This is a genomic window from uncultured Porphyromonas sp. (assembly GCF_938023125.1).
Lineage (GTDB): Bacteria > Bacteroidota > Bacteroidia > Bacteroidales > Porphyromonadaceae > Porphyromonas.
This window is the reverse complement of sequence record NZ_CALHDW010000003.1, coordinates 1-57,671: the sequence shown is the minus strand read 5'-3', so window position 1 is coordinate 57,671 and position 57,671 is coordinate 1. Positions and strand designations below refer to the sequence as shown.

Below are 57,671 nucleotides of genomic sequence, written 5' to 3'. Positions count from 1 at the left end.
AGAGCCTTCTAGTATGCTCGCCCTTCTGTCTAAGGTTGCATAACGGGTCGGTGCTCCAAGGGGAGAAAAGGTCTGCTGAGACACATCTTGGCTATTGATTGATGAGACAATAAAATGCCCATCGGCGTAGAGCATGTTGAGACTATCGAGGGTATATTCTCCCATGATGCGCCCTGTATGGTATTGGAAAATCCCTTTATCATCGCTCCCTTTTTGTGAGGATTTCAGTTCGCTGAGGGTCTGTGTATCTTTAAATGTGCGTCTATAAATTTCTACAGGTTGATTGGTATGTCGGGTATAATTGTAGTCGTAAGCAAGAGCGACACTCAGTTTCCCCTTAGTAAGTGTGAGAGAGGTAGCTCCCTCTATCGTGGGTATTGTAGAACCTCCTAGCGAGAGGGAGCCACTATAGCCATCAAGGCTTTTGTGGTTGGTAATGATGTTGAGGATTGCATCTCCTGCTGATGAATCGTAACGGGCATCTACTTGGGTAATTACCTCTACTCGTTTAATCGTATTGGCAGGGATACCTCGCAGCACCTCCGTGGGGCTCATTGAGGCAACACGAGAGGGCGTACCATTAATATAGACAGAAAAGTTAGACGAGCCTTTGATGCGAATGTTGCCTTCTCCGTCCACACTTACCAATGGAACGTTGCGGAGGGCAAATAGGAGGTTGTCGGTCTGTGCTAAGGCATCGTTTTTCATATCATAGGTCAAGCCTACGGGCGAGAGTTGAATTAACTTCCGGCGAGCCACTACTGTAACCTCTCCGAGGAGTGCCTCATCGGGGGCTAGTCGGATGGTATCGAGTTGGCTTTGGGGACTCTCAATTGCTCGTTCACATGATTGGGTTTTGTAACCCAAAGAGTGAATTGTGAATCGGACAAGACCCTCCGAGGGTACCTGTAATATAAACGTCCCATCATCTAGTGTAATAGCTCCTCCGGAGTGCTGGGTGTTATCTTTAGGCTGATACTCCACAGTTGCGTAGGGTATAGGACTATTGGTGAGGCTATCTACAACTACCCCTGTTACCCTACATGACTTACTTTGTGCCCATGATCCCCAGGGGACTAAACTGAGACATAAAATACATATCCAGGAAAAACGAACCCTGTTTAGAACGTTAATTGTAGATCTTTCGCACATACTCTAGTCAAATGTCTTTCTTTTACTACGCAGTACATCCCGTACTGCTTTCTTTTGCAATAGTATAAAATAATATTTGATTGAGCAAATATTGTCATATTATTTCGCTCGCTTCTGAGAGAGTAAATGCCTTTTATTTGTCCCAAATTCAGGGTGGAAATGAAAAAAGTATTGCCCTACACTCGCGAGAATGTAGGGCAGAAAATTTTTGTTTCACAGCCTAGTAGCCACTCCGATTCTGGGCAGAATCTTTTTCGTTTTTACCTGTCGGGTATAGAGCTTTTAAGGGGGGAGGAAAAAGGGGAAGGGTATTAGAGAGAAAGAGGGGAGAGGAGGCGGTAGAGCCATTCCATCTCGTTTATTGTATCTCAAAGAGTTGAGTCTCTAGGTGGAGGGCATCGATGCGGAGTAGTTTACCGGCGAGAGAAGTCCCCATCCCGAGGAGGGTCTTTATGGCCTCTAGAGCCATGGTGGAGCCGATAATGCCCGGCATGGCTCCGAGTACGGGTATAACCTCGGTATCGGCTTCGGTATCAATCGTGCTGAATATATCGCGGTAGGCTCCGGCTCCCTGGTAGTGGAAAAGCGAGCATTGTCCTACAAAGTGCGAGACCGCACCGTAGAGATAGGGGATACCTAGTTGCCGGGCTGTGCGATCCATAAGCTCACGGGTATGGTTATTGTCGCATCCATCGATGATAATATGGTACCCTTCTGCAATGGATTGTGCATTCTCTTCGGTAAAATAGTAGGGATAGATCTCAACCGAGCAGTCGCTATTGAGGGCTAAGAGGCGGTTACGGGCGCATTCGGCTTTGGGTAGGTTAAGGTCGGCCTCTGAGTACAAGATCTGCCGCTGTAGGTTGCTTAGGGTTACTATGTCGCCCTCCACAATACCGATATGCCCCACACCGGCGGCAGCCAAATAGTAGAGAATGGGTGCCCCCAACCCTCCGGCTCCTACGACCAACGCGCGCCGAGAGGCGAGCCGAGCCTGCCCCTCGAGACCAATCTCGGGGAGCAAACTCTGCCGTGAATAGCGCACTTTTGGGTCGAGTACTACATCCATTCGTCCCAGTCTTTCCATACGGGTTCGTATCCTTGAGTGCGGATGGCTGCTGCCATTTCGTCTACACTTCTGCCGTCGTTAATCGCGAATTGCTCCAGCTCCGTATGCGGAGTGGCATACCCCCCCGGCTCTGTACTAGAGGCGGCACTCATGGTGGTAGCCCCTATGTGCATAGCCATATCGCGGAAGGCAGAGCTCTCTCTAGTGGATAGAGATATGTCCACTTCGGGGTCGAATAGGCGGTACGCACAAATCAATTGAGCCATTTGGCGGTCGTTGATAGGGTCTGTAGGCATAAAGGAACCTACGTGGGGGCGCAATCGGGGGAGCGAGATGGAGTAGCGAGTACGCCAGTGGGTTCGCTCCAGATACTGCAGGTGAAGAGCCGTAAAGAAGGAGTCGGTACGCCAATTTTGCAGGCCCAGTAAGGCTCCAATACCAATCTTATGCACGCCGGCTTCTCCGCAGCGATCCGGGGTCTCTAGGCGGTAGCGGAAGTTGGCTTTGAGTCCCTTGGGATGGAATTGTGGGTAGGCCGCCTCGTTGTACGTCTCTTGGTAGACACAGACATAGCTCATCCCTGCAGCTACTAGGCGGGCATACTCCTCTGTGTGGAGGGGTTGTACCTCGAGAGATACCTGTGCAAAATGGGGACGAACCGCCTTGATAACCTCTTCGTAGTAGTCCACACCGGTGAGCTTAGGAGCCTCTCCGGAGACGAGAAGGAGGTGCCTAAATCCCCAATCTTTTAGCACAGTGATCTCTTTCATGATATCGTCGATGCTCAGCTTTACTCTATTGATTTGGTTGTGGCAATTGAAGCCGCAGTAGATACAATAGTTGGCACAATAGTTGGAGACGTATAGGGGCACGTACATCTGAATGGTACGCCCAAAGCGGCGCAGGGTAAGCTCCTCGGCCTTGATGGCCATCTGCCGGAGATAGGGCTCTGCAGCCGGGGAAATGAGAGCTTTGAAGTCCTCTAGATTGCAACGATCTTTGCCTAGTGCCCTCAGCACATCAGCCTCTGTTTTGGCAAAGATAGAGGCCTCTTCTTCGTCCCAATTATGTTTGATTAATTCGTCGTAGTAGGTCATTTTCTTCCTTTCAAAGATAGGGTCTTTTATAGGTTGAAGTAGCTATCGACGGGCGAAGTGGCCGAAGCACTGTGAGCCACTGCCGGCAACCCTGCTTCGTAAGCTCGCCTACCTGCCACTACGGCTTCGCGGAAGGCTTGTGCCATGGCAACGGGGTCCCCTGCTGCCGCAATAGCGGTATTGACAAGTACCGCATCGGCTCCCATCTCCATGGCTTCTGCCGCGTGCGAAGGCGCTCCGATACCGGCATCCACTACTACCGGCACTCTACTTTGCTCTATGATAATGCGTAGGAAGTCTCTCGTAAGAAGCCCTTTGTTCGTACCGATAGGAGCCCCGAGAGGCATTACGGCAGCAGCCCCTGCGTCCTCCAGGCGTTTGCACAAAATGGGGTCGGCTTGTATATAGGGCATTACAAAGAATCCCTCTTTGGCGAGTACTTCGGTGGCTTTGAGCGTCTCAAAAGGATCGGGGAGAAGATATTTTGGGTCGGGGTGGATCTCGACTTTTATGATGCGAGCGCCGAGAGCTTCGTAGGCTAGGCGTGCTGCAAATATAGCCTCATCGGCATTGTGCGTGCCCGAGGTATTGGGCATGAGATGCACTCCGGGGTGGCGAATTGCCTCTATCAGATCGTCGTGGTCGCTGTTGGTTTCCACACGCTTGAGGGCTACTGTTACAAGTTCGCTCCCCGAGGCTTCGATGGCGCGTTGCATGAGTTCGTTGGAGGCAAACTTGCCCGTTCCGAGAAATAAGCGAGACTGAAAGGTTTGCCCTGCAATGGTTAATTGTTCCATAGGTAAAGTACGAGATTTAGAAATATTGATCGCTGAGTTGTACAAGTCGGGCACTCTCGGCTTGTGGGTCTGTAGCGTGGTTGATAATGCCGGAGAGGGCAATGCCTTGCACCCCTACGCCTGCTAGGGTGGGGAAGTCGTCGGCAGTAATCCCTCCAATGGCAATGAGGGGAATAGGTTGGGGTAGGCCTCTGTTAAAACGGACGAGGGCGGCCATGCCTTCTTCGCCGAGCAGCGGACTGAGGAGTTTCTTCGTTTGGGTGGTGCGGAAGGGGCCTATCCCCACGTAGTCTACCCCTTGTAGGGAGCGTAGAGCCAGGTCTTCGATCCGATTGCAGGTAGCCCCTACGATTTTGTCCACTCCCAGGATGCGGCGGACGTCGGCAGGGGGGAGGTCGTCGAGCCCCACGTGCACGCCATCGGCATCCGAGCGAAGAGCCGCCTCCACATCATCGTCTATAATCAAGATCGCCGAGGGATAAGGCTGCATCTCTTGGCGGATGGCTCGAGCGGCTACAACTCGCTCTTCGGTTGATGCCGTCTTCATACGAAGTTGTATCCAGCGTACGCCCCCTTGCAACGCGGCTCTGCATTGGTTGAGTATCTCCTCCAAATCGGAGCTATCGGTAATGAATTGCAACTTTCCTCTTCGCAGCTTCTCGGCTTTGAGTCTCTCTCCGGAGGGAGGGAGAATTGCGAGACGCATCTTGCCGGAGCGGCGCAAAGCATCTACGTACCATTGCCCTTTGCGGCAAGCTTCGGAGAGTGTTTCTCCTTGAGCCAGTGCCGTGGCGATAGCCGCAGATAGGGCGCAACCGGTGCCGTGCTTATCGTAGGGAGTGCGTGGCACTCGGCTCGATTGGGCTTCGCGGTGGGGTTGATAGAGTACATCGGAGGAGGCGTCTGTATCGGACGAATGCCCTCCCTTAAGCAGAATAGCTACATGATGAGTATCTGCCACTTGCTGCAACTTGTGCTCCCAATCGGCACCAAAGAGCCGTTCTGCTTCGGGTAGGTTGGGGGTAATTAAGGAGCAGCAAGAGAAGATTTTGTGGAGAAGATCGGGCGTCCAATCGGCGTGTAGGGGATCTCTCCCATAGCTGGGTTGCAAGATGGGGTCCCATACAATCTGCCGAACTCCTGCCTCTTGTAGCAGGGCGCCTATGGTGTACACATCTTGGAGCGAAGCCACAAGACCAATCTTGGCCGCATGGGGCTTGTGTCGCTTGAGTAACTGCCGGAGTGCAGGGATAAAGTCCACACTTTGGCACGATACGAACTCACATTCATCTTGAGTGGTAAGGCAGGTCGTAACCGATAGAGGGTAAGCCCCAAGGCGTTCTATGGTACGAACATCGGCCGTAAGCCCTGCCCCCGAAGAGGGGTCATGCCCTGCGATCGTTAGTACTTCGGGGCGAGCGAAACGAGAAAAAGCCTCTTCCATGGCATCCACTTGCTCGGCGAGGTAGCCCAGCGTAGCCCCTCCTGCAAATCCATAGGAGCGTATGAGGGGGTAGTTGTCCGGAGTGATTCCGCCCAAGGCAAGCACCGGGAAGGGGAGCTTAGGGAGCCTAGATCGGCATTCATCTAAATTGATATTCGCGTGGTATCCGCCCTTGGAGATACTATCGAAGACGGGGCTGAGCAAAGCTAAGTCGGGGCAGAAGGGGAGAGACTCTAGTTCGTCCAAACTATGCGCCGACGCTGTAATGCGTTGGGTTTGAGCTACCTCTTGCCAATGCTTCCACTCCTTTTGTCGGGAGGCCTTGAGATGAATCCCCCCAAGACCTGCCACGGGTACCAAGTGAAAGTAGTCCGCCAAGATGACCTTACTGCGGTGGCGGGGCTCAATGGCTCGGATACAATCTTCGTACTGCTCTTGGGGCGCATCGGGCAAGCGCAAGAGCAGCATAGACAAGCCTGCCCCCAGTAGTGCATTGTAGTGTTGCACTACCTTGGGAGTGGCATTGGGTGGGGTTATAGCCAGTAGCATAGGCTGTGAAGGGTTATTCTTCTTCCCCTTTTATACGATCGTGGAGGTTCTTTGAGGCACGCATAGAGCAGAAGTGCTCACCACACATGGAGCAGAAATGCGCCGTCTTGTGTCCTTCGGCAGGGAGTGTCTCGTCGTGGAATTTGAGAGCCGTTTCGCTGTCGAGTGCAAGATGGAATTGGTCGCGCCAGCGGAATTCGTAGCGTGCCTTGCTCATGGCGTAATCGCGGAAATAGGCTGCCGGATGTCCCTTGGCAAGGTCTGCTGCATGGGCTGCAAGCTTATAGGTGATAACGCCTTCTTTTACGTCGTCTCTATTGGGTAACCCGAGGTGCTCTTTGCGTGTTACGTAGCAGAGCATGGAGGTACCAAACCAACCGATCATGGCTGCCCCTATGGCAGAAGTGATGTGGTCGTACCCCGGGGCGATGTCTGTAACCAAGGGGCCGAGTGTATAGAAAGGAGCTTCGTTGCATAGGTCGAGCTGGAGATCCATATTCTCACGAATCTTTTGCATGGGTACGTGTCCGGGGCCCTCGATAATCACCTGTACGTCGTGTTTATCTGCGATACGAGCCAATTCGCCTAGGGTGCGAAGTTCTGCAAATTGTGCCTCATCGTTAGAGTCTGCAATGCAGCCGGGGCGAAGTCCGTCACCTATGGATACTGCCACATCGTAGCGAGCGAGTATCTCACAAATATCCTCAAAATGCTCGTAGAGGAAGCTCTCTCTCTTGTGCGTTGTACACCAACTTGCCATGATAGCACCGCCGCGCGATACAATACCCGTGAGGCGCTTCATGGTGAGGGGGATATGCTGCCAGCGAAGCCCTGCATGGATGGTAAAGTAGTCCACTCCCTGCTCGGCTTGCTCTATGAGCGTGTCTCGGTAGATCTCCCAGGAGAGCTTGGAGGCGTCGCCTTTTACCTTCTCAAGAGCTTGGTAGAGGGGAACGGTGCCCACGGGTACGGGTGAGTTACGTACAATCCATTCGCGCGTTTCGTGGATGTTGCGCCCTGTGGAGAGGTCCATGATGGTATCAGCCCCCCAGCGTGTTGCCCAAACGGCTTTTTCTACCTCCTCTTGTATCGAACTGGATATAGGCGAATTCCCTAGATTGGCATTGATCTTAACAAGGAAGTTTCTCCCTATAATCATGGGCTCACTCTCGGGGTGATTGATATTCGCAGGGAGTATGGCGCGCCCGGCAGCGATCTCATCTCGTACAAACTCCGGCGTAATAAGTTCGGGAAGATGAGCGCCAAAAGACTCTCCTTTCTCCTTCTTATAGTACTCCTTAATCTCGTCGCAAAGTTGATTTTCGCGGATGGCAACGTACTCCATTTCGGGGGTAATGATGCCTCTACGAGCGTAGGCGAGCTGGGTTACTCGCTTGCCCGGAGCCGCTACGAGGGGGTGGTCTTCGATGTGCTCGAAGCGGAGGTGATCGAGGCTTTTGTCGGCACGGCGCTCACGACCATACTCAGACGAAAGAGCCTCCAATCGGCAGGTATCCTGACGCTCCTCAATCCATTTGGCACGCAACTTGGGTAAGCCCTTGTGGGGGTCGGCCGTATAGTTGGGATCGGAGTAGGGCCCCGAGGTGTCGTATACCACTACAGACTCGTTTTGTATGGAGTTGCCCTTCTCGTCTATCGTGGGCGAGAGGTCTATGCGGCGCATGGCCACACGGATATCTTTGAACTGCTTGCCGGGTACGTAGATCTTGGTACTGCCGGGCAGTGCCCCAGTGGAGATGGGGAGGTTTTCGGTTTGGTCTTTTGCTCTCATTTTTATCTCTTTATGAGGTTTGATTGTTTCTATTACTTATATGATTATGGGGGATAAATAGGAATGGAACTGAGGGTAGAGTCGGAGTCTTCGGCTCCTCTTCCGGCTTATCATCCCCCCTTTACTGCTCCTATAATAAGGACCTTATTACCCTCGTGTAGGGGAGTCTCCGGCCAAGCTGCTCGTTTGATTATTGTCTGATCTATGGCCACGGCAACATGCCCCTCGGCATGCCCAAGTTGAGTCATAAGGTCGAGGAGGGTAGTGCCCTCTGGGGTATTGTGTGGATGTCCGTTGAGTATGATTTGCATAACTCTCTCCTTTCTTTATTACTTCTTTACGCCATAGAAAACCCTAGAATGGGGGAGGAGGGATATGCCGAGCGAGGGGCTTGATGTGTGTGTAGCACCCTCAGTGTGATGAAAGCTTCTTTGCCTACGCCGGCATTATCCGGATCAGGTTCAGGGTATCATCTCAGCCTTGCTCTCGTTTCTCTGTCCCCATAAGGGGAGAGAGTAACTATCCAAAGCACCCCCAGAAGAGTTGTCTATATATAAAGGATACATTGCGCTCTCTGTATCCATGTGCGCCCACAAAGATACGTATAAATATGGTATGGCAAGCGCGGTTTGTCGTCAATTTTAGCTCCTAAGTCAGATGTTTTTGCGTTTATCTAGGTCTTGGTATAGACTACCTGTTTACCTTCATGGGGCTGTGCGTATGACCTCTTTTATCTCCTTCTTATTCGCTCTCCCCAGTAGAAATACAGAGAAAATAAAAAGAGAGAAGCCCTCTTTGCTAGAGATAGGCTTCTCTCCTCTTTAGAAAGTGTAGGCAAAATTACTTGCTGTGAAGAGGAAACTTTATATCCACTTGCCTAGATATAGTATTGCCATTGGATAGCGTCATGGAGACAGTGAAAGTTATCGTCTTGTCCATCCATGCTGTAGGGGGTTCTTTTATGTACAATATCCACCAAGGATGAGACGCTAAAAGCCGATTCAGATCCATTGGATCTGTCATTTTTAGCATGGCTAAGAATTTAAAACTATCGTCATATCCACGTTTGATATAGCTCAGATTATCTAAGAATGATAGAGCTGCAACATCATTAAGGGAAGCCCCTTTCTCATGATCTTTGTCGTAGGCCGTATTACACGTTACCTTTATCTCTTTTGGAACACTTATGATACCTACGTGCCTACTTATGATACGCCCGCCTTGTTGTGTGTGCTTAAAGTAGCATGTATCGCCTATAGAGGATAGAAAGTGTACAATTTTAGAGTTTTGCCTATCATAACTGTTGTATTCTACCCTACTGCCTTGCATTTCTATCTTGCAGATTTCTACAAACTTTTCCTCATGTAGCAGGTGTATTGCTCTTCCTTTTGTATCAGAGTCTATAGCCTCTAGACGAAAATCATTGGGTTCTACAAACGCTGTGAGGAAGTGTGGGTAGTGTAGTTTTGGGCCAAAGAGCCAGTCGCCTATACAGCTACTCAAGCTCATACTGATCCCCATAAAAAGAGTGGCGATAAGTACTCCTCTAGATGTAATCTTCTTCTTCATAAGTAATTCTCCTTATTCTACGATCCAATACTCGGACAAGTCTCTAGCGGAAGACGGAGATAGTTCGGTGTTGTGAGTGTGTTTCTTTTTAATTTTTATAATTATAACTAGCCACAAAGATACAATTCTTTTTAGGATACAAACAAGTCCCTTTCGTACCCCCTTTGAGTAGAGCCGATTGCTGTGGAGAAAAAGGGGCTTAGTAGCATCCATAGCCGAGAAGGCTCCATTAATTAGTGCCTTCTTGAGAGTATATAGCTAAAATATTATGGATATTTGCACTACCTGTATAGGAATAAATTGTATCTTTGCTCCTGCGTAGTATTGGGTACTTTACTTATTGATATTTCCTCGTTTTAGTGGGGATGTCAGTTGGGGATGGGGCTCGTTGGAAGCTGCGTTAGGAAAACGATCACTAACTTCATTCTAAAAAACAAATAATCATGATCATTGGTGTTCCCAGAGAGATTATGCACGATGAGGCTCGCGTAGCTGCCAGCCCCGAAGCCGTTGCCAAGTATGTAGCAGATGGTTTTACCGTGCTTTTTGAAAAAGGTGCCGGCGAAGGTGCTTTCTATCACGACGAAGAGTACAAAAAGGCAGGAGCCGAGCTTATTGATGGTCCTAAGGAGATTTACGACCGTAGCGACATCATTATTAAGGTAAAAGAGCCTCTTTTCAATGAGCAATTGGGGGTTCATGAGATTGATATGATGCACAAGGGGCAGTATATCATCACCTTTATTCACCCGGCCTCTCCGGTAAACCATGACATGGTACGCAAGATGGCAGCTCAGGGCGTTATTGGCTTAACTCTTGATGGCGTGCCCCGTATCTCTCGCGCACAAAATCTCGATGCTCTTACCTCAATGAGTACCTGTGCAGGTTACAAAGGTATCCTTATGGCGGCCAACGACCTCGCCAGCTTCATGCCTCAGATGTTCACCGCAGTGGGTAAGATCGACCCCATGAAGGTGATGGTAATCGGGGTAGGGGTTGCTGGTCTCCAGGCTCTTGCTACGGCTAAGCGTTTGGGCGCAGTTCTCTATGCTGCCGATATCCGTCCTGCTGCTGCAGAGCAAGCTACCAGCCTTGGTGCTAAGCTTGTGGATACGGGTGTTGCCCCAGAGCTTGCTATTGCCGAGGGTGGGTACGCTAAGCACCTCCCCGAAGACGTCCTTCTCAAGGAGCGTGAGCTTTTGAAGTCTACCATCCAAGATATGGATATCGTTTTCTGTAGTGCTCTCGTTCCCGGTAAGATTGCTCCGGTAATCATTACAGAGGAGATGGTGAAGGGGATGAAGCCCGGATCCGTTATCGTAGATATCTCTATCGACCAGGGTGGTAACTGCGAAATCACCCCCGCCGGTCGCCGCGAAGTAAAGCATGGTGTAGTACTTGAGGGTATTAAGAACATCCCCGGTATGCTCCCGAAGAGCTCTACATGGATGTTCTCTCAGAATATGTACAACCTCGTGAAGTACCTCGTAAAGGATGGCAAGATGAACCTCGATATGAGCGACGAGATCTGCCAAAAGATCCTTGTTACTCGCGATGGCGAAATTGTACATGAGGGTACACGCGAAGCAATGGGGATGAAGTAATTGAGATCTCCCCGAAAGAAATAATTGGGCATTGCCCCTATAGAGGGGAAGGTTTATTACAAGGATAAGCCTTCCCCTCGTTTGCATTCGCTTCTCCGCTTGGTAACTATTCTCTATCTACACATTAGACTCAATCACATATTATGAATCCTCTTATTTTGGTACTGATCTTCGTGGCAGCCACGATTATCGGATACTTTCTTATTAAAAATGTCCCGAGCCTTTTGCATACGCCCCTCATGTCGGGGATGAATGCCCTCTCGGGAGTTACGATTATTGGGGCACTGGCTGCTGCAGGTCTTGCTCTGCTCGTTCATGATCCGCTATGGGGGCAGGTGCTAGGGGCTTTGGCCATTATCCTTGCAACGATTAACGTGGTAGGTGGTTTTGGTGTGACCCACCGCATGCTGCGTATGTTCCAACAGAAAAAGAAGAAATAAACTATGGACCAGACGCTTATATACGTAATTAGTGCCCTTCTTTCACTGCTTGTGATGGTGGGTATTGCCCTTATGAGTAAGGTGCGTTATGCCTCTTTGGGTAATTCTCTTAGTGCTCTGGCCATCCTTGCCGGTATTGTTTTTACTCTACTTACAAAGGAGAATAATGGTACGCCTATCATTACAGCTTGGAGTCTCTATCCCTCTCTTATTATTGGAACCCTGATTGGGGGGATGTTTGCCATGCGCGTAAAAATGATACAGATGCCCCAGTTGGTTGCCTTGCTCAACGGCCTTGGTGGAGGAGCTTCGGCACTCGTGGGGATTCTCTCTGTGGCGGGTATTGGTGAAACCCTAGAGGCTACTGCATTTAGTAATTTTACCGGCTACCTCGCCATTGGTATCGGACTTATCACGTTGGTTGGTAGCCTTGTTGCTGCCGGCAAATTGCATCGTATTCTTCCACAAAAGCCGCAGGTTTGGGCTTTCCATTCGATGGCGACGGTACTCTCGCTTGTGGTAATGGCGATACTGATACTCATCGGTACTTTCTCTCAATACGAGGGGATGCCTATATTCTGGTTAATTGCCGGAGTCTCTATCTTCTCTGCTCTCTTTGGGCTTTACTTCTCTATCCGTGTAGGTGGGGCCGATATGCCGATCACCATCTCGCTGCTCAACTCGTTGAGTGGTGTAGCCGGAGCTATTGCCGGTATGGCTATTGGGGATGTCCTGCTCGTTGCGGTGGGTGGTATTGTAGGGGCATCAGGATTGTTGCTGACGCAGATTATGTGCCGAGCTATGAATCGTAGCCTCCTCTCTATCCTCCTCGGTACAAAGAAAAAGGTGGCTGCGCCTGCCCCCTCACCTGTGGCAACGCCTTCGCCGGCTGCTGCTCTCAAAGTAGAAGTAAAGAAAACCCCCGGTGAGGTACTCTCCACCGCCAAGCGTGTAATTATCGTACCGGGCTATGGTATGGCACTTGCTCAGGCTCAGCACGAGGTGAAACATCTTGCCGATGCTCTTCGCAAAGGGGGCGCAGAGGTTCGCTTTGCCATCCACCCCGTGGCCGGTCGTATGCCGGGTCATATGAACGTACTCCTTGCCGAGGCCAATGTGCCCTACGACGATCTCTTTGAGATGGAGGCTATCAACGACGATTTTGCCAAGGTGGATGCAGCCATCGTGATTGGGGCAAATGACGTACTGAACCCTGCCGCTCGTAATGCCGAGGGTACGCCCATCTACGGCATGCCGGTACTGAATGTAGACCAAGCACCCTACGTAGTTATCTGCAACTACGACCTCAAACCGGGCTATGCCGGCGTAGAGAATCCGCTTTACACGAGAGAAGAGGGTGTGGCACTCCTTACGGGCGATGCTAAAGAAACCGTCTCAGCTCTTCTTTCTGATTACCAAAAAGCATTGGCAGGTAATGGCGCAGCAGCTCCTAAAACCGAAGCTAATGATAAGCCCACGGCAGGGGCTATCCTCTCCACAGCCAAGCGCGTGATTATCGTACCCGGCTATGGTATGGCACTCGCTCAAGCGCAGCACGAAGTGAAGCAGCTTGCTGATAAACTTCGCTCGAAGGGTGCCGAGGTTCGCTTTGCCATCCACCCTGTGGCAGGCCGTATGCCGGGGCATATGAATGTACTCCTCGCTGAGGCGAATGTACCTTACGAAGACCTTTTTGAGATGGAGGCTATCAACGACGACTTTGCCAAGGTAGATGCCGCTATCGTAATCGGGGCTAACGACGTACTGAATCCCGCAGCTCGCAATGCTGAGGGTACGCCCATCTACGGCATGCCGGTACTGAATGTAGACCAAGCTCCCTACGTCGTTATCTGCAACTACGACCTCAAACCGGGCTATGCCGGCGTAGAGAATCCGCTTTACACGAGAGAAGAGGGTGTAGCTCTCCTTACGGGGGATGCCAAGGAGAGTTTGGCTCGCCTTATGGACGAGATGGATCAGACCGTTGCTCCCGAGGCTGAGGGTGCAAAGGAATCCGCTTCTAGCACTCCCTCCTATACTCAGTGGATGAAGGAGGCGAAGAAGGTAATTATCGTGCCCGGTTATGGTATGGCGCTCGCTCAAGCGCAGCACGAAGTAAAGCAACTCGCCGATAAACTTGCAAAGCAGGGGGCAGAGGTTCGCTTTGCTATCCACCCTGTAGCCGGACGTATGCCGGGGCATATGAACGTGCTCCTTGCCGAGGCAAATGTTCCCTACGAAGACCTTTTTGAGATGGAGGCTATCAATAATGATTTCGCTTCTACCGATTTGGTGGTTGTAATTGGGGCTAACGATGTTTTGAATCCTGCCGCCCGCAATGCCGAGGGTACGCCCATTTACGGCATGCCTGTCTTGAATGTGGATCAAGCACCTCATGTGATTATCTGTAACTACGACCTCAAACCTGGGTATGCCGGGGTAGAAAATCCGCTCTATACACGCGAGGCGGGTGTAGCTCTGCTTACGGGAGACGCCAAAGAGTCTCTTCAAAAGCTTCTTGCTCTCTAGGAGAGACTTCCCCTAAAATCTTTCCATCCCCACTAGAGCCATCTAGTGGGGATTTTTTTCTTTCCCCACAAACCAAAAAGTGAGCTCCTCGCAAAGTATCATCGCTTTGCGAGGAGCTCTATATAAAACAGATTCAAATTAGTTGTCTTTAGAGGAGAGTGAGTTGGGGCTTCCTAACGTGCTCCCGCATTTCTGGAAGCCCCGAGTTTAATAGAAGAATATGAAAAGGTAATGTTGTTTTAGTCTCTCTTATTATGAGGTAGAGGCGTGATCTTACCGATTGCGAAGGGGACCCTTGCGAGAGGGTTGCTCCGGAGATTGTACCGCTTCCTCTATTTGTTTACGAGTGAATTTGCCGATGAACGAAATCGCTACGTACTCCTCCGGCGAGTCTACTAGGAGGTAGAGGTCGTGTATTTCGTTGCCCTTTTTTCTACCCACGAGGTGCATGGTTCTCTGATCCTCTTTCACAAAGAAAAGTTGCTCGTAGGTGGGTGAGTCCATCTTGATCATGGGGGTGAAGATGGAGCGCATGAGCTGGATATTCTTACGATCTTCTGCCGAGAAGATGTACACGGAGTTGACCGCTTGTACCAATCCGTGTAGGGAGGCGGAGTGCCCATTGCTGCCGGAAAATCGTAGGGAAGACTCCGAAAGCATAGAGGAGGATAGGTAAACTACCGTGATGCCGTCAGTAGACATTAGACGCTCCAGTGTAGTGTTGTTTTGCGCCTGCACGGGGCGGAAGGTTAGAGGTAGTAGTGCAAATAGGGCGGTGACGATGGGTAGGAGTTTCATATCGCAGACGGGTATATCTAGAGAGACTAATAAGAGATGTCAAAGGGCGAGGCAAAGGGGGTAGTGGAGCTCATCGGCTGTATCTGTTGGTAAGAGGCATCTAGAAAGCTAGAAACTTCTTCCAGGGTGGAGTGAGCCTTGGTGTAGTGTGCATTGCCGGCCGAGAGGCAATCGTTGAGCAATCCAAAGGCGCGCGCCATCTCACGATCCACTTCCTCCTGATCTATGGGGCGAGTATTACGCCAAGAGCCATTGGGCTCAGAGGCGGGCTGCCAGATAGAGGTGCCGATAGCGATAAGGAGAGCTAGAGCAGCAGCGGCGGTGAGAATAGGTTTGGGGATGATGCGCCAACGCTTCTGTACCTTCAGTTCTTGAGTTGCCGGTTCCTCCCGCTTTTGTAGAGAGAGCTGGGCGGCCGCCATCATCATTTGCTCGATGGCTAGTAAGTCCGGGCGATAGGGGCTGTCTTCGGACTCTTCGAGTAGAGAGAGATAGAGGGAGACTTCCTCTTCGGGAGAGGTTGACCCATCGTAGTACTTCCGGAGTAGCTCCTCAAGTTGGCTTGGAGTAGTCATGCTTTTTATCGCTCTAGGGGTTCAATCTTTTTCAAATAGGGCTCGTACTTCTTTGCGAAGGCGAGATAGGGTGCTTCGTACTGTTGTCTCTTGTAGGCCAAGGCGATCTGCTGTCTCTTGGTTGGATAGCATCTCGTAGTGCCTTAGCATGAATATACTTTTTTGGGGCTCGCGTAATTGTTCTACCCAATGTGCAAGGCGTTCTTCTCCGCTCTTTGCTACAAGCGTGCTATGGGGGTCGGCACTATTGTCTATTTGTAGAGCTAGAGCCGTCTCAGCCTCTTTGCCACTTGTGCGCAGTCTCTCGCCGGCACTCTTGAGGTGGTCTAGGCATCGGTTGCGTGCAATGCGCACGGCATAGGCTTGTGGCGACTGCACGTTGTCCAGCTCATCTCGTTGCTCCCATAGGCGGAGGTAAACATCTTGAGTGATATCGTTGGCTACCTCCTGATCTGTGAGTAGGGCCATGCATACCATAAATATCACCTGCCTAAGGGGGAGATATGTTTGGTTGAATGTAGCCTTATTCATACAGATAGAGAGTAGAAGAGATGGAGCCTATCGGACTATTTATCCCCCGATTGAGCAGGGGCTAAGTGAATCGCACTATTAAGTCTAAAGTGACCTAGTAGGCGGATCGCCTGTTGCCGCTTCTCGTTTGTATATAGGATATACATGCCCGTAAAGGTAGAGTCTTGAGTATTGCGTATGCCAAAGATACGCACTTTGTCGCTACCCTCGCTGGCAAGCGTGATCAATTCGGAGTCCTCAAACTGTAGGGGCGAAAAAAGAGATACGACAACCTTCTGATCTCCTCGGGAGAGTGCTAGCGAACGAGGTATAGAGAGTATGAAAAGACTTTGCTCTTCCGCTTCTTTGAGAGTAAGAGGTAAAGTACCGCTATCACTCTTGAAACTTGATGTTGCCAAAGCATCGAGGAACTCCCCATCAATTACAGGGGTAGCGCCACTAAACAACTGGGCCAAGACTTCTGCCCCAATATAGCTACATTCCACTCCCTCTATGCGAGCGCATTGCTCGAATAGATTCGCAATAGAGGTGGTGGTAGACTGAGCCATTGCACTTAGGCAACCGGCAAACCCCAAGAGGGAAACCAGAAGGTGTCGAATCATCTTTTATTTCTTTGTCATGTAAGTTTTCTAAAGAGAGTGTGAAGGGCCTACTCTGCGATGGGCTACTCCTTCTTCTCTATTGGGGCTCTCGCTTAGAACCCTCTACTCATAAGACGAACTGAAAGAGAATTTGTTGCATCTGAGGGTGAAATATTTTTCGCTCTTGCCCTGGGACTAAAAATTTCTAGGGCAGGATTTCCCAATTTTTCAGCCAGAATGGGAGAGACTTTTCAGGTAGAAAAAGAAAACTTTTTGGGCGAAATCTCCTCCCCCTTCACTCCAGCCAGAAATCCCCGCTCCCTCGACTTCGTCTCTCCATCGCACCTGAGAACGCTTTCTCTTCTCCTTGATTTAATAGATAGGACGCGGTGATGCTGTACCTTTGTCTCTTGGATGAGATAGAGAAGGCTGTGTATGCGTATTATTCGTAATTCCTATATCCCTTTTCGGGGATTTACTGCCATGAATCTTTTTGGGGTACTCTTTGTACGTCGGGAGGCTGCGGAACTTACGCCGGAAACACTCAATCACGAAAAAATCCATTCTGCCCAGATGCGAGAGATGCTTTACATCCCTTTCTATATATGCTATCTCTTGGAGTGGCTCCTGCGCTTGCTCCTCCCGGGCAATGCCTATCGCAATATCTCTTTTGAGCAAGAGGCGTATAAATACCAAAACGACCTCTCCTACCTAAGTAGAAGAGGTCGCTTTGCGTGGTTTCGTTTCCTATTTAGAGCCCGTTAGCGGTCTTCGAAGCTTTTGAATACCTCCGGGAGGTTGTCAATAATGTCGGAGGCAATGAGGGCTGTTTCGCTAGACCTAGCTGCAAAGAGGTCGCCCGCTTCCCCATGGAAGTAGTTGGCGAGTACTGCCGCCGTAGAGGGGTCGTAGCCTTGCGCCAGTAGGGCAAGAATAATCCCTGTGAGCACATCGCCACTGCCTGCTGTTGCCATACCCGGGTTGCCCTTGCTATTGAAGTAGATACTCCCGGCAGGGGTACACGTGGTGGAGTAAGCCCCTTTTAAGATGATATTTAGTCCGTGTGTACGAGCAAAGTAGGTAGCCTGCTCAAGGCGTTCTTCGTCCGTATCCCAGTGGGTCGTAAGGCGGTCGAATTCTCCCGCATGAGGGGTGAGAATGCTGCCTTTGGGCACTAGGTCAAGTAACGACTTATGGTTCGCAATCAAATTAAGCGCATCGGCATCTATCACAAAAGTCTTGTCACTTGCATTGGAGAATAGGTCGATGAGCATCTCAGCCGTCTCCTCCTCTTGTCCCAGCCCGGGGCCTATGGCAATCACATCGTACTGCCGTAGGTTATCTACCATTGTGGTGATGTTGCTATTGACGTCCAGGTCGAGCATGGCCTCGGGAACAGCTGCCTGCAAGGCGGTCTCTCCACGGTAAGGAATATGGCAGGTGAGCTTGCCGATACCACTCCTAAGAGCCGCTTTGCTAGCAAGTATCGCTGCGCCCATTTTGCCTTGAGAGCCTGCAATGAGTAGCCCATGACCAAATAGCCCCTTGTGTGCGAAGCGATCGCGACGGCGGAATATCGTAGCTAGCGTATTCTCCTCAATCAGATAGTGGCGGGTAGGCAGGTTGTCTTTGCCGCTACTGCTCAGCCCAAGTTGGATTACACTGGGATTCCCAATGAAGGGGGCATTTTCTGCAAAAAAGAAACAACGCTTGGGGTACTCCAGAGTGTAGGTATAGGTGGCTTTGATGATGGCATCACGGTCTACCATGAGATTTTCGCTGGGATACAAGCCCGAGGGTAGGTCTATGGATACAACCTCGCACTGCGATTGATTGATGTATTGTATGATGCTTCTGTAGGCTCCCTCCGGGGTGCGATTGAGCCCCGTACCGAAGAGACCATCAATAACAATATGCTTGGGCGTCAATACGGGGAACTCGATCTTGCCACTAATTACCTCTTGTAGTTTGATGTTGGGATGGCTGGCCACGCGATTTCTCATCGTCTCACATGCCGAGGAAAGCGACTGCTTCCCTTGGATCAAGAAGACCGAGACTGCATAGTTATTGCTTGCAAGCTCAAGGGAGAGAGCTAGGGCATCGGCTCCATTATCACCATTCCCGGCAATACAAACAATGGGGCGTCCGCAATTCTTATATACATGCAAAAACTCTTCGGAGAGCTTGGTTGCTGCATTCTCTATAAGCGTGAGGAGAGGTAGCCCCTCGTGCTGTATGGTGTGTGTATAGAGGGCGTTAATTTCTTCGCCGGAGAATATCTTTATCATATAACTATACCAAAGACTTAAGAAGAAAGGACTTGGGCTTTAGTCTATACTCCCTCGTACAATACCTCGCTCCGAAGAACGAATAAAGTTGAGGATCAGGTCACGCTCAGGAGAAGATGGGATCTCTTGTTCGATGGTGGCAATGGCTTCTGTATTGTTAAGTCCGCGTTGGTAGAGGGTACGATATACGTCATTAATGAGAAAAATTTGCTCATTGGTGAATCCTCTACGCCGCAGTCCCACGATATTGATGCCGCAGTACACAATCGGGTCGCGACCAATTAGGGTGTAGGGAGGAATGTCTTTGGAAACACGGCTCCCCCCTTGTATCATTGTGTGTTGCGAGATGCGACTAAACTGATGTACGAGTACACTTCCACTGAGTATGGCATAGCTGTCAATTTCCACTTCCCCTGCTATCTGGGAGGCATTGCCTATGATAATGTGATTTTGTAGTACACAGTCGTGGGCAATGTGGCTGTATGCCATGATGAGACAATGGTCTCCTATTTTGGTATAACCACGGGAGGCCGTCCCTCGATTGACGGTGGCATATTCGCGGATGGTCGTGTAGTCCCCTATATAGGCGAGGGTCTCCTCTCCTTGGAATTTTAGGTCTTGGGGAACTCCTGCTATCACAGCTCCCGGATGGATCTCGCAGTGTGCCCCTATACGAGCACCACTGCGTATGATGGCATGGCTGTGGATATGAGTTCCCTCTCCTATCTCTACATTTTCTTCTATTATGGCAAAGGCGTCTATTTGTACCCTGTCGGCTAGCTTAGCCTCGGGGGCAACAAGGGCTGTGGGGTGTATGGTGGTTGTGTCCATTTTATAGGGGAGAAAGTTAGTTGTTCTTTACAATCTGTGCCATAAACTCAGCCTCGCATACGAGTTTTTCTCCTACATAAGCAAGACCGCGCATATTGGCAATCCCTCGTACTATCTCGCTCATCATGCGCAGGCGGAACACGAGTGTATCGCCGGGAACAACCTTCTGACGGAATTTTACGTTGTTGATTTTTAAGAAGTAAGTAGAGAAGTCGCTTCCCTCTTCCATAGCACTGAGTACGAGCAATCCTCCCGTCTGTGCCATGGCTTCTACGATGAGTACTCCGGGCATTACCGGTTCGTTGGGGAAGTGCCCAACGAAGAAGGGTTCATTGCCCGATACGCTCTTGACCCCAACGATACTATCCTGCCCGATCTCGATAATTTTATCTACAAGGAGGAAGGGATAGCGGTGAGGGAGCAATTCTTTGATGCGATTTATATCAAGTATGGGCTCCTTATCGGGATCATATACCGGTGCTTGGGCTTCGATCTGTTTGATCTCTTTGCGCAGGAGGCGTGCCATCTTATTGTTGATGCCATGCCCGGGGCTGTAAGCCAAAACGTGCCCACGGATGAATTTTCCTGCGAGAGCAAGGTCGCCTATTATGTCGAGAAGTTTGTGTCGAGCCGGCTCTCCGGATAGTGCCTCATTGGGGTTGAGGAAGCCTATTGTAGTGGGTATTTCGGTCCCCTGAGGTAGCACTTTTGCTAGTTCTTCTCTCTCCTCATTGCTTAGCTCTCGGTCGTTGATAACGAGAGCATTCGATAGCTGACCGCCCTGTATCAGCCCCTTCTGGATGAGGGGGAGAAGCTCGCGTACAAAGACAAAGCTACGAGCCGGAGCAATCTCCGAAGCATAGTCGGTATGGCTGTCGTAAGAGGCGAATTGATTGCCCAAAAGAGGCGAAGGGTAGGAGATATGGGCGTCTACGCCGAACTCTTCGTCGGGCAGGAGGATAATACGAGCTCCCGTATCGGGGTCGCTCACTTCCATCCTTTTTTTGATAACGTAGTACTCGCGTTCGGCCTTCTGCTCGGCCAGCCCCACGCGCTGTATCGCCTCTACGATGGGTTGAGAATTACCCGTAAGAATGGGGCACTCAGGGGCATTTACCTCTATAATGCAATTGTCTACCCCAAGGGCATACAGGGCACTGAGGGTATGTTCAATGGTGCTTACGGAGAGGTCTCCCTTCTTGAGAACGGTGCTGCGATCGGTAGAGGAAACCAACTCTGCTAAGGCTGGAATAAGAGGAGCATTCTCTACATCTGTACGCCTGATTTGGTATCCTGTGTTGATAGGTGCAGGCTGTAAGGTCATGGTGATTTGGAGACCGGTGTGGAGCCCTATCCCTTCGAAGTGGAGGGCTTCATTTAGTGTTTGCTGTTGCATGGGTAGAGGATAATTTATTGATTTTATCTTCAAGCTCTTCAATTCTTTTGAGTAGTTGCGGCAATTTGGGCACTACGGTATAGGCTCGCATTGCCGTAGAGAGATCCATGGCCGGAGAGCCAAGGAGTTGACGTCCATCCTTTACATTGCCAAGGATACCGGTCTGGCCGCCCATATCTACATGGTTGCCTACCGAAACATGACCGGCAAGCCCCACTTGCCCCCCGGTGCGACACCAGGAGCCGATGTGAGAAGAACCCGCCATACCACCTTGGGCTGCCATCACCGTGTGCTCGCCTATGGAGCAGTTGTGTGCCACCTGTACAAGGTTGTCGAGTTTGGTGCCTTTACCTATGGTGGTGCTACCCATTACGGCACGGTCTATACACGTATTGGCCCCGATCTCTACGTCATCTGCCAGGATTACATTCCCCAATTGGGGGATTTTCTTGTACCCCTCCTCGGAGGGCGCAAAGCCGAACCCATCAGCCCCGATTACGGCACCTGCGTGTAGGGTACAGCGTGCCCCTATCTCGCATCCCGGGTAAATGGTCACCTGGGGATAGAGTGTACTTCCTTCCCCAATCTTGCAGCCTTTGCCGATATAGGAGTGGGGATAAATAGAGCAGCCCTCGCCTAAGGTAACTCCCTCTGCAATGTAGGCAAAAGGAGCAATGTAGCAGTGCTGGGGAAGTTTTACAGAGGGGTGGATATAGGCTTCGCTAGCTACACCTTCGTAGCGGGGAGCCATCTCTTCTGTTGCCAATTGCATCAATTGGGCAAGAGCCGCATAGGGATCGGCCACCCGGATTAGGTTAGTCGAGAGAGGAGCCGAGGGGCGAAAGTCGTCAGAAACAAGAGTAGCCGTTGCTCGGGTTGTGTAGATATGGGGTTCGTATTTAGGGTTGGCAAGAAAGGTCAGTTGGCCCTCGCCCGCCTCTTCTATACGTCCAAAAGAGGATACTATAGCTTTAGGATCTCCCTCAATAGTACCTCCTAGCAATGTGGCAATACTCTGTAGTGTAAACTGCATAACGTTATTTCCCTCTTAAGGCTAGGGATTAGATGATTCCTCGTTTGATTAGAGCCGTTTCCATTTTGCGACGGAGGTTTTCTGCTTCGTTAGCTGCCGCAGAAGCAAAATGCTCGGAGCCATCGGCATAGAGAATGCCTCGAGACGAATTGACGAGAAGGCCACACTCCTGAGTCATACCATGCTCTACGAGTTGGTCAAAATCCCCGCCTTGTGCGCCAATGCCCGGCACCAAAAGGAAATGATTAGGAACGATGTTGCGTACGCGTTGCAGGTACTCGGCTTGGGTTGCCCCCACTACGTACATCATGTGCTCGTCGTCACTCCATTGGCTGCTGGTCTTGAGCACCTGTTCGAAGAAGAAGTCTCCCTCTGCGTTTTTGGTTAGCTGGAAGTCGCTAGCTCCCTGATTGGAGGTGAGGGCAAGTAGAATAACCCACTTATCCTTGTACTCTAGGAAAGGCTTTACGCTGTCCTGCCCCATGTAGGGAGCTACGGTAAGCGCATCGGCATTTAGGTACTCATAGGTAGAGCGAGCGTAGTGCGTACCGGTGTTTCCTATGTCTCCACGCTTGCCGTCCATGATGATGAATTGATCGGGGTACTGCTCACGTATGTAAGCCACTGTGTGCTCCAATACTTGCACCCCAAAGGCACCCATGGATTCGTAGAAGGCTACGTTGGGCTTGTAGGCTACGCAAGAGCCGGCGGTGGCATCAATGATGGCACGATTGAAGGTAAGCATGGGATTCTCCGTGCGCATGAGGTGCTCGGGGATCTTTCGGAGGTCTGTATCGAGTCCTACACAGAGGAAGGAGCGTTTCCGCTTTATGTTTTCTATGAGTTCTTGTCTAGTCATTGCAACTAAGTATTACATGCCTTTTGAATGATAGGAGTCGGGGGTTAGCTAAGGGCCGCCTCTTGCAACCGTTCGCTATTTTCTGCCACAGAGAGGGCGTCGATAATAGACTTTAGATCCCCATCGAGTACGGCTTGTAGATTGTACAGCGTGAGCCCAATGCGGTGGTCGGTAAGTCTACCTTGTGGATAATTATAGGTTCGTATTTTAGCACTTCTATCGCCGGTGGATACCATTGTTTTGCGGCGAGAGGCAACCTCGTCGAGGTACTTCTGATGTTCGAGATTGTAGATACGGCTACGTAGCTCGGTAAGCGCTTTTGCTTTGTTTTTGAGCTGCGAGCGCTCGTCTTGACTCTGTACGGTGATCCCGGTGGGTACGTGTACGATACGCACGGCCGAGTAGGTGGTGTTTACGGATTGGCCCCCCGCTCCACTGGAGCAAAAGGTGTCGATGCGTAAGTCACTCTCCTTTATCTCTACATCAAACTCGTCGGCCTCCGGGAATACGGCAACCGTGGCAGCCGAGGTATGGATGCGCCCTTGAGCCTCAGTCTCCGGCACACGTTGCACGCGATGCACACCGGACTCGTACTTGAGGGTGCCGTAGGCATTGTCTCCCGTTACGGAGAAAACGATCTCTTTGTACCCACCAAGGGTGCCCTCGGTATAGCTACTCACCTCTACACGCCAGCCGAGCCCCTCTACAAAGCGAGTGTACATCTTAAAAAGGTCGCGGGCGAATAGAGCGGCTTCGTCTCCCCCTGTACCTGCACGGATTTCCATGATGGCATTCTTCCCATCTTCGGGGTCATCGGGTAGGAGCAATAGAGCAATTTTTTCTTGCAATTGAGGGCATTGCTCGTCGGCAAAGGCGATTTCCTCTTTGGCAAGAGCCTTCATCTCCTCATCATCTGTCCCATTGAGTAGCTCCATCGCTTCCTGGCGATTATGCTTGAGGCGATTGTATTCCTCGTGGGCTTGGTGCAACTCCTCTAGGCGGCGATACTCTTTGCTGAGGCGCACGAAGCGCTTATCATCCGATATTACAGAGGGGTCTGTGATGAGTAATGCCACCTCTTCGAATCGCGATTCGAGGTTCTGGAGGTGTTGTAATAGTTTCTCTTCGTTCATTTAATAGCGTAGAGTGCCATAGGGCGATTGGATGGTGAGACTATTCGTTGCCGCGTCTTCTACATGCCCTATTATCTGGGCTTCGATGCCGAAGCTCTGACTGATGGCGATAACATCGCTGGCCACCTCCTGAGGTAGGTAGAACTCTAAGCGATGGCCCATGTTGAATACTTTATAGAGCTCTTCTCCCGAGGCTCCGCTCTCCTCTGCAATGATGCGGAAGAGTGGGGGTACGGGCAGAAGATTGTCTTTTACCACATGTTTCCCTCGAACAAAGTGGAGTACCTTGGTCTGTGCACCTCCGGTACAATGTACCATACCATGTATTTGGGGGCGAAGCTCACGGAGTACTGCTGCCACTACGGGAGCATAGGTGCGAGTCGGAGAGAGTATCAATTGTCCCATATTAAGAGGTGTATCCTCCACAGGTTCTAGGAGGGTGCGAGAGCCGCTGTAGATGAGATCTTGAGGAATGGATGCATCGAAGCTCTCGGGGAATCGCTCTGCAAGGTATTTCCCTAAGACGTCGTGACGAGCCGAGGTGAGCCCATTGCTCCCCATCCCGCCGTTGTATTGATGCTCGTAGGTGGCCTGTCCATAGGAGGCAAGGCCTACGATTACGTCTCCAGCGGCAATGCGAGCATTGTCTATGACATCACTGCGACGCATGCGGCAAGTCACAGTGCTATCCACTATAATGGTACGTACGAGGTCGCCCACATCGGCTGTTTCTCCCCCTGTGGAGTAGATGCCTACACCCAACTTTCGAAGGCTCTCCAAGAGCTCCTCTGTGCCATTGATGATTTCCGCAATCACTTCTCCCGGGATGAGAGACTTGTTGCGCCCAATGGTGGAGGAGAGCAATATATTGTCGGTGGCTCCTACGCAGAGGAGGTCGTCGAGGTTCATTACGAGGGCGTCTTGGGCTATCCCTTTCCAAACGGAGAGGTCGCCGGTTTCACGCCAATAGATGTAAGCAAGGGAAGACTTTGTACCGGCTCCATCGGCATGCATTAGGTTGCAATAGTTGGGGTCTCCGCCTAGGAGGTCGGGGATGATCTTGCAAAAAGCTTGAGGGTATAGCCCCTTGTCTACATTTTTAATTGCATTGTGTACGTCTTCTTTACTGGCAGAGACGCCACGCTGCATATATCGTTCGTTGCTCATAGTGCTTATTGTCGTTTTACCAAAGCCGGAGTACATCTCCCTCTAGAGGTACGTAACTCTCTATGTCTAAACCATTGATTTTGTAGAGATACTCTATGCGAATGCCGTAGAGCTGAGAGATGCTGTGCATCGATTCTCCCACGCTCACTACATGATCCGGAGTGCTTTCTCCACGTTTGTTTTTGCGTTGTAGATATATCACATCTCCCTTTTTGAGGGGGAAGTCTATAGTGGCATCGTTGAAGGAGGCTAGGCTTTCTTCGTCCATGTTTACATCGCGAGCTATCGTTGCAAATGAGTCTCCACTCTCTGCCAATACGTACTCGAGACCATAGCAGTTGTACAGAGTTCTCTTTAGGGGAGCCCTAGACGTTGTTTGTTTTTCTCGCTTCTTCTCGGGGGAAGGTGCGGGTGACGATACCTTCCCAGTTGGCCACGAGGGGATCTCCTCTCGGTCTAGCTCGTACAAACTATAGAGCTCTACAAGGGCGATAAGTTTATTGGCATATCCCTTGTCGGTAGCGTAACCACACTTTTGTAGCCCCTTGGCCCATCCTTTATAATCATCTATTGCAAGCTGGAATAGAGGCCTATAGCGGGGCTGTTGCAAGAAGTAAGAGTGGTCGGTATAGGAGTCTAACGGAGAGTCGTAGCTGCGGAAGCATTCGCCTTTTTCATCGTCGTCTTGATAGGCTCGGTTGCCTTGCCAAGTCTTGTGGCACTTGATGCCAAAGTGATTGTTGTGCACGCTTGACAGCATGCTAGCACCTGCATTCGATTCGAGCAATCCTTGTGCTATCGTGATACTTGCCGGGATTTTGTGCCGCTTCATCTGGTGTATCGCTTCATCGGCATACTTATGGATGTAGGCTTGATAGGCGGCATTCATGCGCTGACCATACAGAGATGGTAAAGTGAAAAGGGAGAATAGTAGTACTATGGTCCCACGGAATATCTGATTTGCCCGCATTGCCTATTTTGTATCTTATTTCTACAAAGGTACAATTTTGCGTGGAATTGCCATCGTTGTTCCTTGTGGTGGCCTACCTGCAAGCGAGGTTTTTAGCAAATAGGAGGGAAGATGTTATGTGAAAAAAGGTATACTCCAAATAACAAGGAGGCTAAGGAGGAGTACAATGAGCCAGAAGGAGCGCATCTTTCGCTCACGGGCCGGAAAGGCGAGAGCCATTACCATAGCTGTGGGGATAAGGCTCAGGATGGAGAGCCCGACAAGGTGTTGTGAGTAGAAAATCCCTAGGGGAAGCATCAGAGCCGGGCGCATCTGTGCTGCCATAAGCTGGCGTACTCGCACTTTTTTTTCGCCAAGGCGTATTACTCCAAACAGTATCGCAATGACATAGAGAGAGGTGCTCATAATCACGGCCGTGAGGGGGAGTGGGGGGAGCATATTGCCCTCTTGCCAGATGGGGTGAGGCGTGAAGATCTCTTGTAGCGCCCCTTGTATATGGGGGAGACTCTCGCTGTATAATGCAATAGGAGTGGCAATAATGAAGGTGCTGATAAGCCCCAAGAAAAATCCGATACTGCTACGCAAAGAGAGAGCTCGGAGGTCGATGGCCGTAAAAAGGGTGAGGGGTAGAAGGGCTATAAATGGGGGATAGAGCAAGACTCCCAAGCCCATAAACACACCGGCTGTTGTGAGATCTAGGGGATGATCGGAGTGGCGATAACTATTGTAGAGACTGAAGAGAATCCCGAGATAGGGCAATAGGGAGAGTAGCACCGAGCCAGAGCTCCATGCAAAGGGGTAGAGTAGGAAGAGAAGAGTGGTGAGCAGGGTGCTCCAGTGGCGGTCTTCTTCTTCATAGAGAACAAAGCTATTGGCAAGAAATCGTAGCAGTAGACATGCAAGGATGATGAGTAAACTCGCCCCTAAGGGTAGAGCCCATACGGGTACTTCTATGGGGGCCTCGAGCATCCAAAAGGAGAACTGCGAGGGGCTAAAAAGAGGGATGATAGCTGCGGCCTCCCCTAGGATTAGGAGAAGGGAGAGTGGCAAAGCTCCTCGCATTTTGCCGGGGGAGGGAGAGGTGTTGTATTGCATCTAAAGGAAGATGAGGGCAGCAATCCGGAGTAGAGGTTTGGAGTGCGAGTGCTAGAGAGCAGCTTGGGATTAATGTAAAACGTTCCTATCCCCACGTTGCTTGTTGAATGGGGGATAGGAACACTTTATACCATGTTTAGAGAAGATCTTGCCCGATATCGTGGCGGTAGTTCTTTCCTTCGAAGAGTACCTGCTGAGCTATGGCATAGCATCGCTTAAGGGCAGCCTCGGGAGTGGCGCCATACGAGCTTACAGAGAGTACTCGCCCGCCATCGGTTACGACTTTGCCATCTAGTTTGCGCGTGCCGGCATGGAAGAGGCAGGTGTCGTGGGGAGGATCGGGGAGGGTAATCTCATAACCCTTTTTATAACTTCCGGGGTAACCACGGGAGACGAGCATTACGCTGGCTGCAGGGCGCGGGTCTTCTGTGAGTGTGTATTCGTCGAGCGTGCCGCTTGCTATAGCCTTAAGGAGGAGTGCCACGTCGCTAGAGATGCGTAGCATTACGGTCTCCGTCTCGGGGTCGCCCAGGCGGCAATTATACTCAATAACATAGGGATCACCTCCTACATTCATCAGCCCGAGGAAGATAAATCCACGGTACTCTATCTTTTCATCTTGCAGCCCTTGTAGGGTGGGTTCGATGATGCGTTGACGCACCTTTTCCATAAAAGCCTCGTCGGCAAAAGGCACAGGGCTAACAGAGCCCATCCCTCCCGTATTGGGGCCGGTGTCGCCATCTCCAATGCGTTTGTAGTCTTTTGCTGCAGGGAGTACCTTGTAATTGACTCCATCGGTAGCTACAAATACGGAGCACTCGATGCCTTGTAAGAACTCTTCGATAACGATCTTTTGCCCCTTGGTGCCCCAATGGCCTTCGGCTAGGTTGTCGAAGCCTTCGGCAGCCTCCTCTAGAGTGGGCACAATCAGTACCCCTTTACCTGCTGCTAAACCATCGGCTTTGAGTACGAAGGGTGGGCGAAGAGTCTGTAGGTAGGCAACGGCCTTATCCTTTTCGCCTGCTCCAAAGGTGCGGTAGCCCGCTGTGGGGATACCATAGCGTTGCATAAAGGCTTTGCTAAAGTCTTTGCTCCCCTCTAGCTGTGCGCCTTGGGCGTTAGGACCTACCACTTTGAGGAGGGGAAAGTCTTGTTTGCGCTCGGCAAAATAGTCGGCAATACCCTGTACAAGGGGTTCTTCGGGTCCCGAGACCAAGAGGTTGACCCCATGACTTGCAATAAAGTCGGCGATGGCGTCAAAGTCTTTGCCCGAGAGTTCGGGTACATTGATGCCGTAGTTTTCGCTACCTCCGTTGCCCGGAGCAAGGTAAAGCTGATCTACCTCGGGAGAGGTGGCAATGCGCCATGCCATGGCAGACTCGCGTCCTCCGGAGCCTAAGAGCAGCACGGTGAGGCGTTCGGTGGCTCGCTTTTCTTGCATGATCGAATCTAATTGGAGGATGTCTTTTTGCTCCTCATCTTGTGGGATATAATATATCTTGCTCATAGATGATCTTGGAAGTATCTTGTGATTGTTTGGTTGAGGTGTACACGATCCTTACCCATAACGTTGTGCTCATGCCCCGGATAGTACATACAATCGGGGTAGGTATGCTGGTTGATACATGCTTGTACAAAGGCTTGAGCATGCTGCCAGAGTACCACATTGTCCATGGTGCCGTGGATAAGAAGGAGGCGCCCCTTGAGATCGCCGGCACGGCGCGTGAGGTCGTTTTTCTTGTACCCTTCGGGGTTTTCTTGTGGAGTATCGTTGTAGCGTTCGCCGTACATTACTTCGTAACGGCTCCAGTCTATTACGGGTCCGCCTGCTACACCTACCTTGAAAACATCGCTATGGGTGAGCATTAGGTTGGTCGTCATAAAGCCTCCAAAGCTCCATCCGTAGACGCCTATACGCTCGGTATCTACCCAGGGTTGCTGCTGTAGAAACTCTACTCCGCGCATCTGGTCGTCCATCTCGGCCGTTCCTACTTGGCGGTGAATCACCTGCTCAAAGTCGCGCCCACGGCGAGCACTCCCTCTATTGTCGAGGGTGAAGACGACGTAGCCCTGCTGTGCCATATACACATCCCAGCCACCGGCTCCGGCCAACCAGTCTTTGGTCACAAGTTGAGCGTGTGGACCGCCATAAACGTAAATGATGGTCGGATACTTTTTGTTCGGGTCGAAGTTGATCGGTTTGAGGAGGCGATAGTGCAGTGTGGTCTTGCCATCCCGTGCCGTTAGGGTTCCTAGTGTAATCTCGGGCATAACGGCATTCTTTGTCGGATCCTCCGCTTTGAGTAGTTGTTTTTCTTCCTTACCCTTGGTGCTCACAATGCGGCTGATGCGAGGTGTCGTAGGGGACGAATAGGTGTCTATAAACGCTGTCTTAGAGGCGTTGAGGCTTGTGCGGTGCACGCCCTCTATGGGGGTTAGATCTACAAAATTTTTGCCATTAATGCCGATGCTGTAGAGGTGAGTCTCTAGAGGTGAAGCGGCTGTTGCCTCAAAAAAGATGGTCTTGCCGTCTTGAGAGAAGCCCTTGAATTCGGTCACTTCCCACTCGCCTCGGGTGATTTGTTGTAGAGAGTTTGCTTTACGGGTAGAGCCAAGATAGAAATGGTTGTAGCCATCTTTGCGAGAGAGCCAGAGGTAACGCCCATCGTTGGCAGGGAGGAAGATCATGGGAGACTGCGGCTCAATGTATTTGGGGTCATCCTCCACAAACAGAGTGGCAAGCCTGGCTCCCGATTGAGCGTCGTAGCGATTGACTTCGTTGTGGTTCTGTCCTCGATTCACTTCGGCAATGTAGAGCGAACGATTGTCGGGGTCCCAAGCAATGTTCGTGAGGTAGTGTTCGGGGTCGCCACCCGTTTGCATGTAGACCGTTTGCCTCGTGGTACGATCGAAGACCCCAAGGGTAACGTGGTGCGAAGGCTCGCCCGCCATGGGATAGCGTACAGGTACCTCTTTTGCCTTGTGTGGGGCGATGTCTACCAAAGGATAGGGAGCTACCATGGATTGATCCATGCGGTAGAAGGCAACTTTGCTGCCATCGGGGCTCCAGAAGATCCCCTTCTCGATACCAAACTCACGCTGATGGACAGACTCTCCGTAGACGATAGAGTTCCCTTCGTTTTGGGCAATAACGAGACGCTGTGTAGGCTTGTTGCTCCCCGCCTCTTCGAGTTGTTGCATGTACAGAGTGCCGTCGCTGCTTTTTGCGATAAGCCACTTGGCATCGGGCGATAGCTCTACAAGTTCGTCGGCAGTATCCTCTTCGTTTTGGAGCGAAAGGCTGCGAAGAAGTTTTTTCTGAGAAAGATCAATAATATAGATGGCACGCCATGTTTGCACCGCAAGGAGAGAAGGCTGTCCCTCGATGGGGTAGTAATGGGGTAGTTGCCCATGATACATGTGTAGGAGATCTTCTCCCGTGATGAGGTTTTGTAGCTCACTAGTAGTAAGTAATACCTTGGGGTTTTGCTCTTTGGCATTGCTTTCCATTAGTTTATTCCCCTCTAGATAGGTACAACGATCGCCTATCCATTGCAAGCGAGGGATGTACTTGGGGTAGTAGTTGCTGAAGAACTTTTGCCCTCCCGGGGTTACCTCCTCCAGACTATAGAGCCCTTGGGCATCTTGTGCGTGGCCGTAAAGCGAACTCCCGGCAAGCAGGAAGCTGAGAAGTAGGGTATGTAGAGTTTTATTTCCCATATACTTATATAATCGTTTGTTTTTTCTATTGATTGTTATCATCGAAGACCTGGATGCGGGACTTGCGTGCGGGACGCTCTTCGTCCCCATGTCTGCCGAATCTGTCTTTGGGCCCTCTTGAGCCGTGTTGCCCTTTCCCTCCAAATCGGGGGCGACGTGTCTTTTCTTCCATCTCGGGAGGGCTGCTTTTGAATGGTCTCTCCTTCTCGGGGTATCTCTCCCTGGGGGAGTCCTCTTGCTTGCGCTCACGGTAGGGGCGAGAGGAGGCATACGTGCGTGGTTTCCCTTCGCCTAGGTCTCGCTTGAAATTGTCACGCTTGCCCTCAAATGGCTCCTTCTCGGGGCGTCTCCCCCTAGGGGTGTGCTCTTGCTTGCGCTCTCGATAGGGGCGAGAGGGGGCATACGTGCGTGTTTTCCCCTCGGCTAGGTCGCGTTTGAAATCGTCACGCTTGCCCTCGAATAGTTCGTAGCTCCTTAGTTCGCACTCGAGGTCGCCATTGAGCAAGTCGAGGCGAGAGGAGTGACGCAGACCAATCGCATTGAATAGCTTATTCTTGGGGGCAATAATCCAAACCTTAGAGCCGGCATATTTGTGCTTGAGTTCACTGCCGATCATACTATAGAGCGCCTCCAAATCGAACCGAGTGAGCCGCTCTCCATAGGGAGGGTTGAGTACCATCAGCACGGGAGCCTCGGGGGCCGTACGGCGCTGCATGGCTAGAAGCTCTACGGTAATGTCGTGTCCCAATCCCATGTGCTGCACGTTGGCATTCGTTACCGTATAGGCATCGTTGGCTATATCGCTGGCGTAGATGTGGTGCTCAAAAGGAGTCTCGAAGTTGGGGTCTTCTTGTACTTCTCGCCAAAGGTCGGCATCAAAGTCCGCCCACTCTTCGAAGGCGTATTTGGTGCGCCATGCGCCTGCTGCCACACCTCGAGCAATCAGAGCTGCTTCGATGGCAAAGGTGCCCGAACCACACATCGGGTCTATAAGGTCGCACTGCCCCTTCCATCCGGCTTTGAGTAGGATACCGGCAGCGAGTACTTCGCTGAGTGGAGCCGGGGTCTGTTTTACTTTGTATCCACGTTTGTGAAGGCTATCTCCCGAACTATCCAAAGAGAGGGTAACATGCTTTTGTGCAATGTGAATATTAAAGCGAACGTCGGGAGTATCCATGCGTACCGAAGGGCGTTTCCCATCGGGGGTATTGGCTACAAAGTAGTCCGCAATGGCATCTTTTACTCGATAGCTCACGTAGCGACTATTGCTGAACCTATCGGAGAAAACCACAGGGTCTATGAGGAAGGTTTGGTCGCATCGGAGGTACCGGTTCCACTCGAATTGGCGGAGGGTCTCGTAGAGGTCTTCGATGCTTTCGCAGTTAAACTCGTAGATGGGTTTGAGGATGCGTAGAGCCGTGCGCAAACGGTAGTTAGTAAGGTATAGCATACGCTTGTCGCCTCTAAAACGCACCATACGCCGACCTATCTCTATATCAGAGGCCCCGAGGGCTTCTAGTTCATCGGCTAGTACGTCCTCCAATCCGTACAGGGTCTTTGCCACGTAGGAGGAGAGGTGATGTTGGGTAGCATGTGCATCCCTTTGTTGCTTGGGGGTGGATGTTGTTTTGTTTCCCATATAATCGCTTGATCTCTCTTTCCTACAAAAGTACGCAAATCCCCTATACCTCTGTATAGTCTCTAGCTGCTTTGCACTCTATCTGAGATGTAATGGAAAATATAGGATTCACTTGTAGCATTGAGTATAACAGCATTACGGAGAGAAGAAGTAAGATCCACTTATCTCTTCTCTAGGATATCCGAAGGTCAATAAGTTCTATGATAGTATGAAGACTATATTTCTCGTCGTTATTCTCTATTGGAGATATATAGGTAGTCATATAGTCTATGTCAATCCAAGGGGGAAGTTCGATATTTAATGCCTTTCGTCCTGTTTCATTATCTCTGCGTATAAGAGAAAGTAGTTCTCTCGGATTTCCTTTGTATGCATAATAGGAAACAATAAGAGATGCAAATGTGTGGAGGAAATGAGCATCATTTTTGGGGTTAGACAAGTTTTCATGAAAGATTTCGCAAAACTGGTCAACAAACGATTGTATTTCAAACTCCTTGTTTTTTATTCTTGCATAGAAGTCGGGTTCATATGTTTTTAAGAAGGTGAGCAGGGAGAGCATTTCTGCCGAGAATTGGAGGTCCATTTTATTCGCAGGGAGCATTAAAAGAGCAAGACGAATATGGCTGAACATTCTCTCTACATCTCGTAGAGAAAGTCCTTTTTGAGTATATAATCGTATTGCAATGGATAGAAATTCTCTTTCATCTTTCCTTCCCGTTTCTGCGGCTTTTTCTTCGGATCCCAAGAACTCATCCATCCCCATGTAATGATAGAGGTAGGTACAAAATCTCCTCATGTTAGGTTCTTGAGGTACATACTCAAAATCAATAAATCGCTTGAGGTAGGCATTGCCATCAATGGATTCACTTCCATATCGTCCCTTGATGGATGAGATTAATTGATTCTTATCTATTGCCAATACGAATACAATGCCTTCTACCGAAAAGAAATGTTTGACTTTTTCGAGTAGGTCTACAGCATAGTCGGGACGACAGCGGTCGAGTTCATCTACAATAAAAATGAGAGGTTTCTTCTCGCATTTCTTTTGAATACATTCGGCAAGATTTTGTTTGAACTGTAGGATCTCCGTTTGTTGCGTTTTATACCCTTCAATCTCTTTCTTCAGAGAAACCTCATGGGTGTTGATAAGAGAGTCGGTGATTTTTTCTAGAAACTCTCCAAATGAGGGAGACAGAGGAGAGACTAGCGATTTTATGGCTTTTGGGAGTATCTTTTTTCTATTCTTGACAAGAGCAGTACAATGTTTGAGAAGCTTTGATTTCAACCTTTTATCTGTAATAAGGGGGAGTATTTCTCCTAAAATACAGACGAGAGGCTCAGATACGATATCATTTTCCCAAGCATTGAGATAGATTGTTTGGTACCCTTCTTGTTTTAGAGAGGCTTCCCACATCCTGACAAATGTCGTTTTACCTCGTCCCCATTGATCATTAATCGCCAAAGTGTAGTTGCCGCTGACTTTGGTGATGAGGTTCGTAAGATACGTTCCTTCTATAGATCTGTTGAGCTTACAATTGGCAAAGGGATTGTCTTCAGGGATTTCTATATCCTTGTGTTTTATTTGTGACATAATATATTCGGATAGATTGTTTTTTTATCTGTGTAATGTCCTTGTCTTAACTATAATGCTGGAGGCGTTCTTTGTTGGTATTGCCACCCTTTTACAAAAATAGTGCTTTTTTCTTGGGAAATTTCTCGTAAACGAGAGGTGTCGGTAGGATATGTTTTATGCTGTACAGGCAGAGTTTCTCCAAGTAATAAGGTTAGTAGCTGAGGGAGGGGTGTAGAAAAGGAAAAAAAGTCTTGGCTGGAAAGTGAGTGGGTTGCTACCTGGAAAATTTTTTTATTTCACCCAGAAAGGGAGTGCACTTCTGCCTGAGATTCTTTTTATTTCTAGGCAGCAATCCGGAGCGAAATTACGTAGCAAATAAAAGCTCATTAGCTTTCGCAGAAAAGCTAATGAGCTTTTGTCCGATTCCTAATGAGCTTTTTGAGGAAAGCTAATGAGCTTTCTGATGAGAGCTAATGAGTAATTTGGGAAAAGCAACGTACCTCTCTTAAGAGAGGGGCTGGGACCCCGATGTGAAGGAGGGGAGGAAGAGAGGCTTTAACGCACAGACGTAGAGGGCTCTTGGGGCTTGCTCTCTTGGGGGCTACTTCCCGATTGGAGTAGGGTTTCATAAGCATCCTGAGCAAAATCCTTTAGAGAGGGTCTCCGACAATCTACGGTGATGTGGAAACAGGCCTGCTTCCGCTCATATTTGACGAGGCAACGACCTGCTGCACGGTACTGATAGAGTAGGGAGGCGAGGGCTCGCTTTAGTTCTTCTGTTTTGTCTTCGGAGCCATCTTCTTTCGTTGAGCTCCCCTCCGGTAGCATGATGTTGGAGCCCTCTTTGAGTGCTTCGGCTTGCTTCGAGATGGGATCGAATCGCTTCCAACTAATATCAATAGTGGTGCCGTAGCAGTGCGAACTCTCCTTGGCTGCATTCACATTTTTTCCGCCAAGTTCGTCACGTTGCGCCAAGGTACGAGTTACACTTGTAATGATGAACTTGTAGGGGGGTAGGTGGTGCGCCTTGAGCGTCTCGGCAAAGTCGGCTCCGAGGTCGTCGAGTAGGTCTTTAGCTTCGGGCACAAGGTAGGGGATGGAGTGCTCAAGCGAGTCTACTTTGTAGCGGTCGCATGTGAAAATTTCCACCATAGCATCCAGTGCCTTCGCACGAGAGGCAGAGTCTGCGATAGGTACAATGCCAAAGCGTTGAGCCGCCTCTATATGCACGGGATTTTCGTCGTTAAAGGTCTTGCCATAGTCGAGATTGAAGGTAGCCGCATAGTCTATATTCGTAGTGTTTACGTGGATCTGCTCGGGGATCACTCGGCTACGTTTCTTGCCTATGCCAGCTCCGATAAGCACAATGATAAGGAGGATGCCAGCCCAAGCCGACAAGCGATAGATCCACTCTTTGTAGGGGGAGAGTGGGGCGAAAAAGTCCCTAAAGAAGGTTTTTGTTGAGGAGAGGAAGGGGATGTTGATCTTTTGAGTGAAGGCAAAGAGGGGGGCTGTTTTTTTGCCCAACCACCTCATTGCCTTGATGAAAGCGCCCTCTAGTACGAGGTAATAATGCCACAATAGACTCCCCGTTTTCTTGAGGGCAACACCCCACCTGAGGAGTGTTGCACGTATCTTTTCGGATTGACTCGGTCTTGCGGAGCCGCCTCCTGTGCCATCGCTCCCCATGGCGTTGGGGGAGATTTCGTCCACGGACGTCTTTTGCGAACGGGCCTTACAAAGTTTTTTCAGTGTAAGCCTCAGCCATTCGGATACGAGGGAAAAGAGATCTTCTAACTTACGGATGATACGAGAGACAACGGGAGGTAGCATCGGCATAGGAGTCATAATCAGAGATAAATATATAGGGAGAGGTCGTGTGGATTAGATACCAAGCTGCTCAAAGAGTTGGGCTATACGCTTATTGGCGCGTTGCTCCGCCATAGGTAGATCTTCGGGCGAAGCTACCGTCTCGCGAATGCCTACATAGTACTTGATCTTAGGCTCTGTACCCGAGGGGCGAATAGAGAGTTTAGATCCATCTTCGGCTATGTATTGCAATACATTGCTGGTGGCAGGCATCACGAGGGGAGTAACCTTGCCGGTGGCAACATCGCGTCGCTCGAGGGTGGAATAGTCGAGAACCTCCACTACGGGGCTACCTGCTATGTCGCTCAGGGGATGCTCACGATAATTCACCATCATGGCTAGGATCTCTTCGGCACCGGTCTTACCCTTGCGGATGATGTAGTGACCTTTGTCGGCAAAGTAGCCGTAGGTTGTATATACTTTGGCTAGGAGATCGTCGATGCTTAACCCCTTGTCGAGAGCCCAAGCCGTCATTTCTGCAAAAATAGCGCAAGCCGAGACGGAGCTTTTGTCGCGGATGAAGTCTTCCCAGAGGTAGCCGTAGCTCTCTTCGCCTCCGCCTATGTAGCGAGCCTTACCTTCGTTTTCTCGTATTACGTTGGCAATCCATTTGAACCCCGTGTAGCAGTCGTGGAGTGTAACCCCTTCTTGCTTGGCGATGAACTTGATAAGGTCGGTTGTAACGATGGTTTTGATAACATAGTCGTCACTACGGAGGTCGCCAAGTTCTTTGCGGCGGATGATGGAGTAGTAGGTCAGCAGCATGCAGATCTGATTGCCGTTGATGAGATGCATCTCGCCATTCTTCCCTCTAACGGCTACGCCAATGCGGTCTCCGTCGGGGTCTGAGGCGAGTACAAGATCGGCTTTGGTGGCTTCGGCTCGTGCCATGGCCAAGGTAAGCGCTGCAGGCTCCTCGGGGTTGGGAGATTCTACTGTGGGGAAGTCTCCACTAATTACGTCTTGCTCCTCTACGTGTATGATGTTGTCGAACCCAAAAGCTTCCAAGGCACGTGGTACCATGTAGCGCCCTGTACCATGGATAGGAGTGTACACAATGGGCATATCGTGGTGGCGTGCAATGGACTCGGGCGAGAGTGACAAACCCTTTACAGCTTCGATGAAATCACGATCCACCTCTTCGCCAATGGGGATGATAAGCTCGGGGCGAGCGGTCTCTTTCACCTCAGCCATAGAGCGGATACGAGCTACCTCGTCGATGGTGTTGACATCGTGAGGAGCAATCATTTGCGCGCCGTCGCTCCAGTAGGCTTTGTAGCCATTGTAGATTTTGGGGTTATGCGAAGCCGTTATCATTACGCCGCTTTGGCAACCCAAGTGTCGGATGGCAAAAGAGATTTCCGGGGTGGGTCTGAGCGATTCGAATAGGTACACTTTGATGTCGTTTGCCGAGAAGACGGCTGCCGTTATCTCCGAGAAGTAACGACTATTATTGCGGCAATCGTAGCCAATAACCACGGAGATCTGATCGAGATCTGCAAAAGCCTTGTGGAGGTAGTTGGCAAGCCCCTGCGTTGCCATAGCCACGGTATAGCGGTTCATGCGGTTGGTACCGGCTCCCATAATACCACGGAGCCCGCCCGTCCCAAACTCAAGATCCTTATAAAAGGCATCGATGAGAGCAGCAGGGTCTGCCTCGTCGAGCATTGCTTTTACCTCGTTGCGGGTTGCTTCGTCATATTCTGGAGAGAGCCACTTTTGGGCTTTTTCTGTTACTTGTGAGATTAATTCTTTATTGTCCATAGCTGTCTGATTTACGAACTATTGAGTCTTACTTTTCCACAAAGATAGTCAATGTAAATGGTGTTTCGGAGCAAAAAAAGAAGAAACCTAAGCCCTCTTGAGGTGGGAGCCTAGGTTTCTTTATAACAACAACAACTTACAACAGAGCCGAAAGCCGGACTCGAACCGGCGACCTACTCATTACGAATGAGTTGCTCTACCAACTGAGCTATTTCGGCAACAGAGCGTGGGTGTACACTCTCTCTTTCCGCACAACGGAGGAAATAGAACCCCTCCGAAGAATGCGGTGCAAAGGTAGTAATTAAATCTTATTCGTCAAGCAAAGTCCGGAAGAACTCGTCCAAATCTTCGTCGAGATGCTCTAGTAGAGGGGTGTCTAGTAGCGTCTGATCGTCGTGTACAAAGAGGAGCTCTTCGTCATTATCTTCCTTACTGTTAGCTAAGTAGACAATAGAAAGTGGCTCTCCAAAAGAGTCGTCGAAGAGATTTTCGTCATAGAGTTGCTCTACAATACTTCGGAGTATTTTTTTTAGTTCTCGAGTATTGTTTTCGACGCCTAGTGCCTCCTTTTCTCCACCTTGTGCATAGTCGAATAGGATCTCTTCTGCCAAGATATTATCGTCTTCGTCACTGATCGTAAAACGCCCCTCAGTGTAGTCAACAGCTACAAAGAGATCGTAATAGATCTTGTTTCGCTTGTGGCAAGAGGCCAAAGCTTGACGGAAGGTTTTCTCTAAGATGAGTGCCGTGTTCTCTAGGGTCATAATCTCTTTTTTTGTCTAAAGTACTTATGATAAACGATCTTATTACTCAAGATCTTTTAGTTGCTTCTCGAGAGTGGCAATACGAGCGAGTGCATCGGCCTCTTTCTTGTGCTCCAAGTCTACTACCGCTTGTGGAGCACCGGCTACAAATCGTTCGTTGGAGAGCTTTTTGCGTACCCCCATCAAGAATCCTTGTTGATGCTTGAGATCAGCCTCTAGTTTCTCCCTTAGCGCTCCTTTGTCTATGTAGCTGTCGATAGGGATAGCATACGACACGGTACCTACGATAAAGGTGGCAGAAGAGCCACCCTCCGTAGAGGAGGCTAGAGGGGTGCAGGTGGCGCCTGCAAGTTTGGAGATGAGGCAGTCTGCCATAGCCGAGTGGCCCTCTCCACATTGCAGGGTGAGAGACTCGGTACGTGCTATGTTGTGCGTAGTACGGACGTTGCGCACTTGAGTGATCACCTCACGGGCAGCAGCCACCGTGGCTAGTAGCTCTTTGTTGGGCTCTGCTAGCTTGGGCATGCGGGTGTACATAATGGTTTCGCCCGCCTTACGTGGCGCCATGTCTTGCCAGAGTTCCTCTGTAATAAAGGGCATAAAGGGATGTAAGGTTTGCAAAAGCACCTCTAGATAGTGGTTTGTAGCTGCAAGGGTTTGCGCATCCATGGGAGCCCCAAAGGGAGGTTTGATAGCCTCTAGGTAGAAGGCCGAGAAGTCATCACGATAGAGTTTGTAAGCCACCGTCATAGCTTCGCTGATGCGGTACTTGCTCATAAGATCGTCAATCTCGAGCAGTGCTTCTGCCAAACGTTGCTCGAACCACTCCACTGCCAATAGGTTGGCCTCACTAGGCTTTGCTGAGGCATCGGCCTGCCAGTTGGAGATAAGTCTGTAGCTATTCCAAATCTTATTGCAGAAGTTGCGCCCCTGCTCCAGTAGGCTCTCATCGTAGAGAAGGTCATTACCGGCCGAGGTGGCCATCATCATGCCCACGCGCACGCCGTCTGCACCATACTTCTCGATAAGGTCGAGCGGATCGGGTGAGTTCCCCAAGGTCTTAGACATCTTGCGCCCTTGAGCATCACGCACAATACCCGTAAGGTATACATCGCGGAAGGGGCGTTGACCACGATAGCGATAGCCTGCAATGATCATTCTTGCCACCCAGAAGAAAAGAATATCCGGGCCGGTGACGAGGACCGCTGTGGGGTAATAGTAGTTGAGATCTTTGTTGTTTTTGTCGTCAATATCGCCAAAGACCGTGATGGGCCAGAGCCAAGACGAGAACCAAGTGTCTAGGCAATCTTCCTCTTCACGAAGGTCTTCCAACCTGAGTGAGGGGCAGCCTGTTTCTTTTTTCGCTTTCTCCAGCGCTTCTTCGCGAGTAGGTGCTACTACAAATCCACCTTGGGGAAGGTAGTAGGCAGGGATGCGGTGCCCCCACCAGAGCTGGCGGCTAATGCACCAGTCTTTTACATTCTCCATCCAATGGCGGTAGGTGTTCTTAAATTTGGCAGGGATCAGTCGTACCTCGTCTTTTTCTACCGCTTCGAGAGCCGGGCGGGCAAGCTCTTCCATTTTTAGGAACCACTGCATCGAGAGCTTGGGCTCGATGGGTACTTGTGTGCGTTCGCTGCATCCTACCTTATTGGTGTAGTCTTCTTCTTTGATCATTAGCCCTGCCGCTTGTAGGTCTTGGGCTATCTTGCAACGTACATCGAAGCGATCCATCCCGGCATAAGCTCCCCCCTTTTCGTTGAGGGTGCCGTTGTCGTTGAATATATCAATGGTCTCTAGGCAATGCTTTTGCCCCAGATTGTAGTCGTTGATATCGTGCGCAGGAGTTACTTTGAGGCAGCCCGTACCGAACTCGCGATCTACATATTCATCGGCAATAATAGGTATGGCACGGCCCACGAGAGGGATAATGGCATGTTTGCCAATGTATTGTTGATAGCGAGGATCCTCAGGGTGTACGCACACAGCCGTATCGCCCATTATGGTTTCGGGGCGTGTGGTGGCGATGGTCAGGAAGTCGTCGCTTCCCTCGATATTGTAACGTAGATAGTAGAGCTTGCTGTGCTCTTCTCGGTAGATCACCTCTTCGTCTGAGAGGGCGGTTTGCGCCTTAGGGTCCCAGTTGACAATACGTACCCCACGGTAAATAAGTCCACTCTCGAAGAGGTCGCAGAATACCTTAATAACGGATCGAGAGCGCTCTTCGTCTAGCGTGAAAGCGGTGCGATCCCAGTCGCAGGATGCCCCCAGTCTTTTGAGCTGCTCAAGTATAATGCCTCCATGCTCGTGGGTCCAGTCCCAAGCATGTTTGAGGAAGGTCTCTCTCGTAAGGGAGCGTTTGTCTATACCTTGCTCGGCAAGACGTGCCACCACCTTTGCCTCAGTGGCAATAGAGGCATGGTCTGTACCCGGTACCCAACATGCGTTGTAACCAAGCAAGCGAGCACGGCGTACGAGTACGTCTTGTATGGTATTATTGAGCATGTGTCCCATGTGAAGTACCCCCGTAACATTGGGGGGCGGGATTACCACGGTATAGGGTTCTCTCTCATCGGGCGTAGAGGCAAAATGCTTCTGCTCTAGCCAATATTGATACCATTTACTCTCGATCTCGGAGGGGTTATATACAGTCTCGTTATTCATTTTACTATATCGTCAGAGTCAGGAAAAGAGGCAAAACAACTGCCTATTTGACCACAAAGGTAGGAAAAACCCCTATCTTTGTGACCTATTCCTCCCTATGTTATAGGGCAAGTTTTGATTAGAAGATTATGAAGATAACGATACCTAAGCATACCAATCTCCGTACACAGTCGCTATTTGTGTTGCTGGCGGTTGCTTTTGTGGTGCTCTTATTCTCGCCACGCGACCATAAGTTTATGTATAATTTCGAACGTGGGCAGGTGTGGCAATACGAGCTCCTTATTGCTCCGTACGACATTACCATACTCAAACCTCAGGAGCGGTTGCAGGCCGAGCGAGACAGTGTTGCACGCAATATCCTTCCCTACTGCCGAATGGATAAATCCGTGGCAAAGGAGAAGATCTTGCTTTGGAATCACGATTATACCACTCGATGGAAAAAAGAACTCTCGCCTGAGGTTGAGGTGTTTGTGCGCAATTATTTGGAGGAGACCTACGACCACGGAATTATAGATGATGCCCTATATGAAAAACTTCTCCAAGCCAAACAGAATGAGGATGAGGAGGGTCCCATAAATGAAGTCAATCTATTGTACGACCAAAATGAGAGTCGTAAGCATCCCACCACACTCTTCTTGACTGTAAAAGAGGCCTACCAGCAAGCTATCGACCGCTGTGTAGAGGCCGGATACAACCCCGATATCCTCAGGAAAATCAATCTGGAGAATTATCTGAGAGCCAACGTTTCTGAAGATGTGGCAACTCGCAATAATGTGATCCGTGAGGAGCAGAAGAAAATCTCCAACTCTACGGGTATTGTAGTGGCAGGCAGGCGTATCATAGACAAGGGGGACATTATAGACGATGCCACCTACAATGTGCTGGCAAGTTATAAGAAAATGTATGAGGAGCGGTCGGGTAACGATCGTACCTATATAGGCCGTATAGGGGGGCTTTTGCTCATTGTGGTTGTACTGCTTCTGGGGCTTTGGCTCTACTGGATTATCTTCCGACCGGCGATCTTCCGCGAACTCAAAAATACCGTGTTTATTGCCGCCAGCATCCTCTTCTTTGTCCTACTTACGGAGCTGACGGTCACGCTATTCCAGTTCGATGTCTACATTATTCCCTACCTAATACTTCCGCTCTTGGTGCGTATCTTCTTCGACTCGCGCACGGCCTATTTCTCCCATACAATTACCATTCTGCTATCGGCTCTTTTTGTTGCCCTGCCCCTTGAGTTTATCATTCTTGAGATGGTGGCGGGTATGGTTGCGATCTTTAGTTTGAGTAATCTCACCTCCCGTTCGCAGCTTATACGTACTACGTTCCTTGCCTTTTTGAGTTACTCCATTCTCTCTGTTGCTCTCTCTCTTATGCGCAATGGTGCTCTAGAGAATGCGGATGCCCTGCATACGTTGAGCTTTGGTATTAACATGATTTTCTTGATGTTTACCTATGTATTGGTGTATCCCATGGAGAAGCTCTTTGGATATATTAGCAATATCAGTTTGGTAGAGCTGAGCGACATAAACCGACCCCTATTGCGGCAACTCTCGGAGCACGCCCCGGGTACTTTCCAGCACTCTATGCAGGTCTCTATCTTGGCAACGGATGCTGCACAGAGTATCAATGCCGATGTGCAACTTACTCGTACGGGAGCTCTCTACCACGATATTGGTAAGATGCTTAATGCCCCCTTCTTCACAGAAAACAATCAAGGTGGGCGCAACCCCCACGAAGACCTATCGTACAAAGAGAGTGCTGCCATCATTATAAAGCATGTAACCGAGGGCGTGGCTCTCGCTCAGAAGCACAACCTGCCCCCGCAGGTAATTGATTTCATTCGCACCCATCACGGCAAAGGCTATACCAAGTACTTCTATACGATGTACTGCAATGAGCATCCCGGAGAAATTGTAGACTTGGCCCCCTTCTCCTATCCCGGCCCTAACCCCTTTAGTAGGGAGACCGGTATCTTGATGCTTGCCGACGCTGTGGAGGCAAGTAGTCGTAGCCTCAAAGAGTACACCGTAGAGTCTATCACCTCGTTGGTAGAGCGTATCGTGGATGGTATTGTGTCGGAGAAACTTCTGGATAACACCCCGCTCACCTTGCGTGAGATCACTACCATCAAAGAGACGTTTGTGAATAAACTGCTCACGATGAATCACTCAAGAATCGCATATCCTAAGCTCAATAGGGAAGAAGCCCCGGCTGCTCCCCAAAACGAGGAAAAGAAGGAAGAGAAATGATAACCCGGGATACACCTATCTTTTTGGTCGGCTACATGGGGTCGGGTAAGAGCACCATAGGACGGAGGCTCGCAGACCGGATGCAAAGACAATTCATCGATACCGATATTTTTATTGAACAGAGATTCCACGAGAGTGTAGCCAATATGTTTGCCTCGGTGGGCGAAGAGGTCTTTCGTAGACGCGAGACGGTGGTGATAGAAGAGCTATCAGGATTCCCCAATGCCGTAATTGCAACGGGAGGCGGTCTCCCTTGTCATCATGGGAATATGGAGCTCATGAATCAATGCGGAGTTACGGTTTTCTTGCAAGTTTCTTTGGATGTTTTGGCTCAGCGCATTGAGCTATGTAAGAGGACGCGCCCCACGGTCCGTCATCTCTCGGGAGCGGCTCTCGAGGAGCATATCCGGCAGGCTATGGAGGTGCGGCTTCCCATTTACCAGCAAGCGCAATACTCCATCCCTTGCGATGATATTTGCACCCCTAAGGACGAAATCAGGGTGGCTGAGGAGATCGTTTCACTCCTCGCTCACTAGTCTTCACAGACTAAATAAAAAGGGTAGGCAGCCATCTCTCGAGAGGCTATCTACCCTTTCTCTTTTTAGGTTCAAGGGGGAGGAGAATTATCGAACGAGTAGGGTGGTCATCAGCATTTCTCCATTACTAGTTGCGCAACGTACGATATATTCGCCGGCCGTTAGCTGATGGGTCGGGATCTGGAAGCTTTGAGCTCCATCCACGTTGTACGAGACGATATGTGTACCATCGATGGCTTCTATTGAGATTTGAGCCATGGGTTGGATGGTGCGGAGGGTCGTTTCGGTAGTTGCAGGGTTGGGATAGAGCATAATCTCTTGGGGAATAACTTCGATTCCGCCTTCGTTAGAGTTTTTGAGAACAAAGTGCACGGGCACTTTTATGGTACCAAAAATCTTCTGTCCGAAGTCTGATAATCCAAATTGATCCGACACAACGGTGAGGATGCGTAGTAGCCCATCCTTGCCCGCAAGGAAGCTGAATTCTTGTCCCAACGAGAACATTGGAACAAAATATTTCTTCTCTCCCTTTCCAATTTTTCCGGAGAGGGAATTGATAGAGACGGCCAGCACCTCCACATTCTCGTCCTGGTCGTTGTACGTTGTGGTTAGGAGAGCTCTAATAGAAGCCTTCGATCCCGTCGGATCGTAGAGAGAGCCTTCGTTTCGTATTTCAAACTTGCAAGGGCGTACGTTGTTGTCGGTACATACAATTTGTATGGGCCCCTCGGTGACGAGTTCGCAGACCAAAGTGGCGTCTGTATAGGAGCCGGGAAGTTTTACGAGGCAATCCTTGGCAATGCGTCGAGCTGCGGAGCTAGCCAAGCGATTATTGTAGAATCCAAAGTCGCCACCGGGTTCATCGGGATTGAGACGAGGGATACGGAGATACAAATTTGCTTTGCTCTCTTTGGGGAGAATAGGACGGAATCCGGAGAAGGTGATCTCAGCATCGCCTTCGGCAGGTACTGCTATCATCTGTATCCCGGCCGAGTAGCGATAGTCCGGGGTGCCCTCTTCGCTATCGAAGGTCTCGCTGTCTACACAGAAGAGCTGTGCGGGAAGGTACATCTCGCGTTTGCTTGAGTTGTGTACTGTAAAGGTGACTTCGCTCTTTTCGTAGCTGTAGAGTTTGTCTGTCTTTACACTCTTGGGGTCTACCGAGATCCAATCAATGGGGACGTCGTATTCTATCTTGTTTACTTTATGCCCTGCGATGGAGATAAGTGCAATGGAGGGCTCGTCGTAAAGGAAATGTAAGGGCTTATAGTCATTCCCATCAAGGGCATATTCTAGTTCTAGGGTGTAGGTGCCATCGGCGAGATCCTTGACTTCGAGAGTATCTCTACTGATATAGGGAATGTATAACGATAGATCTCCGGCATCGGGATGCCCTACTTTTACTCTCGATTTGTTACTATCGAACATCGAAAAGCGTAGGGAGCAGTGCATCAGGGTTTGAGCACTCTGCATATAGATGGCAGCCATGGTTATTTTTTCGCCTCCCGAGTTGGGGAGGATTTTGGCACGAAGGGAGACCGCGGGAGTACTGAGAGGTGCCTTTTCTCCGTATTGTCCATCTCGGCAAGGGGCCGCCCCCACCACAATGGATTGAGCGTAATCGTAGAATCCCATACCGGCTCCCGTCCCTAAGGCGCCGGGCTGCAATGCTGTAAGTCGGTAGTAGGCATTGGCCTTGCCGCTCCACCCCCAATTGAAGTGGAATAGCCCCTTATCATCATAGCCATCGCACACGAAACAGTGCCCGCCTTCCCCCTGACCGAAGAAGATAACCGGGCGCTCATTGTCGAGCTCTGTGCGGATTGTTTTTTCCCATTTTTCTTGATCTACTTCTCCACGATAGAGTAGATGCGTCTCTCCACTATACTTGAAAAAGTCTCGGAGGGCACCTACTATATAGGTATCCAACGCACCACTACTGCGAGAGGAGTAGGTCATATCTACAGCATGCCCGGCATCGCGTAGCAAAAGTCCATACGCCTTTGCTACTACCTCTTTGTTCTCGATCGTATTGGGGTCGTAGGTCCCAGGCATGTTTGCCCAGTCGTAGCGGGTGTTAAATGTTACAGAACGAGTAATATGAGGAGTGTACATAGAGTCGATGTAAGTGTGGCTACCGGTACCTACATCGGGCCACTTATGGAATCGTAGCACTTGGGCCAAGGCGGTAGCTACACACCCCGTAGCGCACCTACGGTTGGTAACGGGGTCGATGGGGCACTCGCTATTGAATGGATACCCTTGATCCCACCGGATTTGCTCTTTTTCTAGGAGGGGGGCTACCTGCTGCTGAGGCAGGTCCCTAGTACTCTTGGGGCTTGTGCTGTAAAACATCTCGGATTGATAGAAATCCTCTATTTCCCTATCAATATGCCCAAGCCAGTAGAGAGCTTCGCGGGGGGCAGACTCCATAGAGAAGTGCCCTTCGTATGAGTAGGCAAGGATTTGCTCTAGACGATCGTCTCCGGAGACAATCACAAAGCCTTCATTTTCTCCTCTGTTGTATATATAGTAGTAGGTAGGAGTAACCATCTCAGAGGTGCGGAGGTGGGTTTGCTTCGCTTGAGGCTTTTGAGGACGATGGGTATAAGACAGGGTGAGCGATGGCTCCGAAGAGCGCAGGGAGCTGCCACGGAAGAACTCTTGAGCAATACGTAACGAAACCTCCGGAGAGATCGGCATTGCCAACATGCTGCCTAGGCATAAAAAGGAGCCTAGAGCCAGAAGAAAAAATCTTTTAAGCATCTTACGGGATTGTGATTTACTTGTTTGTTGTATTGTTTTATTATGAGACTATTGTCTCTAACCGGCTGCAAAGCTAGAAAGAATTGCTCTTAAAGAATCCGATAAATGAAAGGAAATCTTTTGTTTGTACCAAGAAATAATCAGAAATATAGTAAAAATACCCATACTTTGGTATTGTAGATGGGCTCTTAGTGTGGTTACCTTTGCAGCCGGTTATGATGATAACTACACAAACAAATAGATCCATTTATTATGAATGCCAGCAAATTATTTTTATCTCTCCTCCTAGGTGCTAGTAGTATCGCAGGGGCATGGGCGCAGCATGCCGTGAAGCGTGAGTACTTCTGCGACCCTGCAAAGTATCAGTATCGCTTGAAGTCTTACAAACATTATGGTCAGCTCTTTACCTACAATTACGATGAAAAGGGATATGTAAAATCCCTCGAAGTCACTAATGACGATGGCTCTCTAGAGTCGCGCACTCTATTCTATTACGACGAAAAGGGATACTTTGTTCGGCTCGACGATTATGGTCGTCCTAGGATCGCTACAGGGGAGTTTGATATTGTAAGTAGGCGAAACGACTACACTCGTAATGAACTGGGTCAGGTTGTTACTTTCTCTATATATCAGCTCTTGGGAGAGAACCAAGACGATGAAACGCTCACCAAAACGATGGAAGGTAAGTTTACCTACAACGAAAAGGGACTAGAGAGAGATGCCATCTTTACGGCAGGGATAGAGGGAACTGCTAATTGGGCCCCATTCCGCAAGTGTAAGGTTGTATATGACGCACAAGATCGCATCATAAAACTCGACCAAGTAGCTTATCCCGAAGAGGGAGAGAAGCTAATGGATGAAGTTTTTGAATATAACGACCGTGGACAAATTACGAAACTCGGTTACAACTCCTACACTGGAAACAGAAATGGAGAGCTTATTTTCAAATACGACAATCAGGGAAATTTGCTAGAAAGTGGTGACCCCGACTTCCCCGTTACCTATACCTATGAGAATAAGAGTCTGAAGTGTGAAAAGGTATTTTTCCCTATCCCTCCCATTGCTAGAAGTCTCTACTATGAGTTTCGCAATAACCTCATATTCTCGCTCGGATTCCCCTTCTTTTATACCCTCCCCACCACAGCTCCTACCAAAGAGGTCATGAAGATGGCGGGAGATGATAGTGAAGATGAAGACGAAGATGAGGGTATGTTTGTCTACGAAACTGTCCCGATGAGCAACGTCTTGATCCCTATTGTAGAGAACAATCTTAAGCCTACGATCGCCGGAGAATGCCTCTCGGTCGTACTCCCTAGCGACCTTGTAGGTCAGGCCTATTACCTCTGCAATGCAGAAGGCGTGCTACTACAGGGGGGCATCATCTCTTCTGAGGATCTTGCCCTTGAAGTAAGTGATCTCCCTCATGGAACTTACTTACTAAAGGTGGGAAGTCAGATTGCCAAAATCCTCCTTTAAGAGGAATTGTAAAGAATTTTCAACACAATAATAATCGCAAAACAAAACTACAGAAGTATGAAAACTAAATTTTTCTTGGCACTTATAGCTACTGGCTTGGCTTTTGGGATTGTATCATGCCGCCCGAACCAAACTCCTAAACCCGGTCCTACCCCAACTCCTAATCCTCCTGCACAAGAAGAGGTAAAGGGATTGAAAGGCTATGTTGATGCTTCTAAGTATGAGAATTGGGTATACTATTCCCTCAAGGACAATAAAGAGGTAGAAGTGAGTGACTACAAGAATAGTGACGCTTGGGATATCGCTTTCCATCGCTTTGACATTCGTCTCAATTGTGGCGAAAGTGGCAAGGGGAAGGGTGCTGCTGTCTTCTCCGGCGTAACTGAGATGGAAAAGGCAACCAAGGTACCTACCGAAGGTTGGGTTACTGATGCCATAGGTACCATAACCATTAAGTTTAATATGGGAGGCGGCTCTCACGATACTAATCACGAGCAAACAGGTTACAATCATTTGATTACAGGAAAGAAGACCGATCGTGGTGATATGTCTGGTGGTTGGCTTGATTACGACCTCGGCAACATGCCTCCCAGCGTTCGTTTGTCGGGCAAAGTTTTCTTTGTAAAGTGTGCCGATGGCAAGATCGCTCGCATTCAGTTTACCGATTGTAAAGACAAAACGGGACGCAAGAATGGTTTCATCTCTTTCACTTACGACTACAATGTGAGTGCAAAGTAACCTCCATTCCCCCCTCCCTTTAACTATTTGTATAATAAGACTATGAATTATTGTACCCTAAAGCAGGCTGTAAAAGGCCTGCTTTTTGCGTGTTTATTCTCAAGTTTTAGCTCTGTAGCTATTGCTCAACAGCCCTACAAAAAAAATAAAGCAGGGCAAGAGACACAACAAACTCACGCAAGCCAACTCGATAGTATTGCGAAAGAGAATACCCTAGACAATGTTGTGTGTACGGGTAGTCGTACTGTCCGGCTGATGAAGAATGAGCCCATCCCTGTACGCCTTATCAAGGCAAAAGAAATAGAAATGCTTGCACCACAAAACTTTCGGGATCTATTGCAGTATGTACTTCCCGGGGTCGAGTTTACAAAGCATGGCTCACAAGATCGCATCAATATGCAGGGATTCGATTCCAGTTCCTTGCTATTCCTCATTGATGGGGAGCTAATTACGGCAGGTACGGGGAGTGACATCGATTTCAATCGTATCAATCCGGACGATATAGAGCGCATAGAGGTCTTGCGAGGGGCATCGTCGGCTCTCTACGGATCCAACGCTATTGGAGGTGTAATCAATATTATAACTCGCCAAGCCAAAGAGCCTCTGCGTGTGGGGGTATCGAGTACGATAGATAGTAGGCGAGACCTCAAAGAGAACCTTTCTATTGGGCTTAAACAAGGAATCTTCACAAGCCAAACCGGGGTACAATTTACAAAAGATAATGCCTATACGGTACGTGATGAGCAGAGTAGTCGAGAGGTCGAAATCACGGGCAATAGAGCCTGGAATATCTCCGAGAAGCTCACGATTACGCCATCCGAGAGACTACAATTCTCCCTTACGGGGCGTGCCAACCTACGTCGTCAGTTCTGGGAAAAACATATCAATTACCTCTATCACTCCTACGATGGTATAGCAGGTGTACGCTGGCAGATCAGCGAAAAGCAGGGGCTTGACCTATCGTATCACTACAACAATTATGCTAGAGACTCTATTTTCCCTCTAGCTCCAACGGAGCCCAAGGCATCCGTATTTCGTCAGCAGATGCACCATGCTCGTGCGCAATACAACTACGATATTGATAAGCTACAGCACATCAATCTCGGGGGAGAGTACCTATTTGATGAGGTCGCTTCGGATCGCCTCCGTACGCTAAACAATGGCAAACCCAAACATATCCAGAGCGGAGTAATCTACGGTCAGGGTATCTTCTCGGTCCTTGATAACGTTACTTTGAGCTATGGTGGTAGGCTCGACCTCCATTCCGGTTTTGGAGCACATTATACTTCTCGCATCTCTGCCATGTACAAACCCACCGAAGAATTGGCCTTCCGCTTAACCGATGCGCAGGGGTATCGTGCCCCCTCCATGCAAGAGCTTTACATGTTTTTCGACCATATGGGCATGTTTATGATCTATGGCAACGAGGCGCTGAAGCCTGAGGAGAGCCATATGGTTTCATTCTCTACCGAGTATAAAGCCAAAGAGACAAGCCTAATGCTCAATGCTTTTTTCAATAAAGTAGACAACCGCATACAGACTGTGGCAAGGATCCATGATGGGAAAAGCGAACTATTCTACGACAATATTAGTGGTACAAGCCGCATCTTTGGTGTTGAGTTCCAAGGGCAGCAAGCCCTACCCTGGGGGTTTAGTGTGCGTGGCTCTTACTCCTATACGCATGACTGGCATAAGGTAAAAGACAAAGCAGGTAATGAGGGACTGCGTACGGCCACCCACCCACACTCTGCCTTGCTAGCACTAGATTACGGGAAGTACTTCAGCAATAACTATTCCCTCAATGCCTTCTTTATGATGCGTTGGATGTCTGGTTTTACCTCGTCGGAGTATGACAACAAATCATTGCTTACACCGCAACGCACACCCGGTTATGCCACAGCTCGTATTGGTATAGAGCAAAGATTCTATAAGCATTTCCATCTCAATTTGGGTATCGACAACCTTTTTAATTATCGTGTTAAGGTTATAAATACCAATGTTTTGCCCACGCCCGGGAGAGTCTACTCGGCAACCCTTCGTCTCGAATTCTGATGTATCTCTTCCCACTTAATCCCTAGAAGGCATCCTCAAAACACCTACTTCTCGTAAAAGAAATAAACTCCTATGAAACTATCGAAACGAACAAAAACGCTACTCTTTGCAGCCCTTGCTCTCGTGGCGGTTGCTGTACTTTGGGGGATATTCCGCCCCAAACCCATCAAGATAGCTCTGGTAAACTTCCCTCAATTTATGGTGGCTCGTGCCATCTCTTCTGCCGACGAAAAGAATGCAACCGTCAAGGTAGAAGATGACCTCTCCCAGCTCGGGAAATACGATTTTGTGCTCGCTTTTGGGATGGGGCTTAAGTGGATGCCTGAAGATCGAGAGCTGGTACAAAAACTCATCGAAGAGAAGAAGTGCCATGTGCAAGTATTCATGGCGACAAGCCCCGATAACGAGATATCCTCCCTCACAGAGGAGCAATCGTCTCTCGTAGTCTCCTATTTCAGCAACGGGGGGGCTAAGAATTATAGATCGGGATTCAACTATATCCGTCAGGAGATATTGGGTAAGTCACTCCGAGAGGGGAGCATAGAAAAACCCGTTAGTTTTGGAGAAAATGTATTCTACGGAAAGACGGACGATGACCTCTTCTCTTCCCTCAAAGAGTACGATGCCTATTATAAAAGCAACGGCTACAAAGAGGGAGCTCCTAAGGTTGCCATGCTCATTAGTTTCGCCTCTCCCACCAACTCCAACCGAGAGCATATAGATGAAATAGTAGCCTCTTTGGAGGAGAGTGGGCTCAACGTGTACCCCTTTTCTGCCGGGGGAGATCGCCTAAAAATAATCCAAGAGATTAACCCGGATCTCCTAATTTATATGCCCCATGGCAAAATGCTATCGGGCAATACAGACCCTGCTATCAGCTACCTCCAGCAGCAAAATATACCCATTATAGCCCCTCTTACCATTGTTGCCGAGAGGGAAGATTGGCTTGCCGATAAACAAGGCATGGTGGGAGGTTTCCTCTCGCAAAGCGTCTCCACTCCCGAGATTGACGGGGCTATGATACCCTATGCTCTTGTGGCTTTGGAGCTCGATAGCAAGAGTGGTTTGCAATACTTCCATGCTATCCCGGATCGCCTAGAGACCTTTACCCGACTGGTCAATAACTATATATCGCTCAAGCGCAAACCTAATAGTGAGAAGCGTGTAGCCATCTACTATTTCAAAGGGCCCGGGCAGAATAGTCTTGTTGCTCAGGGGATAGAGGTGCTTCCCTCGCTCTATAACGTGTTGCTAGAGCTACGCAACCAAGGGTACAAGGTCACGGGTCTGCCCTCTACAGAGACCGAATTTGAGAAAATGGTGATGACCCAAGGCGCGCTCTTCAATAGCTATGCAGAGGGAGCTCTTGCGGACTTTATTGCTAAGGGATACCCCCAATTCGTCTCTACGGATAGCCTCCAAAGCTGGATGAATGCCGTACTTACTCCCAACCAAAGAGAGGCACTTGCCAAAAAGTATGGAGCAGCTCCCGGAGAGTACTACACCATGCGAAAAGGCGACAAAGAGGGTATTGCCGTTACGGCCGTGCCCTTTGGTAATGTGGTGCTTCTCCCTCAGCCGGGTCAAGGAGTCGGCGATAATGACTTCAAGGCAGTGCATGGTGCTAATCCTCTTCCTCCCTATCCCTATGTGGCTTCCTACCTTTGGGTGCAAAAGGGATTCCGTGCCGATGCTATTATGCACTTTGGTACGCATGGTAGTCTTGAGTTTATCAACGGCAAGCAAATTGCCCTCTCGCAAGAGGATTGGACAGACCGCATGATCAACGATCTCCCCCATATATATTACTATACAATTGCCAACATTGGGGAGGCGATGATAGCGAAGCGCAGAAGCTATGGAGAGACGGTTTCGTATCTCGCACCTCCTTTTATTGAGACAAGACTTCGGGGCGATGTGGCCGATCTGCTAAAACTAACGGATCAATACTTAGCAAGCGAAACAGATAACCAAGAGCTATCTCTTCGTATCAAAAACCTTGCGATCAAAAAGGGATTCCACAGAGATCTTCATTTAGATTCCATTCGTACAAAACCCTACAGTAGGGAAGAAATAGAGAGCCTATCCGACTTTGCCGAGGAGCTGGCCGTAAGCAAAATACCGGGAGGAATGTACCGTACGGGTATTCCCTTCTCTCGTGAGAAGATCCATAGCTCCGTGCTACACATTGCTACCGATCCTATTGCCTATGCCCTTGCTGCTCTCGACCGCCACAGAGGCAAGTACACCCAAAAGCAGCAAGATAATGAGCGATTCTTTACCCAGCATTACCGAGAACCTGCCGAGCGCGTAGTGCGTCAAGCTCTAGCCGCGCATCAAGTAAATACGGAGGCTGTGCTCACCTCTTTGGGTGTTACGGCCGAGGAGCGTCGCCTTGCCGAGCAACTTATTGCCAAAACAGAAGCCAACAATGCCGCTATGATGGGCTCTATGGGAGCTATGAAAGGCGGTGGTATGGGCATGCCAATGGGGGCAATGAGTGGTAAGAAACCTGCCTCCATGGGAGCGAAAGAAAAGGACAAGAAAGGTGGTCACCCGGGCGGTATGCCTCAAGGGATGGATAAGAAGGGTGGTCACCCGGGTGGTATGCCTCAAGGAATGGACAAGAAGGGGAGCGGCAAGATGCCCCCTGCTATGATGGAGGCAATGAAGGCAATGCAGCAAGAGGCTCTATCGCCCGACGAAAAAGCATTTGTTGCCAGCATGCAACAGCTCCGTCATTCCATCAATGCTATTGTGGGCTACTACGATAAGCTCATGCAAAGCCCCCAAAGAGAGCTATCCTCTATTGTGAATGCTCTCAATGGCGGTTACCTTGCGCCCTCCCCGGGTGGTGACTATATTGCCAACCCCGAGACGCTCCCCACAGGACGCAATCTCTACTCCATCAATGCCGAGACTACGCCTACGAAGGCGGCATGGGATAAGGGAAAGAAGCTGGCAGAAGACCTCCTTGCCGACTATAAAAAGCGTCACAACGGAGAGCTACCGCAAAAGGTTAGCTTCTCTCTCTGGAGTAGTAGCTTTATCGAGAGTGAAGGGGCTACAATAGCAGAAATCATCTATCTACTCGGGTGTGAACCTGTGCGAGATATGATGGGGCGTGTACAGGATATTAGGCTTATCCCCATGGAGCAACTCAACCGCAAACGCATAGACGTAGTGGTACAAACCTCGGGTCAGTTGCGCGATCTTGCCGCCTCTCGTCTCTACTTGATCCAGAAGGCGGTAGACCTAGCTGCCAAGGAGACCGGAGAGAAGGACAACGAGGTAGCCAAGGGGGCGGTTGATGCCGAAAAGGTACTGCTTGAGAAGGGTCTTTCGCCCAACGAGGCTCGCTCCCTGAGTACGCAGCGTGTATTTGGCGGTGTCAATGGCAATTATGGCACAGGGATACAAGAGATGGTAGAGAGTGGCGACCGATGGGAAAAGGAGTCGGAGATTGCCGATGTATACCTCAATAACATGGGAGCCATATACGGTAGCAGTGAACAATGGGGTGACTTTGAGGCCGGATTGTTTGAGGCGGCTCTGCAAAATGTAGACGCCGTGGTACAACCGCGCCAAAGCAACTCTTGGGGGCCGTTAAGCCTCGACCATATCTACGAATTTATGGGAGGTCTGACCCTTACCGTGCGCCAAGTAACAGGGAAAGACCCCGATGGCTACTTCAACGACTTGCGCAACCATCACCGCACTCGTGTACAGGAGATGAAGCAAGCCATAGGCGTAGAGGCACGTACTACCATACTCAATCCTACCTACATCAAAGAGGTAACCAAGGAGGGGCAAGGGGCTGCATCTGCTCTAGCCGAGACCATCCGCAATACCTATGGGTGGAACGTAATGAAGCCCTCTGCCATAGACAAGGAGCTCTGGGATGATATATACAATACCTATATCAAGGATGATAAGGACTTGGGGATCCGAGACTTTTTCGAGCAGAACAACCCTGCTGCCCTCCAGGAGATCACGGCGGTGATGATGGAGACCATCCGCAAGGGAATGTGGAATGCCTCGCCCGAACAGCGAAAGGCAATTGCCGAGCTACATGCCGAGGAGATAGAAAAGTTTGGAGCCGGGTGTAGTGGATTTGTTTGCGATAATGCAAAACTGAGAGATTTCATTGCCAAGGAAATTCCTGCCGAACAGCAACAAAGCTACCAAAAAGCCATTCAGAAGGTGCGCAATCTCTCGAGCGAGCAAAGTAAAGATGCGCAACTTCTCAAGAAGGAGGAACTAAATGCCGATGATACATCAGCCATAGAACGCCCCTCTCAGCTCTTCTTGTTTGTGGCCATTGGGGTAGTGGTGGTGCTCATTATCATCTTTGTTATCTATCGTAAACGCAAGTTGCGTCAGCAGAGTAATGAGTGAAATACTATTGATTGTTGCTCTTCTTGCCATCCTCAAATGGATGATAGAGGAGGGGATACACTCGAAGGTAGCTTCTCTCTTAGCGAAAAGGGAGGGCTCGCCTTCGGGGGCATCTAAGAGGGGGAACTACCTAGGGCTTATCGTACGAGGAGGGCACGCCTTGCTGTATGTGGCGTTCCTGGCTGTGGTGCATTCTATTACGATGAATAGTAAACTCCACGCTCTAGAGGAATTGCTCTACACGCCACAGGCTCTGCAAGATATGTCCCTTTTGGTAATGGTAGACCTTCTCTATGTGGTCTATCTCTGCGTACACCGTAGTACCTACTCGCGGAAGTGGTGGCGTACGCTCTCTCGTAGCTTCGCCCCCATTATGATGTTCCCTACACTTTTCTACGTACGTCTACGATTGTTTTACGTCCTACCGGGGGCTTCTTTCCTTGGGGTAACTCTTGCGCTGATGGCCGTAGTGGCCTTGCTGACCCTTGCTGCTCCCTACCTATTGCGAGCCATAGGGATGGGCGACGAACTACTGAGAGAACTTGCTATTTTGCTCTCCCTTCTGCTTTTCTTCGTGGTGGTGGCTGCCGGAGTATTGCATCCCGATAGTGCCGTGCGAGGAACCGGAGCCGACGTGGATTGGCTGATGGTTGTTTATCTCATTCTCTTTGTCTTGAGTATGGGAGTCGTCGGCTATCTCTTCTCACATTGGGTTATTCCCTATATCCAACTTAAACTGAAAAAACGCACAACTAATAACTCTAAATAAAAGTATGCACTATCTATCCAACGCTATGTTTTGGGTTTCCAATGGTCTATTGGTACCCGTAGTAGTAGCTCTGCTCTATCTGTTTATCCGTTCGCTGCTGATGCTGGGGACTTTGTTTGGTACGTGGCAAACGCACCGCAGACGCCAAGATGCCTACTCAAAGGTGATCAGCAAAGAGAGCCAATTTGATGTAACGGCTCTGCAATCCGTTCTTGCAAAGCAACGAAAGGGCCCCTTCGACCTCCTCCTTGGTACGTTGCTTACGAGTGATCGTGCGCGTCGGGATCTTCTTATCGGGGAGTATGACCTAGCCGTGGAGCACCGCCTCGGGGCTGCCAAGATACTCACGAAGTTCGGGCCTATCCTCGGGCTTATGGGTACACTTATCCCTATGGGACCTGCTTTGGTTGGGCTTTCTTCCGGAGACATTGCCAGCATGGCGTACAATATGCAGGTGGCTTTTGCCACTACCGTGATAGGGATGTTTACCTCTGCTGTGGGCTACATTGCGCTACATATTTTGCGCAGTTATCACCACCACGACCTTATTTGGTTGGATTATGTAAACGAGAAGCTCGACAACGAATAATCGGATCATGAAGAAGCGCAGACGTTTTGAGGAGGAAGAGGCAGATCCCTCTTCTCTCGTATCCAATCTATTCGACGTGGCCATGGTCTTTGCCTTGGCTCTCATGGTGGCTCTTGTGACCAAGTTCAATATGACGGAAGTCTTCAGCAAAGAGGACTACACCATCGTAAAGAACCCCGGGAAAGAGAATATGGAGATCATCATGAAGAAGGGGGAAAAGATTGAGAAGTACACGCCAAGTAACGACACCGCCAATCCGAAGGATGGCAACAAAGGGAAGCGTGTAGGCGTGGCTTACCAGCTAGAGAACGGCGAGATTATCTACATCCCCGAAGAGTAGCGCCCCCCCTCCTCGCTCCGAAGAGCATAACGCAAAAGGGCTGACTTCATCGTGTGTGTGTGGAGTCAGCCCTTACTTTATTCCCTCTTGAGTACCTTTTACCGGAAAGGGAAAGCGGAAAATTCTCTCGCTAGTTTTCATTTCTTTCTTGGGCAATTTTGAGGTCGAATACCGGCTAATTTCTTTTTATTTTTCAGGCAATAAGGGAGAGAGATTCTGCCTAAGAAATTTTTCTTTTTTAGCCACAGACTCTAGAAATCTTTGGACTGTAAAAAATCAGCCCCTTGCTGAAAGAGAACGCGACAATCCGCTCGTAACTAGTTCTCCCTTAAAAAGCATTGCTAAGCGAGAGGCCATGGATGGATGACTTCTCGCTTATCAAGACTTTTTAAGGGACGACTAAGTAGTTATTCTCCAAGTAGTCTATCAACAGTAGAGATACGCATCTGTTTTATTGCATAAC

43 protein-coding genes, 1 tRNA gene and 1 riboswitch (1 of these 45 running past the window's edge) are annotated in these 57,671 nt (G+C 49.7%); of the genes, 13 read left to right on the top strand and 31 right to left on the bottom strand.

Going from position 1 to position 57,671, the window contains the following annotated elements; translation table 11 throughout:
- From Q0090_RS01020 to Q0090_RS00985, 8 genes are all read right to left on the bottom strand, one after another.
- Nucleotides 1-1,152: the 5' end (the start) of an outer membrane beta-barrel family protein gene (locus Q0090_RS01020; RefSeq protein ID WP_297946611.1), read on the bottom strand. 1,365 nt of this gene lie to the left of the window's left edge; the window shows 1,152 of its 2,517 coding nt (coding positions 1-1,152); its start codon is at nt 1,150-1,152; its stop codon lies off the left edge, out of view.
- A 358-nt stretch (nt 1,153-1,510) separates the two neighbouring features.
- Complete coding sequence (locus Q0090_RS01015; protein ID WP_297946609.1) at nt 1,511-2,239, bottom strand: HesA/MoeB/ThiF family protein; 729 nt, start codon at nt 2,237-2,239, stop codon at nt 1,511-1,513.
- Nucleotides 2,212-3,318, bottom strand: a complete 1,107-nt coding sequence (gene thiH / locus Q0090_RS01010) for a 2-iminoacetate synthase ThiH (protein ID WP_297946607.1) — start codon at nt 3,316-3,318, stop codon at nt 2,212-2,214. Before thiH ends, Q0090_RS01015 begins: the two co-directional genes overlap by 28 nt.
- Before the next feature lie 26 nt (nt 3,319-3,344).
- A complete protein-coding gene (locus Q0090_RS01005; protein WP_297946605.1) occupies nt 3,345-4,115 on the bottom strand; it encodes a thiazole synthase in 771 nt (256 codons plus the stop codon).
- Nucleotides 4,116-4,131: 16 nt separating this feature from the next.
- Nucleotides 4,132-6,108 carry a thiamine phosphate synthase gene (gene thiE, locus Q0090_RS01000; protein WP_297946603.1) on the bottom strand — a complete coding sequence of 659 codons (1,977 nt, stop codon included), beginning with the start codon at nt 6,106-6,108 and terminating at the stop codon, nt 4,132-4,134.
- Between the two features lie 13 nt (nt 6,109-6,121).
- Nucleotides 6,122-7,900 (bottom strand): phosphomethylpyrimidine synthase ThiC, encoded by a 1,779-nt coding sequence (gene thiC, locus Q0090_RS00995; protein WP_297946601.1) that lies wholly within the window; start codon nt 7,898-7,900, stop codon nt 6,122-6,124.
- Between the two features lie 110 nt (nt 7,901-8,010).
- Nucleotides 8,011-8,211 carry a sulfur carrier protein ThiS gene (gene thiS / locus Q0090_RS00990; protein WP_297946600.1) on the bottom strand — a complete coding sequence of 67 codons (201 nt, stop codon included), beginning with the start codon at nt 8,209-8,211 and terminating at the stop codon, nt 8,011-8,013.
- Between the two features lie 103 nt (nt 8,212-8,314).
- A riboswitch (TPP riboswitch) is annotated at nt 8,315-8,446 on the bottom strand.
- Between the two features lie 294 nt (nt 8,447-8,740).
- Complete coding sequence (locus Q0090_RS00985; protein ID WP_297946598.1) at nt 8,741-9,469, bottom strand: hypothetical protein; 729 nt, start codon at nt 9,467-9,469, stop codon at nt 8,741-8,743.
- A gap of 443 nt (nt 9,470-9,912) precedes the next feature.
- Between Q0090_RS00985 and Q0090_RS00980 the strand changes: the two genes are divergently transcribed.
- The 3 genes from Q0090_RS00980 to Q0090_RS00970 all read left to right on the top strand — a co-directional run bounded on the left by Q0090_RS00980 (nt 9,913) and on the right by Q0090_RS00970 (nt 14,042).
- Nucleotides 9,913-11,073 (top strand): NAD(P) transhydrogenase subunit alpha, encoded by a 1,161-nt coding sequence (locus Q0090_RS00980; protein ID WP_297946596.1) that lies wholly within the window; start codon nt 9,913-9,915, stop codon nt 11,071-11,073.
- Between the two features lie 143 nt (nt 11,074-11,216).
- Nucleotides 11,217-11,513, top strand: a complete 297-nt coding sequence (locus Q0090_RS00975) for an NAD(P) transhydrogenase subunit alpha (protein WP_276775383.1) — start codon at nt 11,217-11,219, stop codon at nt 11,511-11,513.
- 3 nt (nt 11,514-11,516) lie between these two features.
- Nucleotides 11,517-14,042, top strand: a complete 2,526-nt coding sequence (locus tag Q0090_RS00970) for an NAD(P)(+) transhydrogenase (Re/Si-specific) subunit beta (RefSeq protein WP_297946593.1) — start codon at nt 11,517-11,519, stop codon at nt 14,040-14,042.
- A 273-nt stretch (nt 14,043-14,315) separates the two neighbouring features.
- On the opposite strand, the gene Q0090_RS00965 is transcribed toward Q0090_RS00970, so the two are convergent.
- From Q0090_RS00965 to Q0090_RS00950, 4 genes are read right to left on the bottom strand one after another with little or no spacing between them, the layout of a single operon-like run.
- Nucleotides 14,316-14,840 carry a DUF4252 domain-containing protein gene (locus Q0090_RS00965; protein WP_297946591.1) on the bottom strand — a complete coding sequence of 175 codons (525 nt, stop codon included), beginning with the start codon at nt 14,838-14,840 and terminating at the stop codon, nt 14,316-14,318.
- Between the two features lie 26 nt (nt 14,841-14,866).
- Complete coding sequence (locus Q0090_RS00960) at nt 14,867-15,415, bottom strand: hypothetical protein (RefSeq protein ID WP_297946589.1); 549 nt, start codon at nt 15,413-15,415, stop codon at nt 14,867-14,869.
- 21 nt (nt 15,416-15,436) lie between these two features.
- The gene (locus Q0090_RS00955) at nt 15,437-15,946 is read right to left on the bottom strand and encodes a sigma-70 family RNA polymerase sigma factor (protein ID WP_297946587.1); all 510 of its coding nucleotides are present in this window, start codon (nt 15,944-15,946) and stop codon (nt 15,437-15,439) included.
- A 35-nt stretch (nt 15,947-15,981) separates the two neighbouring features.
- Nucleotides 15,982-16,548, bottom strand: coding sequence for a hypothetical protein (locus Q0090_RS00950; RefSeq protein WP_297946585.1), 567 nt, complete (start codon nt 16,546-16,548; stop codon nt 15,982-15,984).
- A gap of 414 nt (nt 16,549-16,962) precedes the next feature.
- Between Q0090_RS00950 and Q0090_RS00945 the strand changes: the two genes are divergently transcribed.
- On the top strand, nt 16,963-17,292 hold the full coding sequence (locus tag Q0090_RS00945; protein ID WP_297946583.1) for a hypothetical protein: 330 nt from the start codon (nt 16,963-16,965) through the stop codon (nt 17,290-17,292).
- Here Q0090_RS00945 and Q0090_RS00940 read toward each other — a convergent pair.
- The 18 genes from Q0090_RS00940 to Q0090_RS00855 all read right to left on the bottom strand — a co-directional run bounded on the left by Q0090_RS00940 (nt 17,289) and on the right by Q0090_RS00855 (nt 41,289).
- Complete coding sequence (locus tag Q0090_RS00940) at nt 17,289-18,815, bottom strand: NAD(P)H-hydrate dehydratase (RefSeq protein WP_297946581.1); 1,527 nt, start codon at nt 18,813-18,815, stop codon at nt 17,289-17,291. The genes Q0090_RS00945 and Q0090_RS00940 overlap by 4 nt on opposite strands.
- Before the next feature lie 39 nt (nt 18,816-18,854).
- Entirely contained in the window at nt 18,855-19,646 is a 792-nt protein-coding gene (lpxA, locus tag Q0090_RS00935; protein ID WP_297946579.1) for an acyl-ACP--UDP-N-acetylglucosamine O-acyltransferase, read from the bottom strand.
- Between the two features lie 16 nt (nt 19,647-19,662).
- Entirely contained in the window at nt 19,663-21,042 is a 1,380-nt protein-coding gene (locus tag Q0090_RS00930) for a bifunctional UDP-3-O-[3-hydroxymyristoyl] N-acetylglucosamine deacetylase/3-hydroxyacyl-ACP dehydratase (protein WP_297946577.1), read from the bottom strand.
- Entirely contained in the window at nt 21,020-22,075 is a 1,056-nt protein-coding gene (gene lpxD / locus Q0090_RS00925) for a UDP-3-O-(3-hydroxymyristoyl)glucosamine N-acyltransferase (protein WP_297946575.1), read from the bottom strand. The genes Q0090_RS00930 and lpxD overlap by 23 nt, the downstream gene beginning before the upstream one ends.
- A gap of 28 nt (nt 22,076-22,103) precedes the next feature.
- Nucleotides 22,104-22,934 (bottom strand): orotidine-5'-phosphate decarboxylase, encoded by an 831-nt coding sequence (gene pyrF / locus Q0090_RS00920; protein ID WP_297946573.1) that lies wholly within the window; start codon nt 22,932-22,934, stop codon nt 22,104-22,106.
- Nucleotides 22,935-22,978: 44 nt separating this feature from the next.
- A complete protein-coding gene (gene prfA / locus Q0090_RS00915) occupies nt 22,979-24,067 on the bottom strand; it encodes a peptide chain release factor 1 (RefSeq protein ID WP_297946571.1) in 1,089 nt (362 codons plus the stop codon).
- A complete protein-coding gene (locus tag Q0090_RS00910; RefSeq protein ID WP_297946569.1) occupies nt 24,068-25,234 on the bottom strand; it encodes an AIR synthase related protein in 1,167 nt (388 codons plus the stop codon).
- 16 nt (nt 25,235-25,250) lie between these two features.
- On the bottom strand, nt 25,251-26,204 hold the full coding sequence (locus Q0090_RS00905; RefSeq protein ID WP_297946567.1) for a glucosaminidase domain-containing protein: 954 nt from the start codon (nt 26,202-26,204) through the stop codon (nt 25,251-25,253).
- 114 nt (nt 26,205-26,318) lie between these two features.
- Nucleotides 26,319-27,299: a hypothetical protein gene (locus Q0090_RS00900; RefSeq protein WP_297946565.1), complete on the bottom strand. Its 981-nt coding sequence runs from the start codon at nt 27,297-27,299 to the stop codon at nt 26,319-26,321.
- Between the two features lie 136 nt (nt 27,300-27,435).
- The gene (purD, locus tag Q0090_RS00895; protein ID WP_297946563.1) at nt 27,436-28,806 is read right to left on the bottom strand and encodes a phosphoribosylamine--glycine ligase; all 1,371 of its coding nucleotides are present in this window, start codon (nt 28,804-28,806) and stop codon (nt 27,436-27,438) included.
- Nucleotides 28,803-31,019, bottom strand: coding sequence for a S9 family peptidase (locus Q0090_RS00890; RefSeq protein WP_297946561.1), 2,217 nt, complete (start codon nt 31,017-31,019; stop codon nt 28,803-28,805). The genes purD and Q0090_RS00890 overlap by 4 nt, the downstream gene beginning before the upstream one ends.
- Nucleotides 31,020-31,044: 25 nt before the next feature.
- Nucleotides 31,045-32,658 carry a THUMP domain-containing protein gene (locus Q0090_RS00885; protein ID WP_297946559.1) on the bottom strand — a complete coding sequence of 538 codons (1,614 nt, stop codon included), beginning with the start codon at nt 32,656-32,658 and terminating at the stop codon, nt 31,045-31,047.
- A 172-nt stretch (nt 32,659-32,830) separates the two neighbouring features.
- Nucleotides 32,831-34,246: a P-loop NTPase fold protein gene (locus tag Q0090_RS00880; protein ID WP_297946557.1), complete on the bottom strand. Its 1,416-nt coding sequence runs from the start codon at nt 34,244-34,246 to the stop codon at nt 32,831-32,833.
- A gap of 537 nt (nt 34,247-34,783) precedes the next feature.
- The gene (locus tag Q0090_RS00875) at nt 34,784-36,076 is read right to left on the bottom strand and encodes a DUF5715 family protein (RefSeq protein ID WP_297946555.1); all 1,293 of its coding nucleotides are present in this window, start codon (nt 36,074-36,076) and stop codon (nt 34,784-34,786) included.
- A gap of 36 nt (nt 36,077-36,112) precedes the next feature.
- Nucleotides 36,113-37,861, bottom strand: a complete 1,749-nt coding sequence (locus Q0090_RS00870; protein WP_297946553.1) for a phospho-sugar mutase — start codon at nt 37,859-37,861, stop codon at nt 36,113-36,115.
- A gap of 145 nt (nt 37,862-38,006) precedes the next feature.
- Nucleotides 38,007-38,079, bottom strand: a tRNA-Thr gene (locus Q0090_RS00865).
- Nucleotides 38,080-38,169: 90 nt separating this feature from the next.
- A complete protein-coding gene (locus Q0090_RS00860; protein ID WP_297946552.1) occupies nt 38,170-38,625 on the bottom strand; it encodes a hypothetical protein in 456 nt (151 codons plus the stop codon).
- A 42-nt stretch (nt 38,626-38,667) separates the two neighbouring features.
- Complete coding sequence (locus Q0090_RS00855) at nt 38,668-41,289, bottom strand: valine--tRNA ligase (RefSeq protein WP_297946550.1); 2,622 nt, start codon at nt 41,287-41,289, stop codon at nt 38,668-38,670.
- A gap of 128 nt (nt 41,290-41,417) precedes the next feature.
- On the opposite strand from Q0090_RS00855, the gene Q0090_RS00850 reads away from it, so the two are divergent.
- Both Q0090_RS00850 and Q0090_RS00845 read left to right on the top strand, forming a co-directional pair.
- Complete coding sequence (locus Q0090_RS00850; RefSeq protein ID WP_297946548.1) at nt 41,418-43,544, top strand: HDIG domain-containing metalloprotein; 2,127 nt, start codon at nt 41,418-41,420, stop codon at nt 43,542-43,544.
- Nucleotides 43,541-44,080, top strand: coding sequence for a shikimate kinase (locus Q0090_RS00845; protein WP_297946546.1), 540 nt, complete (start codon nt 43,541-43,543; stop codon nt 44,078-44,080). The genes Q0090_RS00850 and Q0090_RS00845 overlap by 4 nt, the downstream gene beginning before the upstream one ends.
- Nucleotides 44,081-44,167: 87 nt before the next feature.
- Here Q0090_RS00845 and Q0090_RS00840 read toward each other — a convergent pair whose 3' ends face one another.
- The gene (locus Q0090_RS00840) at nt 44,168-46,846 is read right to left on the bottom strand and encodes a thiol protease/hemagglutinin PrtT (RefSeq protein ID WP_297946543.1); all 2,679 of its coding nucleotides are present in this window, start codon (nt 46,844-46,846) and stop codon (nt 44,168-44,170) included.
- Between the two features lie 252 nt (nt 46,847-47,098).
- Between Q0090_RS00840 and Q0090_RS00835 the strand changes: the two genes are divergently transcribed.
- The 7 genes from Q0090_RS00835 to Q0090_RS00805 all read left to right on the top strand — a co-directional run bounded on the left by Q0090_RS00835 (nt 47,099) and on the right by Q0090_RS00805 (nt 57,208).
- A complete protein-coding gene (locus Q0090_RS00835) occupies nt 47,099-48,322 on the top strand; it encodes a hypothetical protein (protein ID WP_297946540.1) in 1,224 nt (407 codons plus the stop codon).
- A gap of 57 nt (nt 48,323-48,379) precedes the next feature.
- Nucleotides 48,380-49,060, top strand: a complete 681-nt coding sequence (locus tag Q0090_RS00830) for an HmuY family protein (RefSeq protein ID WP_297946537.1) — start codon at nt 48,380-48,382, stop codon at nt 49,058-49,060.
- A 42-nt stretch (nt 49,061-49,102) separates the two neighbouring features.
- On the top strand, nt 49,103-51,112 hold the full coding sequence (locus tag Q0090_RS00825; RefSeq protein WP_297946534.1) for a TonB-dependent receptor: 2,010 nt from the start codon (nt 49,103-49,105) through the stop codon (nt 51,110-51,112).
- 72 nt (nt 51,113-51,184) lie between these two features.
- The gene (locus Q0090_RS00820; RefSeq protein WP_297946531.1) at nt 51,185-55,510 is read left to right on the top strand and encodes a cobaltochelatase subunit CobN; all 4,326 of its coding nucleotides are present in this window, start codon (nt 51,185-51,187) and stop codon (nt 55,508-55,510) included.
- A complete protein-coding gene (locus Q0090_RS00815) occupies nt 55,503-56,279 on the top strand; it encodes a hypothetical protein (protein WP_297946528.1) in 777 nt (258 codons plus the stop codon). The genes Q0090_RS00820 and Q0090_RS00815 overlap by 8 nt, the downstream gene beginning before the upstream one ends.
- Nucleotides 56,280-56,283: 4 nt before the next feature.
- Nucleotides 56,284-56,868, top strand: coding sequence for a MotA/TolQ/ExbB proton channel family protein (locus tag Q0090_RS00810; RefSeq protein ID WP_004334552.1), 585 nt, complete (start codon nt 56,284-56,286; stop codon nt 56,866-56,868).
- A 7-nt stretch (nt 56,869-56,875) separates the two neighbouring features.
- Nucleotides 56,876-57,208: a DUF2149 domain-containing protein gene (locus tag Q0090_RS00805; RefSeq protein WP_297946523.1), complete on the top strand. Its 333-nt coding sequence runs from the start codon at nt 56,876-56,878 to the stop codon at nt 57,206-57,208.
- Nucleotides 57,209-57,671: the final 463 nt, after the last annotated feature.

Bases quoted from the DNA above. Each gene is read 5' to 3' on its own strand.
- Q0090_RS01015 (WP_297946609.1), bottom strand. From the start codon at position 2,239: ATGGAAAGACTGGGACGAATGGATGTAGTACTCGACCCAAAAGTGCGC.
- thiH (WP_297946607.1), bottom strand. From the start codon at position 3,318: ATGACCTACTACGACGAATTAATCAAACATAATTGGGACGAAGAAGAG.
- Q0090_RS01005 (WP_297946605.1), bottom strand. From the start codon at position 4,115: ATGGAACAATTAACCATTGCAGGGCAAACCTTTCAGTCTCGCTTATTT.
- thiE (WP_297946603.1), bottom strand. From the start codon at position 6,108: ATGCTACTGGCTATAACCCCACCCAATGCCACTCCCAAGGTAGTGCAA.
- thiC (WP_297946601.1), bottom strand. From the start codon at position 7,900: ATGAGAGCAAAAGACCAAACCGAAAACCTCCCCATCTCCACTGGGGCA.
- thiS (WP_297946600.1), bottom strand. From the start codon at position 8,211: ATGCAAATCATACTCAACGGACATCCACACAATACCCCAGAGGGCACT.
- Q0090_RS00985 (WP_297946598.1), bottom strand. From the start codon at position 9,469: ATGAAGAAGAAGATTACATCTAGAGGAGTACTTATCGCCACTCTTTTT.
- Q0090_RS00980 (WP_297946596.1), top strand. From the start codon at position 9,913: ATGATCATTGGTGTTCCCAGAGAGATTATGCACGATGAGGCTCGCGTA.
- Q0090_RS00975 (WP_276775383.1), top strand. From the start codon at position 11,217: ATGAATCCTCTTATTTTGGTACTGATCTTCGTGGCAGCCACGATTATC.
- Q0090_RS00970 (WP_297946593.1), top strand. From the start codon at position 11,517: ATGGACCAGACGCTTATATACGTAATTAGTGCCCTTCTTTCACTGCTT.
- Q0090_RS00965 (WP_297946591.1), bottom strand. From the start codon at position 14,840: ATGAAACTCCTACCCATCGTCACCGCCCTATTTGCACTACTACCTCTA.
- Q0090_RS00960 (WP_297946589.1), bottom strand. From the start codon at position 15,415: ATGACTACTCCAAGCCAACTTGAGGAGCTACTCCGGAAGTACTACGAT.
- Q0090_RS00955 (WP_297946587.1), bottom strand. From the start codon at position 15,946: ATGAATAAGGCTACATTCAACCAAACATATCTCCCCCTTAGGCAGGTG.
- Q0090_RS00950 (WP_297946585.1), bottom strand. From the start codon at position 16,548: ATGATTCGACACCTTCTGGTTTCCCTCTTGGGGTTTGCCGGTTGCCTA.
- Q0090_RS00945 (WP_297946583.1), top strand. From the start codon at position 16,963: ATGCGTATTATTCGTAATTCCTATATCCCTTTTCGGGGATTTACTGCC.
- Q0090_RS00940 (WP_297946581.1), bottom strand. From the start codon at position 18,815: ATGATAAAGATATTCTCCGGCGAAGAAATTAACGCCCTCTATACACAC.
- lpxA (WP_297946579.1), bottom strand. From the start codon at position 19,646: ATGGACACAACCACCATACACCCCACAGCCCTTGTTGCCCCCGAGGCT.
- Q0090_RS00930 (WP_297946577.1), bottom strand. From the start codon at position 21,042: ATGCAACAGCAAACACTAAATGAAGCCCTCCACTTCGAAGGGATAGGG.
- lpxD (WP_297946575.1), bottom strand. From the start codon at position 22,075: ATGCAGTTTACACTACAGAGTATTGCCACATTGCTAGGAGGTACTATT.
- pyrF (WP_297946573.1), bottom strand. From the start codon at position 22,934: ATGACTAGACAAGAACTCATAGAAAACATAAAGCGGAAACGCTCCTTC.
- prfA (WP_297946571.1), bottom strand. From the start codon at position 24,067: ATGAACGAAGAGAAACTATTACAACACCTCCAGAACCTCGAATCGCGA.
- Q0090_RS00910 (WP_297946569.1), bottom strand. From the start codon at position 25,234: ATGAGCAACGAACGATATATGCAGCGTGGCGTCTCTGCCAGTAAAGAA.
- Q0090_RS00905 (WP_297946567.1), bottom strand. From the start codon at position 26,204: ATGCGGGCAAATCAGATATTCCGTGGGACCATAGTACTACTATTCTCC.
- Q0090_RS00900 (WP_297946565.1), bottom strand. From the start codon at position 27,299: ATGCAATACAACACCTCTCCCTCCCCCGGCAAAATGCGAGGAGCTTTG.
- purD (WP_297946563.1), bottom strand. From the start codon at position 28,806: ATGAGCAAGATATATTATATCCCACAAGATGAGGAGCAAAAAGACATC.
- Q0090_RS00890 (WP_297946561.1), bottom strand. From the start codon at position 31,019: ATGGGAAATAAAACTCTACATACCCTACTTCTCAGCTTCCTGCTTGCC.
- Q0090_RS00885 (WP_297946559.1), bottom strand. From the start codon at position 32,658: ATGGGAAACAAAACAACATCCACCCCCAAGCAACAAAGGGATGCACAT.
- Q0090_RS00880 (WP_297946557.1), bottom strand. From the start codon at position 34,246: ATGTCACAAATAAAACACAAGGATATAGAAATCCCTGAAGACAATCCC.
- Q0090_RS00875 (WP_297946555.1), bottom strand. From the start codon at position 36,076: ATGACTCCTATGCCGATGCTACCTCCCGTTGTCTCTCGTATCATCCGT.
- Q0090_RS00870 (WP_297946553.1), bottom strand. From the start codon at position 37,861: ATGGACAATAAAGAATTAATCTCACAAGTAACAGAAAAAGCCCAAAAG.
- Q0090_RS00860 (WP_297946552.1), bottom strand. From the start codon at position 38,625: ATGACCCTAGAGAACACGGCACTCATCTTAGAGAAAACCTTCCGTCAA.
- Q0090_RS00855 (WP_297946550.1), bottom strand. From the start codon at position 41,289: ATGAATAACGAGACTGTATATAACCCCTCCGAGATCGAGAGTAAATGG.
- Q0090_RS00850 (WP_297946548.1), top strand. From the start codon at position 41,418: ATGAAGATAACGATACCTAAGCATACCAATCTCCGTACACAGTCGCTA.
- Q0090_RS00845 (WP_297946546.1), top strand. From the start codon at position 43,541: ATGATAACCCGGGATACACCTATCTTTTTGGTCGGCTACATGGGGTCG.
- Q0090_RS00840 (WP_297946543.1), bottom strand. From the start codon at position 46,846: ATGCTTAAAAGATTTTTTCTTCTGGCTCTAGGCTCCTTTTTATGCCTA.
- Q0090_RS00835 (WP_297946540.1), top strand. From the start codon at position 47,099: ATGAATGCCAGCAAATTATTTTTATCTCTCCTCCTAGGTGCTAGTAGT.
- Q0090_RS00830 (WP_297946537.1), top strand. From the start codon at position 48,380: ATGAAAACTAAATTTTTCTTGGCACTTATAGCTACTGGCTTGGCTTTT.
- Q0090_RS00825 (WP_297946534.1), top strand. From the start codon at position 49,103: ATGAATTATTGTACCCTAAAGCAGGCTGTAAAAGGCCTGCTTTTTGCG.
- Q0090_RS00820 (WP_297946531.1), top strand. From the start codon at position 51,185: ATGAAACTATCGAAACGAACAAAAACGCTACTCTTTGCAGCCCTTGCT.
- Q0090_RS00815 (WP_297946528.1), top strand. From the start codon at position 55,503: ATGAGTGAAATACTATTGATTGTTGCTCTTCTTGCCATCCTCAAATGG.
- Q0090_RS00810 (WP_004334552.1), top strand. From the start codon at position 56,284: ATGCACTATCTATCCAACGCTATGTTTTGGGTTTCCAATGGTCTATTG.
- Q0090_RS00805 (WP_297946523.1), top strand. From the start codon at position 56,876: ATGAAGAAGCGCAGACGTTTTGAGGAGGAAGAGGCAGATCCCTCTTCT.